General features: G+C 68.0%; 54 protein-coding genes (2 of these 54 only partly in view). 25 read left to right on the top strand and 29 right to left on the bottom strand.

Annotation, left to right across the window (positions count from 1 at the left end):
- The 10 genes from ccmA to KAJ83_RS13665 form a co-directional block, all read left to right on the top strand.
- Window positions 1–112: the final stretch of a heme ABC exporter ATP-binding protein CcmA gene (ccmA, locus tag KAJ83_RS13710; protein WP_425515476.1), read on the top strand. Its footprint begins 551 nt before the window's first position; only the last 112 of its 663 coding nucleotides appear in the window; its start codon lies off the left edge, out of view; it ends in the stop codon at window positions 110–112.
- A gap of 4 nt (window positions 113–116) precedes the next feature.
- Window positions 117–782 (top strand): heme exporter protein CcmB, encoded by a 666-nt coding sequence (gene ccmB / locus KAJ83_RS13705; RefSeq protein ID WP_210682647.1) that lies wholly within the window; start codon window positions 117–119, stop codon window positions 780–782.
- Window positions 783–967: 185 nt separating this feature from the next.
- On the top strand, window positions 968–1,735 hold the full coding sequence (locus KAJ83_RS13700; RefSeq protein WP_210682646.1) for a heme ABC transporter permease: 768 nt from the start codon (window positions 968–970) through the stop codon (window positions 1,733–1,735).
- Window positions 1,735–1,929, top strand: a complete 195-nt coding sequence (ccmD, locus tag KAJ83_RS13695) for a heme exporter protein CcmD (RefSeq protein WP_210682645.1) — start codon at window positions 1,735–1,737, stop codon at window positions 1,927–1,929. Before KAJ83_RS13700 ends, ccmD begins: the two co-directional genes overlap by 1 nt.
- Window positions 1,929–2,453: a cytochrome c maturation protein CcmE gene (ccmE, locus tag KAJ83_RS13690; protein ID WP_210682644.1), complete on the top strand. Its 525-nt coding sequence runs from the start codon at window positions 1,929–1,931 to the stop codon at window positions 2,451–2,453. The genes ccmD and ccmE overlap by 1 nt, the downstream gene beginning before the upstream one ends.
- 52 nt (window positions 2,454–2,505) lie before the next feature.
- The gene (locus KAJ83_RS13685; protein WP_210682643.1) at window positions 2,506–4,509 is read left to right on the top strand and encodes a heme lyase CcmF/NrfE family subunit; all 2,004 of its coding nucleotides are present in this window, start codon (window positions 2,506–2,508) and stop codon (window positions 4,507–4,509) included.
- Window positions 4,510–4,561: 52 nt separating this feature from the next.
- Window positions 4,562–5,107 carry a DsbE family thiol:disulfide interchange protein gene (locus tag KAJ83_RS13680; RefSeq protein WP_210682642.1) on the top strand — a complete coding sequence of 182 codons (546 nt, stop codon included), beginning with the start codon at window positions 4,562–4,564 and terminating at the stop codon, window positions 5,105–5,107.
- The gene (locus KAJ83_RS13675) at window positions 5,104–5,631 is read left to right on the top strand and encodes a cytochrome c-type biogenesis protein (protein WP_210682641.1); all 528 of its coding nucleotides are present in this window, start codon (window positions 5,104–5,106) and stop codon (window positions 5,629–5,631) included. The genes KAJ83_RS13680 and KAJ83_RS13675 overlap by 4 nt, the downstream gene beginning before the upstream one ends.
- The gene (gene ccmI / locus KAJ83_RS13670; RefSeq protein ID WP_210682640.1) at window positions 5,628–7,349 is read left to right on the top strand and encodes a c-type cytochrome biogenesis protein CcmI; all 1,722 of its coding nucleotides are present in this window, start codon (window positions 5,628–5,630) and stop codon (window positions 7,347–7,349) included. The genes KAJ83_RS13675 and ccmI overlap by 4 nt, the downstream gene beginning before the upstream one ends.
- Window positions 7,350–7,401: 52 nt before the next feature.
- Window positions 7,402–8,190 (top strand): protein phosphatase CheZ, encoded by a 789-nt coding sequence (locus tag KAJ83_RS13665; RefSeq protein ID WP_210682639.1) that lies wholly within the window; start codon window positions 7,402–7,404, stop codon window positions 8,188–8,190.
- Window positions 8,191–8,217: 27 nt separating this feature from the next.
- Here the strand turns inward: KAJ83_RS13665 and KAJ83_RS13660 are convergent, their stop codons facing one another.
- The 5 genes from KAJ83_RS13660 to dnaA form a co-directional block, all read right to left on the bottom strand.
- Entirely contained in the window at window positions 8,218–9,132 is a 915-nt protein-coding gene (locus KAJ83_RS13660; RefSeq protein ID WP_210682638.1) for a LysR substrate-binding domain-containing protein, read from the bottom strand.
- A gap of 418 nt (window positions 9,133–9,550) precedes the next feature.
- The gene (gyrB, locus tag KAJ83_RS13655) at window positions 9,551–12,091 is read right to left on the bottom strand and encodes a DNA topoisomerase (ATP-hydrolyzing) subunit B (protein WP_210682637.1); all 2,541 of its coding nucleotides are present in this window, start codon (window positions 12,089–12,091) and stop codon (window positions 9,551–9,553) included.
- A 52-nt stretch (window positions 12,092–12,143) separates the two neighbouring features.
- Window positions 12,144–13,394 carry a DNA replication/repair protein RecF gene (recF, locus tag KAJ83_RS13650; RefSeq protein WP_343222006.1) on the bottom strand — a complete coding sequence of 417 codons (1,251 nt, stop codon included), beginning with the start codon at window positions 13,392–13,394 and terminating at the stop codon, window positions 12,144–12,146.
- Window positions 13,395–13,401: 7 nt separating this feature from the next.
- Window positions 13,402–14,517 (bottom strand): DNA polymerase III subunit beta, encoded by a 1,116-nt coding sequence (gene dnaN / locus KAJ83_RS13645; RefSeq protein WP_210682636.1) that lies wholly within the window; start codon window positions 14,515–14,517, stop codon window positions 13,402–13,404.
- Window positions 14,518–14,882: 365 nt separating this feature from the next.
- Entirely contained in the window at window positions 14,883–16,445 is a 1,563-nt protein-coding gene (dnaA, locus tag KAJ83_RS13640; RefSeq protein WP_281413148.1) for a chromosomal replication initiator protein DnaA, read from the bottom strand.
- An 875-nt stretch (window positions 16,446–17,320) separates the two neighbouring features.
- Between dnaA and KAJ83_RS13635 the strand changes: the two genes are divergently transcribed.
- Complete coding sequence (locus KAJ83_RS13635; RefSeq protein ID WP_210682635.1) at window positions 17,321–17,947, top strand: TetR/AcrR family transcriptional regulator; 627 nt, start codon at window positions 17,321–17,323, stop codon at window positions 17,945–17,947.
- A 55-nt stretch (window positions 17,948–18,002) separates the two neighbouring features.
- Here the strand turns inward: KAJ83_RS13635 and rpsT are convergent, their stop codons facing one another.
- The 4 genes from rpsT to mutM form a co-directional block, all read right to left on the bottom strand.
- Window positions 18,003–18,266, bottom strand: a complete 264-nt coding sequence (gene rpsT / locus KAJ83_RS13630) for a 30S ribosomal protein S20 (RefSeq protein WP_210682634.1) — start codon at window positions 18,264–18,266, stop codon at window positions 18,003–18,005.
- A 181-nt stretch (window positions 18,267–18,447) separates the two neighbouring features.
- Window positions 18,448–19,224: an enoyl-CoA hydratase gene (locus KAJ83_RS13625; protein ID WP_210682633.1), complete on the bottom strand. Its 777-nt coding sequence runs from the start codon at window positions 19,222–19,224 to the stop codon at window positions 18,448–18,450.
- A 227-nt stretch (window positions 19,225–19,451) separates the two neighbouring features.
- Window positions 19,452–19,847, bottom strand: a complete 396-nt coding sequence (locus KAJ83_RS13620) for a hypothetical protein (RefSeq protein WP_210682632.1) — start codon at window positions 19,845–19,847, stop codon at window positions 19,452–19,454.
- Window positions 19,848–19,895: 48 nt separating this feature from the next.
- Window positions 19,896–20,768, bottom strand: a complete 873-nt coding sequence (gene mutM / locus KAJ83_RS13615) for a bifunctional DNA-formamidopyrimidine glycosylase/DNA-(apurinic or apyrimidinic site) lyase (protein WP_210682631.1) — start codon at window positions 20,766–20,768, stop codon at window positions 19,896–19,898.
- A gap of 81 nt (window positions 20,769–20,849) precedes the next feature.
- Between mutM and KAJ83_RS13610 the strand changes: the two genes are divergently transcribed.
- From KAJ83_RS13610 to KAJ83_RS13580, 7 genes are all read left to right on the top strand, one after another.
- Window positions 20,850–21,614: a class I SAM-dependent methyltransferase gene (locus KAJ83_RS13610; RefSeq protein WP_210682630.1), complete on the top strand. Its 765-nt coding sequence runs from the start codon at window positions 20,850–20,852 to the stop codon at window positions 21,612–21,614.
- Window positions 21,615–21,671: 57 nt separating this feature from the next.
- Entirely contained in the window at window positions 21,672–23,240 is a 1,569-nt protein-coding gene (ubiB, locus tag KAJ83_RS13605) for a 2-polyprenylphenol 6-hydroxylase (protein WP_246484562.1), read from the top strand.
- 211 nt (window positions 23,241–23,451) lie between these two features.
- The gene (coaBC, locus tag KAJ83_RS13600; RefSeq protein WP_210682629.1) at window positions 23,452–24,714 is read left to right on the top strand and encodes a bifunctional phosphopantothenoylcysteine decarboxylase/phosphopantothenate--cysteine ligase CoaBC; all 1,263 of its coding nucleotides are present in this window, start codon (window positions 23,452–23,454) and stop codon (window positions 24,712–24,714) included.
- Window positions 24,711–25,184: a dUTP diphosphatase gene (dut, locus tag KAJ83_RS13595; RefSeq protein WP_210682628.1), complete on the top strand. Its 474-nt coding sequence runs from the start codon at window positions 24,711–24,713 to the stop codon at window positions 25,182–25,184. Before coaBC ends, dut begins: the two co-directional genes overlap by 4 nt.
- 37 nt (window positions 25,185–25,221) lie before the next feature.
- Window positions 25,222–25,674, top strand: a complete 453-nt coding sequence (locus KAJ83_RS13590) for an RrF2 family transcriptional regulator (protein ID WP_210682627.1) — start codon at window positions 25,222–25,224, stop codon at window positions 25,672–25,674.
- A 149-nt stretch (window positions 25,675–25,823) separates the two neighbouring features.
- A complete protein-coding gene (argB, locus tag KAJ83_RS13585; protein WP_210682626.1) occupies window positions 25,824–26,732 on the top strand; it encodes an acetylglutamate kinase in 909 nt (302 codons plus the stop codon).
- A gap of 79 nt (window positions 26,733–26,811) precedes the next feature.
- Window positions 26,812–27,759 carry a DMT family transporter gene (locus tag KAJ83_RS13580; RefSeq protein WP_210682625.1) on the top strand — a complete coding sequence of 316 codons (948 nt, stop codon included), beginning with the start codon at window positions 26,812–26,814 and terminating at the stop codon, window positions 27,757–27,759.
- A gap of 6 nt (window positions 27,760–27,765) precedes the next feature.
- On the opposite strand, the gene rlmN is transcribed toward KAJ83_RS13580, so the two are convergent.
- Complete coding sequence (gene rlmN / locus KAJ83_RS13575) at window positions 27,766–28,914, bottom strand: dual-specificity RNA methyltransferase RlmN (RefSeq protein ID WP_246484608.1); 1,149 nt, start codon at window positions 28,912–28,914, stop codon at window positions 27,766–27,768.
- A 233-nt stretch (window positions 28,915–29,147) separates the two neighbouring features.
- Between rlmN and KAJ83_RS13570 the strand changes: the two genes are divergently transcribed.
- Complete coding sequence (locus KAJ83_RS13570) at window positions 29,148–29,354, top strand: hypothetical protein (protein WP_210682623.1); 207 nt, start codon at window positions 29,148–29,150, stop codon at window positions 29,352–29,354.
- A 27-nt stretch (window positions 29,355–29,381) separates the two neighbouring features.
- Here the strand turns inward: KAJ83_RS13570 and KAJ83_RS13565 are convergent, their stop codons facing one another.
- The 12 genes from KAJ83_RS13565 to KAJ83_RS19545 form a co-directional block, all read right to left on the bottom strand.
- Window positions 29,382–30,593 (bottom strand): GGDEF domain-containing protein, encoded by a 1,212-nt coding sequence (locus KAJ83_RS13565; protein WP_210682622.1) that lies wholly within the window; start codon window positions 30,591–30,593, stop codon window positions 29,382–29,384.
- 195 nt (window positions 30,594–30,788) lie between these two features.
- Window positions 30,789–31,982: a GGDEF domain-containing protein gene (locus KAJ83_RS13560; RefSeq protein ID WP_210682621.1), complete on the bottom strand. Its 1,194-nt coding sequence runs from the start codon at window positions 31,980–31,982 to the stop codon at window positions 30,789–30,791.
- A gap of 83 nt (window positions 31,983–32,065) precedes the next feature.
- Window positions 32,066–32,848, bottom strand: coding sequence for an ion transporter (locus KAJ83_RS13555; protein WP_210682620.1), 783 nt, complete (start codon window positions 32,846–32,848; stop codon window positions 32,066–32,068).
- A gap of 106 nt (window positions 32,849–32,954) precedes the next feature.
- The gene (locus KAJ83_RS13550) at window positions 32,955–34,085 is read right to left on the bottom strand and encodes a prephenate dehydratase (protein ID WP_210682619.1); all 1,131 of its coding nucleotides are present in this window, start codon (window positions 34,083–34,085) and stop codon (window positions 32,955–32,957) included.
- 59 nt (window positions 34,086–34,144) lie between these two features.
- Complete coding sequence (locus tag KAJ83_RS13545; RefSeq protein WP_210682618.1) at window positions 34,145–34,786, bottom strand: J domain-containing protein; 642 nt, start codon at window positions 34,784–34,786, stop codon at window positions 34,145–34,147.
- Between the two features lie 30 nt (window positions 34,787–34,816).
- On the bottom strand, window positions 34,817–37,237 hold the full coding sequence (pheT, locus tag KAJ83_RS13540; protein ID WP_210682617.1) for a phenylalanine--tRNA ligase subunit beta: 2,421 nt from the start codon (window positions 37,235–37,237) through the stop codon (window positions 34,817–34,819).
- On the bottom strand, window positions 37,237–38,319 hold the full coding sequence (pheS, locus tag KAJ83_RS13535) for a phenylalanine--tRNA ligase subunit alpha (protein WP_210682616.1): 1,083 nt from the start codon (window positions 38,317–38,319) through the stop codon (window positions 37,237–37,239). Before pheS ends, pheT begins: the two co-directional genes overlap by 1 nt.
- 235 nt (window positions 38,320–38,554) lie before the next feature.
- The gene (gene rplT / locus KAJ83_RS13530; RefSeq protein ID WP_210682615.1) at window positions 38,555–38,920 is read right to left on the bottom strand and encodes a 50S ribosomal protein L20; all 366 of its coding nucleotides are present in this window, start codon (window positions 38,918–38,920) and stop codon (window positions 38,555–38,557) included.
- Window positions 38,921–38,959: 39 nt separating this feature from the next.
- Window positions 38,960–39,157 (bottom strand): 50S ribosomal protein L35, encoded by a 198-nt coding sequence (gene rpmI / locus KAJ83_RS13525; protein WP_210682614.1) that lies wholly within the window; start codon window positions 39,155–39,157, stop codon window positions 38,960–38,962.
- Between the two features lie 205 nt (window positions 39,158–39,362).
- The gene (locus tag KAJ83_RS13520; protein WP_210682613.1) at window positions 39,363–40,025 is read right to left on the bottom strand and encodes a nitrile hydratase subunit alpha; all 663 of its coding nucleotides are present in this window, start codon (window positions 40,023–40,025) and stop codon (window positions 39,363–39,365) included.
- Window positions 40,022–40,321 (bottom strand): SH3-like domain-containing protein, encoded by a 300-nt coding sequence (locus KAJ83_RS19550; RefSeq protein WP_210682612.1) that lies wholly within the window; start codon window positions 40,319–40,321, stop codon window positions 40,022–40,024. Before KAJ83_RS19550 ends, KAJ83_RS13520 begins: the two co-directional genes overlap by 4 nt.
- Window positions 40,318–40,749, bottom strand: coding sequence for an SH3-like domain-containing protein (locus tag KAJ83_RS19545; protein ID WP_210682611.1), 432 nt, complete (start codon window positions 40,747–40,749; stop codon window positions 40,318–40,320). The genes KAJ83_RS19550 and KAJ83_RS19545 overlap by 4 nt, the downstream gene beginning before the upstream one ends.
- A 151-nt stretch (window positions 40,750–40,900) precedes the next feature.
- Between KAJ83_RS19545 and KAJ83_RS13505 the strand changes: the two genes are divergently transcribed.
- The 3 genes from KAJ83_RS13505 (at window position 40,901) to KAJ83_RS13495 (ending at window position 44,712) form a co-directional block, all read left to right on the top strand.
- Entirely contained in the window at window positions 40,901–42,169 is a 1,269-nt protein-coding gene (locus KAJ83_RS13505; protein WP_246484560.1) for an EAL domain-containing protein, read from the top strand.
- Window positions 42,170–42,204: 35 nt separating this feature from the next.
- The gene (gene cbiB / locus KAJ83_RS13500; RefSeq protein ID WP_343222005.1) at window positions 42,205–43,245 is read left to right on the top strand and encodes an adenosylcobinamide-phosphate synthase CbiB; all 1,041 of its coding nucleotides are present in this window, start codon (window positions 42,205–42,207) and stop codon (window positions 43,243–43,245) included.
- Between the two features lie 75 nt (window positions 43,246–43,320).
- Entirely contained in the window at window positions 43,321–44,712 is a 1,392-nt protein-coding gene (locus KAJ83_RS13495; RefSeq protein ID WP_210682610.1) for an MATE family efflux transporter, read from the top strand.
- Here KAJ83_RS13495 and KAJ83_RS13490 read toward each other — a convergent pair.
- On the bottom strand, window positions 44,699–46,222 hold the full coding sequence (locus tag KAJ83_RS13490; RefSeq protein WP_210682609.1) for a YifB family Mg chelatase-like AAA ATPase: 1,524 nt from the start codon (window positions 46,220–46,222) through the stop codon (window positions 44,699–44,701). The two genes, KAJ83_RS13495 and KAJ83_RS13490, sit on opposite strands and share 14 nt — an antisense overlap.
- 150 nt (window positions 46,223–46,372) lie before the next feature.
- Between KAJ83_RS13490 and KAJ83_RS13485 the strand changes: the two genes are divergently transcribed.
- The gene (locus KAJ83_RS13485) at window positions 46,373–47,470 is read left to right on the top strand and encodes a 3-hydroxyacyl-CoA dehydrogenase family protein (RefSeq protein ID WP_210682608.1); all 1,098 of its coding nucleotides are present in this window, start codon (window positions 46,373–46,375) and stop codon (window positions 47,468–47,470) included.
- A 39-nt stretch (window positions 47,471–47,509) separates the two neighbouring features.
- On the top strand, window positions 47,510–48,559 hold the full coding sequence (locus KAJ83_RS13480; RefSeq protein ID WP_210682607.1) for an NAD(P)/FAD-dependent oxidoreductase: 1,050 nt from the start codon (window positions 47,510–47,512) through the stop codon (window positions 48,557–48,559).
- 37 nt (window positions 48,560–48,596) lie between these two features.
- On the opposite strand, the gene yihA is transcribed toward KAJ83_RS13480, so the two are convergent.
- From yihA to rpmH, 4 genes are all read right to left on the bottom strand, one after another.
- Window positions 48,597–49,169, bottom strand: a complete 573-nt coding sequence (gene yihA, locus KAJ83_RS13475; RefSeq protein WP_246484606.1) for a ribosome biogenesis GTP-binding protein YihA/YsxC — start codon at window positions 49,167–49,169, stop codon at window positions 48,597–48,599.
- A 121-nt stretch (window positions 49,170–49,290) separates the two neighbouring features.
- Window positions 49,291–51,102 carry a membrane protein insertase YidC gene (gene yidC / locus KAJ83_RS13470; protein WP_210682606.1) on the bottom strand — a complete coding sequence of 604 codons (1,812 nt, stop codon included), beginning with the start codon at window positions 51,100–51,102 and terminating at the stop codon, window positions 49,291–49,293.
- Window positions 51,103–51,199: 97 nt separating this feature from the next.
- On the bottom strand, window positions 51,200–51,742 hold the full coding sequence (gene rnpA, locus KAJ83_RS13465) for a ribonuclease P protein component (RefSeq protein ID WP_210682605.1): 543 nt from the start codon (window positions 51,740–51,742) through the stop codon (window positions 51,200–51,202).
- A 50-nt stretch (window positions 51,743–51,792) separates the two neighbouring features.
- A complete protein-coding gene (gene rpmH, locus KAJ83_RS13460; RefSeq protein WP_210682604.1) occupies window positions 51,793–51,927 on the bottom strand; it encodes a 50S ribosomal protein L34 in 135 nt (44 codons plus the stop codon).
- A 394-nt stretch (window positions 51,928–52,321) separates the two neighbouring features.
- Here rpmH and KAJ83_RS13455 point away from each other — a divergent pair, with 394 nt between their 5' ends.
- Complete coding sequence (locus KAJ83_RS13455; RefSeq protein WP_210682603.1) at window positions 52,322–54,223, top strand: hypothetical protein; 1,902 nt, start codon at window positions 52,322–52,324, stop codon at window positions 54,221–54,223.
- Between the two features lies 1 nt (window position 54,224).
- Here KAJ83_RS13455 and KAJ83_RS13450 read toward each other — a convergent pair whose 3' ends face one another.
- A complete protein-coding gene (locus tag KAJ83_RS13450; protein WP_210682602.1) occupies window positions 54,225–54,980 on the bottom strand; it encodes a tetratricopeptide repeat protein in 756 nt (251 codons plus the stop codon).
- Window positions 54,981–55,106: 126 nt separating this feature from the next.
- Window positions 55,107–55,359: the 3' portion of a tellurite resistance TerB family protein gene (locus tag KAJ83_RS13445; RefSeq protein WP_210682601.1), read on the bottom strand. It continues 248 nt past the right edge of the window; the window shows 253 of its 501 coding nt (coding positions 249–501); the start codon falls outside the window, past its right edge; its stop codon occupies window positions 55,107–55,109.

The following is a 55,359-nucleotide window of genomic DNA, read 5'->3' as shown; positions in this document are numbered from 1 at the left end:
CGATCACCGCGCCGCCGGCGGCCTCGTCATCGCCTCCACCCACGGGGGGCTCGCCATTCCCGATGCCGTGGGCCTGGATATCGGACGGTTCCAGGCGGAAGAGGCGGCGTGAGCGCATGACCGCCTTCCTTGCCCTTCTCAAGCGCGATGTGCTGCTGGCGCTGCGGCAGAGCACGGATCTGGGCATGATCCTGGGCTTCTTCGTGATCGCGGCGGCGCTGTTTCCCTTCGGCGTCGGGCCGAATCCGGAGGTCCTGGCGCGCCTCGCCCCGGGGATCACGTGGGTTCTGGCCCTGTTGGCGGTGATGCTCTCCCTCGACCGGCTGTTCCAGGGCGATTACGAGGATGGAACGCTGGAACAACTCGCGCTTTCGCCGATGCCGCTGTCGATGCTGGTGCTGGCCAAGGCATTGGCCCATTGGCTGACGGCCTGCGTGCCGTTGATCGCGGTGGCGCCGCTGATCGCGCTGATGCTCAACCTGCCGGCGGCGGGCTATGGGGTGCTGATCGCGGGGCTCGCGCTCGGCACGCCGTCGCTCAGCCTGATCGGCGCGGTGGGCGCGGCCCTGGCGCTCGGCGCGCGCAAGGCGGGGTTGCTGGTGGCGGTGCTGGTGCTGCCGCTCTATATTCCGGTGCTGGTCTTCGGGGTGACGGCGGTGGACGCGCATCTGACGCAAATCGCGACCGGGCCGCATTTCCTCTATCTGGGGGCGATCCTGGCGGCCGCGATCCCGTTGGCGCCCTGGGCGGCGGCTGCGGCGATTCGGCACAGCGTCTCGTGACCGCGCGCCCCCTGGTATCCGGGCCCGGGAAAGGGTAGATCATCCCCGCCGAGGCGCGGCCGGCGGAACACCCCCTCCATGGAGTAACAGCCCATGGGACAAAAAGACCGTGGGGTGTAAAAGACCAGGCATCCCGCGTATCATGTCGCGCCGGGCACCACTGCAGGAAAACGGTTCGTCGGTTCATGCATCGTTTCGCCAATCCCGGTCGCTTCATGCGCGTCGCGCGGCGGGTCCGGCCCTGGACGCTGGGGGCCGCGCTTCTGCTGTTGCCGGTGGGGCTCTATCAGGCGTTGATCGCCTCGCCCCCCGACTATCAGCAGCACGATACCGTGCGTATCCTCTATATCCACGTCCCGGCGGCGATCCTGGCCCAGGGGGCCTATGTCCTGATGGCGCTGGGCAGCGCCGCCTTCCTGATCTGGAAGCATCCGCTGGGCGATCTCTCGGCCCGCGCGGTGGCGCCGATCGGGGCGGTCTTCTGCCTGATCTGTCTGGTAACCGGCGCGGTCTGGGGCAAGCCGACCTGGGGCACCTATTGGGTGTGGGACGCGCGGCTGACCTCGATGCTGATCCTGCTGTTCCTGTTCATCGGCTACATGGCGCTGGCCAATGCCTTCGACGATCCGGCGCGCGGCGACAAGCCGGCGGCGATCCTGGCGATCGTCGGGATCGTCAATATCCCGGTGATCAAGTTCTCGGTCTATTTCTTCAACACGCTGCACCAGCAATCGACGCTGTTCAGCGCGGGCGGACCCGCCATGCCGCCGGAAATGCTGACCCCCCTCGCCCTTCTGGGGGGGAGCTTCGCCGCCTTCTTCCTGTGGCTCTTCGCCGTGCGGCTGGCCGGGGAATTCGCGAAGGTGCGCCTGCGCGCGATCCGCGGCGGCCTTATCCGCCGGGAGCGCCCCGCCGAAAGCCGTCCTTCCGCCTCGGCCCGGGGGACGCGCTGATGGGGATCGGGGCGCTTTTCACCGCGGAATTCTGGGCCATGGGCGGGCACGGTTTCTTCGTCTGGTCGGCCTATGGCTTTTGTTTCGCGGTGCTGGCCGCCCTGGCGCTCGGCGCGTGGCGGATGACCGCCCGGGCGGAGCGGGAGCTCGCCGCCCTCGACCCCGAGCGCGCGGCCCGGCGGAGGAACGGCTGATGGCGGCATCCGGTGGTCGGGGCCTGTCGCCCGCGCGGCGGCGCAAGCGCACGCGGCTCTATCTCGTGCTCGGCGGGCTCGCCTTCCTGGCTTTGGCGGTGGGACTCGTGCTGGCGGGATTCCGCGACAATATCGTCTTCTTCTTCGGCCCCAGCGAGGTCGCCGCCGGCAAGGTCGATCCAGGCCGGACCTTCCGTCTCGGCGGGTTGGTGAAGGACGGCTCGCTCGCCCGGCCGGGCGGGACGGACGGCGCGGTGCTGTTCACCGTGACGGACAACGCCGCCGAGGTGCGGGTGCGTTTCGCCGGGCTTCTGCCCGACCTGTTCCGGGAGGGGCAGGGGATCGTCGCGCTCGGCGCGCTCGATGGCGAGGGGTTGTTCGTCGCGGACGAGGTGCTGGCCAAGCATGACGAGAATTACATGCCCGCCGAGGCGGTCGAGGCGATGAAACGTGCCGGGACCTGGCAGCACGGGGAAGGCGGCCCGGGGACGGCCGAACCCGGCTATGCGCCGGAGGGGCAGTGACCGGGCGCCATCCCGCCTGGACCGATCGACGAGAAGGAGCAGGCGCGCCGTCATGATCGCCGAACTGGGACATTTCGCCCTGGCGCTGGCCGCCGCCGTCGCGCTGGTCCAGGCCGTCGTGCCGATGCTGGGCGCGGCGCGCGGCGACGGGGCCATGATGGCGGCGGCCGCGCCGGCGGCGCTGGTGCAGTTCGGGGTGTTGGGCATCGCCTTCGCAGCCTTGATGCATGCCTATATCACTTCCGATTTCTCGGTCCTGAACGTGATCGAGAATTCGCACTCCCTGAAGCCGCTGCTCTACAAGGTCGCGGGCACCTGGGGGAACCATGAAGGCTCGCTGCTGCTCTGGGTCACGGTGCTGGCGCTTTTCGGCGCCCTGGTCGCGGTCTTCGGACGCAACCTGCCGCCGAGCCTCAAGGCGCGCACGCTCTCGGTTCAGGCGCTGATCACGCTCGGCTTCCTGGTCTTCATGCTGCTGACCTCGAACCCCTTCGCGCGGGTCTTCCCGCCGCCGATCGAGGGGACCGACCTCAATCCGCTGTTGCAGGACCCGGGCTTGGCCTTCCATCCGCCGATGCTCTATGTCGGCTATGTCGGGCTCTCCATCTCCTTCTCCTTCGCGGTGGCGGCCCTGATCGAGGGCAAGGTGGATGCCGCCTGGGCGCGGTGGGTGCGGCCCTGGACGCTGCTTGCCTGGACCTTCCTGACCGCCGGGATCGCGCTGGGAAGCTGGTGGGCCTATTACGAACTCGGCTGGGGCGGTTTCTGGTATTGGGACCCGGTCGAGAATGCCAGCTTCATGCCCTGGCTGGCCGCGACCGCGCTGCTGCACAGCGCCATCGTGGTGGAGAAGCGCGATACGCTGAAAAGCTGGACCATCCTGCTCGCCATCATCGCCTTCGGGTTGAGCCTGATCGGGACCTTCCTGGTCCGCTCCGGCGTGTTGACGAGCGTCCATGCCTTCGCCAGCGATCCGGACCGCGGCATTTTCATCCTGCTGCTGCTGGTGGTGGCGATCGGCGGGTCGCTCGGCCTCTATGCCTGGCGCGCGCCCGGCCTGCAGGGCGGTGGACTGTTCCGGCCGGTCAGTCGGGAAGGGGCGCTGGTGCTCAACAACCTGCTGCTCTCCGCGGCGGCGGCGACGGTCTTCGTCGGCACGCTCTATCCGTTGTTCCTGGAGGTTCTGACGGACGATAAGATTTCCGTCGGCCCGCCCTATTTCAACCTGACCTTCACGCCCATCATGGGGGTTCTGGTGATCGCGCTGGGCGTGGGGGCGATGTTGCCGTGGAAGCGTGGGGACCTCGGCGCGGTCACGCGGCGCCTGACGGTCGCGTGCGTGGTGACGGCGGTGCTGATGGGGCTGGCGGCCCTGCTCTATTGGCAGCGCTCGGCGCTCGCCGTGGCCGGGCTCGGCATGGCGGCGTGGCTCGCCGCCGCGACGCTGACGCAACTCTGGCAGCGGGTCCGCCCGACCGCGCGCATCGGTGTGGGCGAGGGGGTTCGGCGCATGGCCGGCCTGCCGCGCGCGGCCTGGGGCATGACGCTGGCCCATTTGGGGGTCGCGGTGATCGTGGCGGGGGCGACCGGTGCCTCGCTGCTGACGCAGGAGACGATCTCGTCCGGTGGGCCGGGCGACCGTTTCACCGTCGGCGATTATGCCTTCACGCTGGAAAGCGTGGACCGCGTCGCCGGCCCCAATTACGCCGCCGAGCGGGGCACCTTCCGCGTCACCGACGCCGAAACCGGGGACGAGATAGCGACGCTCCACGGCGAGCGGCGGCGCTATGTCGCCGGCGGTCAGGAAACGACGGAGGCCGGTATCCGCTCCGACCTGGGCGGCGATCTCTATGCCGTGCTGGGCCAGCCGACGGACGATGGCGGCTGGACCGTCCGGCTTTATCGCAAGCCGTTGGTCCCGTGGCTTTGGATCGGCTCCGGCCTGTTGGTGCTGGGCGGGTTGTTCTCGCTCAGCGACCGGCGCCTGCGCGTGGGCGCGCCGCGCCGTTCCGGCACGCGGGCCGGCGGCGTCGCCCGGACCCAACCGGCCGAATAGGCCATCGATCACGCGCCGCCGCGCGACCCGACGTGAAAGGTTCCAAGCCCCGATGATCCGCAGCCGCCTTATCTTCCTGATCCCGCTGGTGCTGTTCCTGGTGCTCGCCGGGTATTTCGCGGTCCAGCTCCTCTCCGGCGAGGACCCGCGCGCGGTGCCCTCGGCCCTGATCGACAAGCCTGCGCCGGATTTCGATCTGCCCGGCCTTTACGCGGGGGAGCCGGGCTTCGCCACCGCCGATCTGAAGCGGGGCGGGCCGGTGCTGGTCAACGTCTTCGCTTCCTGGTGCGTGCCCTGCCGGGCGGAGCATCCCTTGCTGATGCGCCTCGCGGAGGAGGAGGGGGCGACCATCTTCGGCCTCAATTACAAGGACAAGCGCGCCGACGCGAAAGGCTTCATCGAGGAACTCGGCAACCCCTATGCCCGTATCGGCTTCGACGGGGAGGGTCGGGTCGCGATCGATTGGGGCGTCTACGGCGTGCCGGAGACCTATGTGATCGATGGGTCGGGCCGTATCCGGTACAAGCGTGTCGGCCCGCTGCAACCCCGCCATCTGGAGGAGGATATCCTGCCCCTGCTGGAGGATTTGCGGTCATGATCCGCTCTCTTCTCCTCGCCCTGGCTGTTGTGGTCGCCGCGTTGCCCGCGCTGGCCGTGCAGCCGGACGAGATGCTGGACGACCCGGCGTTGGAGCGGCGCGCGCGCGAGATATCCCAGGATGTGCGCTGTCTCGTCTGTCAGAACCAGTCGATCGACGAGTCGAACGCCGATCTCGCCCGCGATCTGCGCGTTCTGGTGCGCGAGCGGGTGAAGCAGGGCGACACGAATCAGGAGGTGCGGGACTATCTCGTCGCGCGCTATGGCGATTATGTCCTGTTGAAGCCGCCTTTCGGCCTTTCGACGCTGCTGCTCTGGGCGTCGCCGGCGCTGTTGCTGCTGGTGGGCGCGCTGGCGGTTTTTCTGTGGTTCCGGGGACGGGGCCGCGCATCGGCCACCCAGGCCGGCGGCGCCGAGGCGGCCTTGAGCGCGGAGGAACGCCGGCGGCTGGACCGTCTGCTCGCCGGGGAGGATGGGCCGGAGGATGATGGGTCGGGCCGTGATCCGGGGGACCGCCGCGCATGATCTTCTGGGTGATTGCCGCCGGTCTGACCGCGATCGCGCTTCTGGCCATTCTGCGCCCGATCCTGAGCCGGGGGGCGTCGCGCGCCTTGGCTGCCGCGGATTACGATATCGAGGTCTATCGCAGCCAATTGGCCGAGGTGGAGCGCGACGCGGCGCGTGGCCAACTCCCGCCGGAGGAGGCGGAGGCCGCGCGCACCGAGATCGGCCGGCGCCTTCTGGACGCCGACCGCCGGCGCGAGGCCGCACGCACCGGCACCGCCCCCGGCGGGGACGAGAAAGGGGGCGGTCTGCCGCATCGTCTGGCCCCCTATACCGTCGCGGCGCTGCTGCCGGCGGCGGCCTTCGGTCTTTATTTGGAATTGGGCAATCCCGGTGCGCCCGACCGGCCGCTCGCCCTGCGGGGGGATGAGGTTCGCGCGGCCCAGGCCCAAGCTCAGGCGCGGGCCGGCGGCGACGGGGGCGGCGGCATGGAGGCGGAGGGCCAGTCCTTGGACCAGGCTGCGGCCGCGTTGCGCCAACGCCTGGATCGCGCGCCGGACGATATCGAGGGATGGCTGATGCTGGCGCGTACGGAAATGGCGCGCGGTTCCTATGACGCGGCGGTCGCGGCGTTCGAGCGCGTGCGGACCCTGTTGCCCGCGGACGCCCCGGGCGGCGCGCGCGGGGAAGCGGCGGGCGCGTTGGCGGAGGCCCTGACACTGGCGGCCGAAGGGGTGGTGACGCCGCGCGCGCGAACGCTTTTCGAACAGGCGATCGCGCGCGACCCCGATGACGTCCGTGCCGAATTCTATCTGGCGGAGGCCGATATGCAGGCCGGGCGGATCGAGGCGGCGATGGAACGATGGATCGCGCTGGCCGACGCGGCGCCGCCGGATGCGCCCTATCTTCCGGCGGTGATCGAACGCGCGCGGGGCGCCGCCGCGCAACTCGACCGCGATATCGCGGACCGCCTGCCGGACCCGGCGGCGCCTTCCGTCTCCGCCGGTATCGAGGATTCCGATGCGTTGGCCGCGCGGGTCGAGGCCGACCCGATGGATTTCGAGGCCTGGATCGGCCTGATCCGCGCGCGCGCCGAGGCGGGCAAGGACGCGGCCGCGCGCGCGGCGTTGGCCGAGGCGCGGGCGGTCTTCGCGCAAGCCCCCGTCCCGCGCCGCGCGCTCGACCGGCTGGCGGCGGATCTTGGCCTGGAGCCCGGCGCCGATGGCGATGCCGCGCCGCGCGGCCCCAGCCAATCAGACATTCAATCGGACATCGAGGCCGTCCAGGCGATGAGCCCGGAGGAACAGCGTGCGATGATCGCGGGCATGGTCGACGGCCTCGCCGCGCGGTTGGAGGACGATCCCGACGATCTTCAGGGATGGCGCATGCTGGGGCGCAGCTATCGCGTGCTGGGCCGGACGGAGGAGGCGTTGCGGGCGCTGGGGCGCGCGCAGGAACTGGCGCCGGAGGATATCGACCTGATGATCCTGCGCGCCCGACTGATGCGCGAACGGGCGGATGGCGCGCCGACGGCGGAGAGCCTTGCCCTCATGCGGCGGGTCAAGCAGGCCCGGCCCGACAGTGTCGAGGCCAATTGGTTCCTCGCCCTCGATGCCTTGGAGGCGGGCGACCGGCAGGCGGCGGAAGCCTATTTCGATACCGCCCTGGAGGCCCTGCCCGAAGGGTCGGAACGGCGCGCCATGCTCGCCCGTGATGTCGCGCGATTGTTAGGGGACTGATAACCTATTCTGCGATAGGCTCCGCGCGGCCAGCTGGTTTGGAGTAGAACCTATGAACTCGAGCGTGCGCGCGCGAAAGCCTTTCCGTATCGAACGTCAGGCGCTTTCCGGCAAGGAGGCGCGTCAAGGCACGCCCGTCCATGGGGGCGACCGGGCCATCCGACCCGACGGCGCCGGGGAGGCGGAGCGGCATGAAGCGGTGATGGCCGCGCTCGACGCGATGAACCAGAAGTTCGACCGCTTCGCGGCCGGCGGCCAGGAGGCTCCGGCCCGGTCGGGTGGTATCGATGCCGAGACCTATCGCGCGCAGATTCTGGAGGCGGAGACGCTGCGCCGGGAACTGCAAGGGCTTTCCGACGCGATCCAGCGCACGAAGGAGGAAATTCTCTCCCTGCGGCGCGCGCCGGCGGGCAAGGATAAGATCGCCTCCGCCGGGGATGCGCTGCGCGCCGTCGTCGCCGATACGGAGGCCGCGACCAACGGCATCATCGAGGCGGCCGAGGCGGTCGAGGAATTGGGCGAGCGCATCAACGCCCAGGTCAGCGACAGCAGCACCCGCGAGTTGACCGAGGCGCTGGGCGAGCAGGTCACCCAGATCTTCGAGCACTGTAACTTCCAGGACATTACCGGCCAGCGCATCACCCGGGTCGTCCAGACCATGGAATTCATCGACGAGCGCGTCGCGCGGATGATGGAGATCTGGGGTGGCGACGCGGCCTTCGACCCCTCGACCCTGCCGCCGGAGGAAGCCTCCGCCCCGGTCGGCGAGGTGCTGGACGGCCCCAGCGCCACCGCGGAGCAGAAGATCAGCCAGGACGATATCGACAAGCTGTTCGATTGAGGGCCCCGGCGGACGGCCGCCGCGCGACTATGTCGCCGGGCCGTCAGCGCCTTGCGTGAGCGTCGCGCGCAGCCATCGGACGAACCCGCGCGCCGGTGCCGCCAGGGCACGCGCGGCGGGCGTGACCAGCCAGTAGCCGCCGATCGTCACCCGCCTGTCCGATAGCGGGACGAGGCGCCCGCTCTCCAACGCCCGGACGGAGATGATGGGGTCGGCCAACACGATTCCGGCCTCCTGCTCCGCCGCCATCTCGGCATGGGCGGCGTCGTTCACCATCAGCCCACCGTCGGACGGGGGCGCGACCCCGGCCCGCGTCAACCAACGGCGCCAGGGATCGCGGCTGTCCTCATGAATCAGGGGAAGGCGCGCGATCACCGCCGGGTCGGGCGCCGAACCCAGCCGCGCCGCCAGGGCGGGGGCGGCCGCGGGGAACAGTTCGAGGGCGAACAGCCGCTCCTGCAGGCAACCCTCCGGCACCGGCGGGTTCGCCTCCACCCGATAGCGAATGGCGACATCGATCGGCCCCGCCGCCACATCGGCCAGATGGGTGGAACTGTCGATGGAAATTTCGGCCTCCCCCGCTTCCCGCCGGAAATCGGCAAGGCGCGGCAGCAGCCACAGCGTGGCGAAGGCCGGATCGACACTGAGCCGGAGCGAGCGCCGCTCCGGCCCGCGCCGCACCGCCTCCACCGCGTCGGCCATGGCCTCGAACGGCCCGGTCAGGGCCGCGCCCAATTGCTCCCCCGTCCAGGTCGGAACCGCGCGACCCGGGTCGCGCCGAAACAGCTCGACGCCGAGGACCTGCTCCAACTGACGGACATGACGGCTGACGGCGCCGTGGGTCACGCCCAACTCATCCGCCGCCGAACTGAACCCCCGCAGGCGCACGGCCGCCTCCAAGGCGCGCAGGGCCGGCAAGGAGGGGAGGGCGCGTCGGGTCATAACTGTGAGTATAACTCACGGAGTCAGCGATTTCTTATGATTTTTGATCGTAAAGAACGCGGCGCATAGTCCCGCCATCGATCACCTGACCCAATGGAGACCCGCCATGCGCCCCGACCTGCTGAACCTCCCCTGGTCACTCCTGTTCGAGGGTGTCTTCGCCCTCCTCGCCCCGCCACGCCGGGATGGCCCTCGCCCCGATGCACACCGCGACGCCGGTCAAGGCCCATGTCGCCGGCGGTCGCACGGTACGTCCGGCGGTTGGCGGAACATGGGCAAACGGCACGGGTCCTGATCGTCACCGGGACGGGGCATAGGGATGGGTACCCATGCCCTGCACGCCGATGAAAGTCAGGGTTCATGCGGTCTGCGCGTGCTCAACGGGTCGGGCGGTCGGTGGCCTTGGAATGTAGCCCCCTCACACGTCCAGGTTCGCGACCTTCAGGGCGTTTTCCTGGATGAACTCGCGGCGGGGTTCGACGACGTCGCCCATTAGGGTGGAGAAGACGGTTTCCGCGTCGTCGCCATGCGCGATCCTGACCTGCAGGAGGGAGCGGGCCTCCGGGTCCAGCGTGGTTTCCCAGAGCTGGTCCGGATTCATCTCGCCCAGCCCCTTGTAGCGCTGATGCGACAGGCCCTTGCGGCCGTTCGCCATGACGGCGGCGAGCAGGTCCGACGGGCCTGTAATGCGTTTCGTGCTGTCCTTCACCTGGAAGCTGCCGTTGCGCTGGCCGTAGGTTTCCTGCAACGCGCCCGCCATGGCGTCGAGGCGGCGCGCCTCGGCGGTGCGCAGCATCTCGCCGTCGATGCGCACGGCCTCCTTCACCCCGCGGTTGATGCGGGAGAAGAGGAAGCCCCCGTCGTCGCCGAGTTCCGCCTGCCAATCGCGCGCATGTTCCTCCGACAGGCGGTCGAGCACGCCGGCGATGAAGGTTCCGGCCTCCTGCGCCTTTTCGGGATCGCCGAAGACGTCGGCGCTGAGCACGCCGAAGATCGCCAGTTGCTCCACCACCATGCGGCTGCCGCAGCGCCGGGCCAGTGGGTCGATCAGATGGCTGGCCTTGCGCGCGCTTTCGACGAGCGCGGCCAGATCCTCGCCCGCGCGCTGGTTACCCTGGGCGTCGGTAAAGACCGCGTCCTTGATGCCCTCCCCGATCAGGAAGGCCTCCATGTCGCGCTCGTTCTTGATGTATTGCGGTTTCTTCTCCTGCCCGCGCCGGACCATGTAGAGCGGCGGCTGGGCGATATAGAGATAGCCGCGCTCCACCAATTCGCGCATCTGGCGATAGAAGAAGGTGAGAAGCAGCGTGCGGATGTGGCTGCCGTCCACGTCCGCGTCGGTCATGATGATGATCTTGTGATAGCGCGCCTTGTCGGGATTGAACTCCTCCGGTCCGATGCCGGTGCCGAGCGCGGTGATGATCGTCCCGATCTCGGCCGAGGAGAGCATCTTGTCGAAGCGCGCGCGCTCCACGTTCAGGATCTTGCCCTTGAGCGGCAGGATCGCCTGGAACTTCCGGTCGCGGCCCTGCTTGGCCGAGCCGCCGGCGCTGTCGCCCTCGACGATGAAGAGTTCGGCCTTGGAGGCATCGCGCTCCTGACAGTCGGCGAGCTTGCCGGGCAGCGAGGAGATATCCAGCACGCCCTTGCGCCGGGTCAGTTCGCGGGCCTTGCGCGCGGCCTCGCGGGCGGCGGCGGCCTCGACCACCTTCTGGACGACGCGGGTCGCCTCCTTCGGGTGTTCCTCGAACCACTCGGCCAGCTTCTCGTTGACGACCGCCTCGACCACGGGCCGGACCTCGGAGGAGACGAGCTTATCCTTGGTTTGGCTGGAGAATTTCGGGTCCGGCACCTTGACCGACAGGACGCAGGACAGCCCCTCGCGCGCGTCGTCGCCGCTGATCGAGACCTTCTCCTTCTTGGCCAGGCCCGTCGCATTGGCATAGGCGTTGATCTGGCGCGTCAGCGCGCCCCGGAACCCGGCCAGATGCGTGCCGCCGTCGCGCTGGGGGATGTTGTTGGTGAAGCACAGCATCGTCTCGTGATAGCTGTCGTTCCACTGCATCGCGCATTCGACGGTAACGCCGTCACGCTCGCCGGCGATCATCACCGGCTCCCCGATCAGCGAGCTTTTCGAGCGGTCGACCCAACTGACGAAGGCCTTGATGCCGCCTTCGTAATAGAGTTCGGTTTCCTTCGGCTCGGCGCTGCGGCGGTCGGCCAGGACGATGCGCACGCCCGAATTGAGGAAGGCGAGCTCGCGCAGCCGGTGTTCCAGCGTGCCATAGTCGAATTCGGTCATCGTGAAGGTCTGGTCGGAGGGCAGGAAGGTGATCTCCGTCCCCGTCTCCTCTCCGGCCTCGCCGACCGTCTCCAGATCGGCTTCCGCCTCGCCGTGAACGAAGCTCATCCGGTGCAGCTTGCCGCCGCGCCTGATGGTCAGCACCAGTTTGGAGGAGAGCGCGTTCACCACCGACACGCCGACGCCGTGCAACCCGCCGGAGACCTTGTAGGAATTCTGGTCGAACTTCCCGCCGGCATGAAGCTGGGTCATGATGACCTGCGCGGCGGAGACCCCTTCCTCCTGATGCATCTCTGTCGGGATGCCGCGGCCGTTGTCGGAGATGGTGACCGAGCCGTCGCCGTTCAGCGTGACCAGCACCCGGTCGCAATAGCCGGCCAATGCCTCGTCGATGGCGTTATCCACCACCTCATAGACCATGTGGTGCAGGCCGGTGCCGTCGTCGGTATCGCCGATATACATGCCCGGGCGTTTGCGCACGGCTTCGAGGCCTTTCAGGACCTTGATCGATTCCGCGCCATATTCGGCGGACTGCCCGGCCCGCGCCTTGGCCCGCGCGGCCGCGAATTCCGCGTCGAAATCGCCGCCCTCCTGGGTGGCGCCCTGCTGCGCCGCGTTCTCCTGGGAGGTGCCGTTCTGTTCGGTATCGTCGCTCATGATCGGCCGATCCGCCTTTCGATCCAGTCCTGATAATCCGTAGTCCGCCGCGCTATCGCGCGGCCGCGTCGGGGCGGATCGCCGCCGCCTCGACCCGGAAGAAATCCGCCCGGCCCTCCAGGCCCTCGAAGATCGCCCGGTCGGTGCCGGTAACCCAGGCCTGCAGCCCGAGATCGAGAAGCCGGCGGTACAGCGCGCCGCGCCGTTCCCCGTCGAGATGGGCCGCCACCTCGTCCAGCAGCAGGATCGGGCCGGTGCCCGTCTCCGCGCCGGAAAGGCGCGCATGCGCCAGCACGATGGCGATCAGCAGCGCCTTCTGCTCGCCGGTGGAACATTGATCCGCCGGCAGGCCCTTGGCCGCGTGGCGCACCATCAGATCGCTGCGGTGCGGGCCCACGCCGGCGCCGCCGGCCTCCGCGTCGCGCGGGCGGGCGGCGCGGAGCCGTTCCTGGAACCGCTCCTCCGCCGCCAGCGCGCTGCCGCCGTCCAGCCAGTCGTCCAGATCGCCGGCCAGCCCCACCCGCGCCGCGGGGAAGGGTCCCTCAGCCTGCCGGCAGGCGCGGTCCAGGCGGTCGGCCATGTCGCGCCGGGCGGCGGCGATGGCGACGCCGCGCTCCACCATCTGTACTTCCAGGGCATCCAGCCAGCGCGCATCGGCGCCGCCGGGTCCCCGCTCCTTCAACAGCCGCGCGCGTTGGCGCATGGCCTGCTCATAGGCGCCGACGCGACCCGCATGGGCCGGATCGAAACCCAGGATCAGCCGGTCCAGGAAGCGCCGCCGCGCCCCCCCGCCGTCAAGGAACAGCCGGTCCATCTGCGGTGTCAGCCAGACGACGGCGACATGCTCCGCCAGCGCCTGCTGGTTGCGGGCCGGGTGGCCGTCGACGCGGACCAGCCGGCGCTCCGCCTCCGGATCGCGGCCGGTGCCGATATCGACGGTGCCGGCCGGCCCCGCCACCCGCGCGGCGATGGCCCAGGGCTTGCGCGCGCCGTGTTCGCTCCCGCCGCCGTCCACATCCGAGGCCGTTCGCGTCTCCGCCGAGGCCGCGGGGCGGCGATCGGGTTCGGAGACCTGGACGCCCCGCAGGCCGCGCCCGGGCGCCAGCAGCGAGACGGCCTCCAGCAGGTTGGTCTTCCCCGCGCCGTTCGGACCGGTCAGGACGACCGGCCGGCCACTCGGCTCCAGCCCGGCGGCGGTGTAGTTGCGAAAATCCGTGAGGCGCAGGCGCGTGACCGCCGCCGGCACGATGGCCGCCCGGTGGCTTCCCACCCCGCCTTCCGAATTGTTCGCCAGCGCCGTCAAGGGCCGCCTATACCCGCATCGGCATGAGAACGTAGAGCGCGCCCGGGTCCTTCGGATCGCGCACGATGGTGGGCGAGGAGGAATCGGCCATCACGAATTCCGCCGTCTCGCCCTCGACCTGATTGGCGATGTCGAGGAGATAGCGCGCGTTGAAGCCGATCTCGATCGCTTCCTTGCCATAGTCGATGCCGACCTCCTCGACCGCCTGGCCGTTCTCCTGGCTGGAGGCGGAGAGCTCCATCTGGTCGCCCTCGATCTTCATCTTGACCGCGCGCATCTTCTCCGTCGCGATGGTCGAGACACGGTCGACCGCCTCGGCGAAATCGTCGCAATCGACGGTCATGATCTTGTCATTGCCGCTGGGGATCACGCGCTCGTAATCGGGGAAGGTGCCGTCGATCAGCTTGGAGGTCAGTACCGCGTCCCCGAAGGCGAAGCGGATCTTGGTTTCCGACAACGCGATGGCGATTCCGCCGTTGGTTTCCTCGATCAGCTTACGCAACTCGCCGACCGTCTTGCGGGGGACGATCACGCCCGGCATGCCGTTGGCGCCGTCGGGCAGTGGAATCTCCACCCGGGCCAGGCGATGTCCGTCGGTCGCGACCGCGCGCAGCACCGGATGGTCGCCGTCGGCCGCGTGGACATAGATGCCGTTCAGATAATAGCGAGTCTCCTCGGTCGAGATCGCGAATCGCGTGCGATCGACCAGCGCGCGCAGCGCGTCGGCATCCAGCTCGAACTCATGCGGCATGTCGCCCCCGGACATGACCGGGAAATCGTCCGTCGGCAGCGTCGAGAGCGTGAAGCGCGAGCGCCCGGACTTCAGCGTCAGCCGTTCGGAATCGCCCGCCGTCTCGATATCGACCTGGGCGCCGTCCGGCAGCTTGCGCACGATATCGTAGAGCGTATGGGCGGGCGCGGTGGTGGCGCCGGCCGTGGCGATGTCGGCCGCCACGCGCTCCACGATGGCGATATCCATGTCCGTCGCCGTGAGACCGAGCGCGCCATCCTTCGCCTCGATCAGCACGTTCGAGAGAATAGGGATCGTGTTCCGGCGTTCGACGACGCTTTGCACGTGGTTGAGGGCGCGGAGCAGCGCGGCGCGTTCGATGGTGAGCTTCATGGATCTGTCTTATCGTTTCCGTTCGACCACAGGCGGTCCGTTCAGCATGGCGCCCCGGCCCGGTTCCCGACCCCGCGCGGGTCGGTACTGCCGGTGGCGGCCGGGTCCGTCACGCGGCCCTCGCTCGGCGGAAACCGCCGGGCCGCGCGCCCGTTCAATCGTCGGAAACTGCCCGATTCACCGATCTTCGGAAAGCGGGAATCGCGTACCCCCCGGAACGGGGAGATTTTATAGCATGCCCCCCCGCGCGCCGCAGCCCTTTTTCGCATTCGCACGATCCGCGAACCGGATGTGTAACGCGCTGATTCCACGCGGCTTTGTCAAACGTCCTTCCAGCCGGGAGGAACCGGCCGAAGGGCCCGCGATCACGCCTCCAGCATGCGCTTCAGAAGCTCCACATCCTCGGCGAAGCCGGCGTCGGAGGCGCGCAGTTCCTCGATTTTCTTGACCGCATGCATGACGGTCGTGTGATCGCGCCCCCCGAACTTCCGGCCGATTTCCGGGAGCGATCGGGAGGTGAGCTGCTTGGCGAGATACATCGCCACCTGCCGGGGGCGGGCGATGGCGCGGCTGCGCCGGGCGGAATGCATCTCGGCCAGCTTGATGTTGTAATGCTCGGCGACCCGCTTCTGGATTTCCTCGATGGTGATCCGGCGGTCGTTGGCGCGCAGCAGGTCATGCAGCACGTCCTGCGCCGTTTCCAACGTGATCTGGCGGCCGATCAGATTGGCGTAGGCGACGAGGCGGTTCAGCGCCCCCTCCAATTCACGGACGTTGGAGGTGATCTTGTGCGCCAGGAACTCCAACACCTTCTGCGGGACGGCGATGCCCAACTGCTCGGCCTTCGATTGCAGGATGCCGAGGCGCAGTTCGTAGGTGGTCGAATGAATCTCCGCCACCAGGCCCCACCCAAGGCGGGATTTCATCCGATCCTCGATGCCGTCGAGTTCGGCCGGCGATTTGTCGGCCGAGATCACCACCTGGCGGTTTTGATCGACCAGGGTGTTGAAGGTGTGGAAGAACTCCTCCTGCGTGTTCTCCTTGCCGGCGATGAACTGCACGTCGTCGATCATCAGCACGTCGACGGAGCGGAATTGCTCCTTGAACGCCATCGTGTCGCGATAGCGCAGCGCGCGGATGAACTGATACATGAATTTCTCGGCGGAGAGATACAGCACGCGCTTCTGCGGCGAATGCAGGCGGATATGCTGGGCGATCGCATGCATCAGGTGCGTCTTGCCGAGTCCGACCCCGCCGAACAGGAACAGCGGGTTGAAGGGCACGCTGGCCGCTTCCGCCACGCGGCGCGCCGCGGCGAAGGCCAGCTCGTTCGGCTTGCCGACGATGAAGCTCTCGAAGGTGAACTGGCCGTTGAGCGGCGCGCAGAGATCGTTCTGCGGCGCGGTCTCGACGCGCGTGGCGCCGGCCGCGTGCCCGGCCTCCTCCTCGCCGTCAAGCGCCTCTAGGTCGCCGCCGGCGGCGGAATGGCGCGCGCCGCCCTGCGGCGCATGGTGGATGACGACCTCCCGGACGGTTCCATTCTCGCCCGACCACATGCGCATCAGGCGCTCGCCATATTGGGATTCGATCCAGTTGCGCATGAAGCGGTTCGGGGCGGTCAGGCGGACGGTGCCGCCCTCGATGCCGTCCAGGATCAGGGGCTTGAGCCAATTCTTGAAGGCGGTTTCCCCGAACTCCGAGCGCAGACGGGCGCGAATACGCGCCCATTGCGCGGATGCCCGACCGTCCGGCGTGCCCGCCGTCGCCCGTGTCCCGGTTCCCGCCCCCGGTGAACCGGAACGATCCGTCCCATTGCCCTCTAAACCGCTTGCCACGCTTTCCGTCCGCTTGATGAAATTCGCCCTGGTGAAGTCCGTCGTTCCGTCCACGGCATTCGCGCCGTGGTCAAGATGCTTCGCGCCTTTCAAGGACAAGTCCCCCAACAGCCCGAGCTGTCGCCTGTCGGCGCATCGTCCCTCCCCATCGATCCAACCGTCCGGCCGGGGTCCCAATGGACCCCCAACTCATCAAAACGCCCCGCCACTTCGCACCGTTCGGATTGTCCGGATCGACCCTCATTCGAACGACCCGACTTTCCCGGCCCGATCGAACCACGACGATCCTTGAATCCATGGCCGCACGCTCACCACAAACTCAAAAAAATCGGGTGCGAGGCCCGACCCGGGCCGCTCCCATTCATCCATTTCATCCATGCGCGTCGTCCATGCATGTCGAACATGCATGCCGGGCATGCCGAACACCCCGGCCTCTTGCAAGCAAGTCGTGACGTGACCGCGCATCGCCCGGAGTCTTCGCCGAACGCTCAAAAAGTCACGAGCCCGAGAAGCCCGGACAGGCTTTGCTCACAAGACACAGAAAGCCGAGGGAAAGAAAAAAGCAGGGTCTTTTCTTGCAACGAAACGCTTTTTTCTTGTGTGTTCCCGATGGCTTTTGCCCGAGCCGATGCCCCGGGCATTTTTTATTTGCCGTCGGTGTTCGTGACCAACCGCGACGCCAAGACTGTAACCAACCGCGACGAGTCGAATCAAGCGCGCAAACCAACCGCTCTGAAAATATTACGGTTGACATGTCGGGCCGCCGCGGAGTCCGCGGGCCGGTGCGTCCGGCGCGGCCATCCATGCGGGAAAGCCTGGGAAACCGGGCTTCTCGGATGATTTTATCTCGAATTCCGATTGCTTCGGCGAGCGGATTGACTCCGCTTTCTGAATCCCGCTTTCATTAGTCAACTGACTTAAAGATGATCTTCCTGGGGTTGTGATCCTTGAGTGATGCTTCGCGAGTTGTGAGCAAGAAAAAGTCCGACAGGTCGGATCGACTGACGCGGGCGGCGCAACGGTTGTTTCACCGTCGTGGAGTCCATGCGGTGAGTCTGCGCGACGTCGCCGCGGCCGCGCGGGTGCCTCCGGGGGGTGTCTTCTATCATTTCCCCAGCAAGGCGGCTCTCGTGCGGGCGGCCGCGGAAACCCGGCGGGCGGAGGTGGAAGCCCTGCTGACCCGTCTGGAGGAGCGGCTGGCCGATCCGGCCGAGCGCGTGGAAGCGTTGTGCGCAGCGCTTGGCGAGGGGGCGTCGGTCACCGCGCGGCATGGTTGCCCGATGCTTCGGATGGTGACGGAATTGGACGGGGCGCGGGGCGATGAAGCGGAAGCGCGTGCGGCGATGCGCGCGGCGCTGGCGGATATTCGGTGGTTCGTGGCGCGCGCCCTCCGCGCGGCTGGCCGTGCACCCCGGATCGCGGAGCGGGAGAGCGCACGCTTCCTCGCCCTGTGGCAGGGGGGCATCGCGCTGGCCCTTGCCGGCGGCGGCCGGGCGGTCCTGGAGGAGGAGTTGGCCCGTCTGCCGGGCCGGGTGCTCGGCGCACAGGGACCCCGGGCACGCAAAAACCGCCCGGAAGGGGCTCCGGGCGGCTGAACGCGCACGGCAGGAGCAGCCGGATCGAAGCCGGCCCGCCCCTCGCGATCCCGTCTTAGCCGAGCGCCTTGAGGCGCTTGTTGAGGCGGCTCAGCTTGCGCGCGGCCGTCTTCTTGTGCAGCACGCCCTTGGTCACGCCACGGTGCATCTCCGGCATGACGGAGGCGAAGGCCGTCTCGGCCGCCGTCTTGTCGCCCGTCTTCAGCGCGTCCTCGAACTTGCGCAGCGAGGTGCGGATGCGGTTACGCCGCGCCATGTTGCGCGCGCGGCGCTTGGCGGTCTGGCGGATGCGCTTCTCAGCCGACTTGTGGTTCGCCATGATCGTCGAAATCCATATTCTTGAGTGCTGACATGATCGACCGGCCGATCCCGACCGCGATCGGGCCCAGCCGGACCGGCCCCGAGGGAATGCGGCGCGCGGCGCGGCCGGCATGTGCCCCGAGGACGCGGGCTTATATCGGCGCGGGCGCGGGCCGTCAAGCCCACGCCCGGCGGTTTCCCTAGCGGTTCTTCCAATGCGGCGTGCGTTTCTCGCCGAAGGCCGCCATGCCTTCCTTCTGATCCTCGGTGGCGAAGGTGGCGTGGAACAGGCGGCGCTCGAACTTCACGCCCTCGGCCAATGTCGTTTCATAGGCCTTGTTGACCGCTTCCTTCGCCATGAAGACGGCGGGGCGGGACAGTTCGGCGATCTTGGTCGCGGTCTTGACCGCGTCCTCGACCAATTCGTCGGCGGGCACGATGCGGCTGACGAGGCCGGAACGCTCCGCCTCCTCGGCATTCATCAGCCGGCCGGTCAGGCACATTTCCATCGCCTTCGACTTGCCGACGAAGCGGGTCAGGCGCTGCGTGCCGCCGGAGCCCGGGATCGTGCCGATGGTGATTTCCGGCTGGCCGAACTTGGCGGTATCGGCGGCGATGATGAAATCGCACATCATCGCGACCTCGCAGCCGCCGCCGAGCGCGTAGCCCGACACCGCCGCGATGATCGGCTTGCGGCAGGTGGAGACGCGCTCCCACCCCTTGGTGATGAAGTCGTGCAGATAAACGTCCATGAAGGACTTCGACTGCATCTCCTTGATGTCGGCGCCGGCGGCGAAGGCCTTCTCCGAGCCGGTGATGACGACGGCGCCGATTTCCTCGTCCGCCTCGATCTCGTCCAGCGCGTGGCCGAGTTCCTCGATCAACTGGGCGCACAGCGCGTTCAGCGCCTTCGGCCGGTTGAGCGTGATCAGGCCGACCGGCCCGCGCTTCTCGCTCAGGATCATTTCATAAGACATGGTCGCTAACGGCTCCCCTGTGCTTCCCCGGGGGCTGCGTTCCGCAGCATCCCGCGATGGTGCATTACGGTCCTGTTTGTCCGATGCCCGCGTGTCCGCGCCTTTCGCCCGGAACGCGCGGTGTTTTCCTCCTGCCGGGCCGATCCGTCAATCCATGCGTCCCGATCGCGGCGGCCATGGCGGGGCGGTTCGTTGCGGTGTTGCCCGCCTTTCCCTTCGGTCGCTCCTCAGATCGGCGCCAATGTGAACCGGACGGTCAGGTCCCCGTCCGGCCCGAAGAAATCGAGGGAGAGCTGCTCCCCCTCGCGGGTGAAACGGTCCCGGCCCCGTGCCGTCCAGCCGAGCGCGGGCAGCGTCTCGCCATAGAAGGCCAGCACCGCCTCCCGGTTCGTCGGCCCGGCGGCGAAGGCCTCGACGATGCGGCCGGCGGGTGAATCGAAGACGATGCCGGCATCCGGCACGCCCGCCAGCGTCTCCATCAGCGGGATATCCTCCGATCCCTCGATGAAGGTCGGGGTCTCGCCCCCGGCCGAGGCGCTGCCCGGCAGGCCGATCAGCGCCGGCAGGAGCGCCAACGCGAAGGCCAGCACCGCCCACCCCGGAAGGGTCGATCCCGTCCGCATTCTTCCGCCCGATATGGAACCCGCCCGCATCATGGCTCCAAGCGTTACCTATCTTTGGTGCGCCGGACAATAGAAACTGGACCGGCCCGATTGCACGATCCGCCGGATCGTGCCCGTGCAGCCCGGCTGGCGGCAGGGGGTGTTCTCCCGGTCGTAGACGTCCCAGGCATGTTGGAAGTAGCCCAGCTCGCCGCTGGTCTGGCGATAGTCGCGCAGGCTCGATCCCCCGGCGGCGATCGCGGCCTGCAGCACCGCCTTGATCGCCGGGACGAGGCGCCGGGCGCGCGCGCCGGGTATGGTGTGGGCGCTTCGCTTGGGGCTGATCCCGGCGCGCCAGAGGGCCTCGCACACATAGATATTGCCGAGGCCCGCCACCACCTTCTGGTCCAGCAGCGCCGCCTTGATCGGCGTGCGCTTGCCCGCGAGCGCCACGGTCATATGGCCGGCGTTGAAGGCGTCCGACAGCGGTTCCGGCCCCAGATCCTTGAGGTAGCGGCTGGTCTCCGCCGTGCCCGGCGGCAGCAGGTCCATATAGCCGAAGCGCCGGGCGTCGTTGAAGGTGACGCGCTGGCCGGTCTCGGTCTCGATCACCAGATGGTCATGCGGCGCGACCAGCGCCCAGCCGCTATTGTGCCCGGCCTGACCGGCGCTGGCCCGGCCGTCCGGCGGGGCGTCGATGGTGAAGCGTCCGGTCATGCCCAGATGGGTGAGCCAGACCTCCCCGGAATCGAGCGTCGCCAGGATGTATTTCGCCCGCCGCCGCAGGTCGGTGACGGTGCGCCCCTCCAGCCGCTCCGCGAAGCGTTCCGGCAGGGGGAAGCGCAGATCCGGCCGGCGCAGATCGGCGCGCGCGATCCGCCGGTCCAGGAGGGCCGGCCGCAATCCGCGCACCACGGTCTCGACTTCGGGAAGTTCGGGCATGGGCTCGGCTATAGCAAAGACCGGGGGCGGGCGCTATGGTCCTGCGCAATCGCCCCGAACGAGATGAGAAGCGCGCGGCCGATGACCGACAAGACAGCCGATTTCGGATACCGCACCGTCGACGCGGCGGAGAAGGCGGGCCTCGTGCGCGGGGTCTTCACCTCCGTCGCCGCGCGATACGACCTGATGAACGATTTGATGTCGGGCGGCGTGCACCGGCTCTGGAAGGCGAGCCTGATCGACGAGTTGCGCCCGCGCGCGGGCCAGCATCTCCTCGACGTCGCGGGCGGGACCGGCGATATCGCCTTCCGCTTCCTCGATGCGCTGGGGGATGGCGAAAGGCGGGGTGAAAGCGGCCGCGTCACCGTCTGCGACCTGACGGAGGGCATGGTGGCCGTCGGGCGCGACCGGGCGATCGATCGCGGGTGCCTCGCCGGGATCGACTGGACGGTCGGGGACGCCCAGGCGCTGCCGGTGGCGGATGCCAGCGTCGATGCCTATACGATCGCCTTCGGCCTGCGCAACGTGACCGACATCGATGCCGCGCTGGCCGAGGCGCGCCGCGTGCTGAAGCCCGGCGGGCTGTTCCTGTGCCTGGAATTCAGCCGCGTCGTGCTGCCGTTGCTCGACCGGCTCTATGACCGCTACAGCTTCCAGGTGCTGCCGGCGCTCGGCCGGTGGGTCGCGAAGGACGAGGAAAGCTATGTCTATCTCGCCGAATCGATCCGGCGCTTCCCCGACCAGCGGACGCTGGAGGCGCGGATGAAGGCCGTGGGCTTCGGCCGCGTCGGCCACCGCAATCTGTCCGGCGGCATCGCCGCGATCCATCGCGGCCGGCGGATCTGACCCCGCCGCGCGCGTCCCTCGCCATCCCGCGCCCGGTCAATCGAAGGCAGGCCCTACTTGTTCACCGCCCTTTCCCATATCGCCCGCATGGTCGGCATCGTGCGCATCCTGGCACGGCACGACGCGCTCTGGCCCCTCGACCCGGTGGCGGAGCGGGCGCCGGCCATGCGCGCGGCGCGCGCGATCGTCCGCCGTCTCTGGGGTCGGCCGGGACGGCAAGGGCGGCCGGGGGAGCGGCTGGCCGACGCGCTGACCGCCCTCGGCCCGACCTATGTGAAGCTCGGCCAGGCGCTCAGCGTGCGCGCGGATCTCGTGGGGGAGGCGGTGGCCCAGGATCTATCGCGCCTGCAGGACCGGCTCGACCCCTTCCCCTTCGCGGAGGCCCGGCGCGCGATCGAGGCGGAGCTGGGCGGCCCGCTGGAGCGCTTCTACGACGATTTCGAGGCGGTGCCGGTCGCGGCGGCCTCCATCGCCCAGGTGCATTTCGCGCGCCTCAAGCCCGACCCGGACCGGGGCGAGAAAGAGGGGGCGGAGGTCGCGGTCAAGGTGCTGCGCCCGGATATCGAACGGCGCTTCGCCCGCGATATCGCGCTCTTCCATTGGCTCGCGACCCTGGTCGAGCGGATGGTGCCGAGCCTACGGCGCCTGAAGCCGGTGGCGGTGGTCGATACCTTCCGCCGCTGGATCGAGACGGAGATGGATCTGCGCCTGGAAGGGGCGGCGGCCTCCGAACTGCGCGAGAATTGCGAGGATGACGAGGGCTTCCACGTCGTCCGCGTCGATTGGGAGCGCACCGGCCAGCGGGTGCTGACGATCGAACGGCTGCATGGCTGCCGGATCGACGATCTGGCGGCCCTGAAGGCCGGCGGGCACGACGTGAAGGAAATCCTGCGGCGTTCCGCCACCGTCTTCTTCCTGCAGGTCTTCCGCGACGGCTTCTTCCATGCCGACATGCATCCGGGGAACATGTTCGTGGCGCCGGACGGCACGCTCTGCCCGGTGGATTTCGGCATCATGGGGCGGGTCGACCGGCGCACGCGCTTCTTCCTGGCCGATATCCTGGTTGGGTTCCTCAACCGGGACTATCGACGGGTGGCGGATACGCATTTCGAATTCGGCGTGGTACCGCCCAGCAAGTCGCGCGACGAATTCATGCAGGCGCTGCGCGCGATCGGGGAGCCGTTGCTGGACAAACCCCTGGCCGAGATATCGATCGCGCGGCTGCTGTCCCACCTGTTCCGCACGACGGAGCGGTTCGAGATGGAGACGCAGCCGGACCTCCTCCTCCTCCAGAAGACCATGCTGGTCGCGGAAGGGGTGGGGCGGAAGCTCGACCCCGAGGTCAATATGTGGTTGCTGGCCCGCCCGATGATCGAGGATTGGGTGATCGCCAATCGCGGGCCCGAGGCGCGCGTCATCGATGGCGTGCGCGAGACGGTCGGCGCGCTGGAGCGCCTGCCCGCCACGCTGCGCCGGGCGGAGGAGACGCTGGAGCGGCTGGCCCGCGACGGTGCCCGTACCCCCAGGGAATCCGGCGGTTCCGTGGGCCGCGCCGGCGGCGCCACGCTCTGGCTGCCGGCGATTTTCGCGGTTCTCGTGCTGTTGTTGCTGGTCGAGATGATGTGAGCGCGACCGGCTCTAAACTACATTTGAAGTAGAATCCGGCTTAATCTTCCGTTAACCATTTCGGCATCGGATTCAATCGACCGCCCGCTCGCCGCCTTCGGCCCGGATTCCATAAGGAGTCGCGCGGCTTGTCCCGCTTTGCGATTCTATTTACATAGGGGGACCGTGAATACACCGGGGCCACGCGGGTCCCGGCCCCAAGGGGTGCGAGATGAGCGATACCGCGAGCGAGCCGCGCCGCATCCTGCTGATCGTCTCGGGCGGGATCGCCGCCTATAAGGTTCTGGAGACGATTCGGCATCTGCGCCGCCGGGGCGTGGCCGTCCGGTGCGTGCTGACCGCCGGCGGGGCGCAATTCGTCACCCCCCTCTCCCTACACGCATTGAGCGAGGACAAGGTCTATCAGGATCTGTTCTCGCTGACCGATGAATCGGAGATGGGGCATATCGAACTGTCCCGTCAGGCCGACCTCGTCGTGGTCGCGCCGGCCAGCGCAGACATCCTGGCGAAGATGACGGCGGGGTTATGCGACGACCTCGCGACGACCCTCCTGCTGGCGACCGACAAGCCGGTGCTGGTGGCGCCCGCGATGAATGTCCGGATGTGGGAACATGCCGCCACGCAGGAGAATCTCGCCACCCTGATCCGGCGCGGCATCTCCGTCATCGGTCCGGAGGAAGGGCCGATGGCTTGCGGCGAATACGGCTATGGCCGGCTGGTCGAGCCGGACCGCCTCGCCGCCGCGATCCTGCGGCGTCTCGGTCACGACACGGACGGCACGGATACGAAACAATCCGTGCTGGCCGGGCGGTCCGCCTTGGTGACGAGCGGCCCGACGCATGAGCCGATCGATCCCGTGCGCTATATCGCGAACCGGTCCTCCGGCCGGCAGGGCCATGCCATCGCGGAGGCGCTGGCGGCCTTGGGCGCGCGGGTGACCCTGGTCTCGGGCCCGACGCGCCTGCCCGATCCGGCGGGCGTGACCACCGTCCATATCGAAAGCGCGGAGGAGATGTTGAGCGCCTGCCGTTCCGCCCTGCCGGTCGATGTGGCGGTCTGCGCGGCCGCCGTCGCGGACTGGAAGGTGGCGGCCCGGACCGGCGAGAAGATCAAGAAGGAGGAGGGCGCGGCACCCCCCACCCTGGCCCTGGCGGAGAACCCCGATATCCTGAAGACCCTGGGGCAACCCGGCCCGGGGCGGCCGCAACTGGTGGTTGGATTCGCGGCCGAAACGGGGGATGTGGTCGCGCGTGGAACCGCCAAGCGCGCGCGCAAGGGCTGCGACTGGATTCTGGGCAATGACGTGTCGGAGGGGACGGGCACCTTCGGCGGGGCGGAGAACAGCGTGCATTTCATCACCGAGGCGGGGGCCGAGGCCTGGCCCACCGGCAGCAAGCGCGCGGTCGCGGACGAACTGGCCCGGCGTATCGCCGCCCATCTGGGCGCGGCAGGGGAACGGGGGGCGGCGGAATGACCGAGGCGCGTGAAAGTCGAATCGCCCGCGTACCGGTTCGGGTGGAGCGGTTGGCGCACGGCCGCGATCTCGACCTGCCGGCCTATGGCAGCGTGGAGGCGGCGGGTTGCGATCTCCTCGCCGCTGTCGCGGCGCCGCTGACGATCGCCCCCGGCCGGCGCGCCATGGTGCCGACGGGGCTGCGTCTCGCCCTGCCGCCCGGCTACGAGGCGCAGGTGCGCCCGCGTTCCGGTCTCGCCGCGAAGCACGGGGTGACGGTCCTCAACACCCCCGGCACGGTGGACAGCGATTACCGCGGCGAGGTGAAGGTGATCCTGGTCAATCTGGGGCAGGAGGCGTTCGAGATCACGCGCGGCATGCGGATCGCCCAGATGGTGGTCGCGCCGGTGACGCAAATCGCCTGGGAGGAGACCGGCGATCTCGATGAGACGGCGCGCGGCGCGGGCGGCTTCGGCTCGACCGGACAATGAGTGAACGGCGCGGACACCCAGGGCGGGGGAACAGGCGATGCGGCTGACGAAGAAACTGATGTTCGCGATCGAGGCGGTGCTCGACATCGCCTATCACGCCTCCGACCAGCCGGTGCAGTCGAAGGAGATCGCCGAGCGTCAGGGCATTCCCCGCCGTTATCTGGAACAGGTGCTGCAGGGCCTCGTCCATGCGGGTATCCTGCGCGGCGTGCGGGGCCCGCGCGGCGGCTACCGCCTCGCGCGGGAGCGCCGTCGCATCACCATCGCCGATATCGCCCATGTCGTGGCCGAGATGGAGGGCGGGCGCGATCCGCTGACCGATCCGGCCGGCTCCGACCTCGGCCATGTGGTGCTGCGCCCGATCTGGCAGGAGATCGAGGATTACGCCATGGGCCGCCTGTCCGAGACGACGATCGAGCATCTGTGCGTCGCCGCCCAGAAGGCCGGGATCAAGAGCCAGTCGCAGACCCAGTTCGACTTCATGATCTGAGGCGCGCGAAGGCTCCGCGTCGTCCCACCCGGCTGGTGAGGGGGGGGCGGACGGGGCGGCTGGAAAAAGTTCCGCGTCTGGGCTAGACCATGTGCCGGTCGTGCGGAAGTCGCGCAGAACAAGAACTTTTCCGTGGGGAAACTCCGAACATGACAGTCGATAAGGCCAGGCGGCGGGTCGAATGGCTGGCGCAGGCGGGCATCCTGACCGAGGCCCTGCCCTTCATGCGCCGCTATACCGGCAAGACGCTGATCATCAAATATGGCGGGCACGCGATGGGCGATGCCGCGCTCGCCCAGCTCTTCGCGCGCGACGTGGTGCTGCTGAAGCAGGTCGGCGTCAATCCGATCGTCGTCCATGGCGGCGGTCCGCAGATCGGCGAGATGCTGACGCGCATGGCGAAGGAGAGCGAATTCATCGACGGGTTGCGCGTCACCGACGCGGAGACGGTCGATATCGTGGAGATGGTCCTCTCCGGCCGGATCAACAAGCAGATCGTCGCCTCGCTCCAGGAGGCGGGCGGCTACGGCATCGGGCTTTCCGGCAAGGACGGCGCGCTGATCCGCGCGCGCAAGCTGACGCGCACGATCAAGGACCCGGAATCCAATATCGAGAAGGTGCTGGATCTCGGCTTCGTCGGCGAGCCGGAGGAGATCGACCCCACCATCCTCGACACCATCAAGGACACCAACCTGATCCCGGTGATCGCGCCGATCGGCCTCGGCGCGGCGGGCGAGACCTATAACATCAACGCCGATACCGCCGCCGGCGCGATCGCGGGCGGAACGGGCGCGCGGCGCCTTCTGCTGCTGACCGACGTGCCGGGCGTGCTCGACAAGGACGGCGAGCTGATCCGGGAGATGACCGTCTCCGAGGCGGAGACGCTGCAGGCGCGCGGCATCATCTCCGGCGGCATGATCCCGAAGGTGCAGACCTGCGTCGACGCCGTGCGACAGGGCGCGGAGGCGGCCGTCATTCTCGACGGGCGGCTCGCTCATGTCATCCTGCTCGAACTCTTTACCGAGCACGGCTCCGGGACCATCATCCGGCCGGACTGACGGATTTTTCAACATCGCGGGCGCGCGGCTTCTATCCGCGCTGTTTCTTGTCCGCGATTTCCGGAACGAGGAGAAGGCGATGTCCGGCGCGTCCGGATTGAGCGCGGGCGGGGCCTGGAAGGCCTACGCCCTTCTGACCGCGACCACGATGTGCTGGGGCATGAACGCGGTGCTGGGTAAGCTCGCGGTCGGTCATGTCTCGCCGATGGTACTGGTCACCGCGCGCTGGGCCGGCGTGGTGATCCTGCTCGCGCTGTTCCTGTCCCGCGATCTGCGGCGCGACTGGCCGGTGCTGAAACGCCATCTGCCGTTCCTGGGCGCGATGGGGGCGATCGGCTTCACCTGCTTCAACACGCTTTTCTATATCGCCGCCCATTCAACCACCGCGATCAATATCGGCATCCTGCAGGGGTCGATTCCGATCTTCGTGCTGATGGGAGCCTATCTCGCCTATCGCGACCGGATCACGCCGTTGCAGCTTCTGGGGGTGCTGATCACCGCGCTGGGTGTCGTGACCGTCACGACGGGCGGCAGTTGGGAGCGGGTGCGGTCGCTCGCCGTCAATGACGGCGATTTCCTGATGCTGCTGGCCTGCGCGCTCTATGCCGCCTATGCGGTGGGGCTGCGCCGGCGGCCGAACGTGCCGCCGCTCAGCCTGTTCGCGGTAATGGCGGTGGCCGCCTTCCTGGCCTCGCTGCCCTTCCTGGCGACGGAGGCCTGGCTCGGCCGATCCCAATTACCCGATATTCAGGGCGGGATCGTGATCGTATTGGTGACGCTTTTCCCCAGCTTCCTAGCCCAGATCACCTTCATTCAGGGGGTCGATATCCTGGGGCCGGGGCGGGCGGGTGTCTTCGCCAATCTGGTGCCGATCTTCGCCTCGATCCTGGCGGTCTTCGTGCTGGACGAGGCCTTCGCGATCTTCCAGGCGGCGGCCCTGGTCTTGGTGTTGAGCGGCATCTGGATGTCGGAACGCTATAAGCGGCGCATCCCGCGCGTGGGCAGCGCGCCGCCTTCCTCGGGCTGAAGTCGCCTAAAGTCCTGCGGCGGCTTCCTTCTCCTGGCGCATGGCTTCCATGGCCAGACGCTCGCGCTTGCCGACGCGCTGGCTCTCGCTCTTGAGCTGCCCGCAGGCGGCGAGGATATCCTGCCCGCGCGGCGTGCGCACGGGGCTGGCATAGCCCGCATCCATGATGATCCGGGAGAAACGGCGGATGCGCTCGTCGCTGGAGCGTTCATAGGCCGAGCCCGGCCAGGGATTGAACGGGATCAGGTTGATCTTGGAGGGAATGCCCTCGATCAGCCGGACCAGCGCGCGGGCGTCGGCGTCGGAATCATTGACCCCGTCCAGCATGACATATTCCCAGGTGACGCGCTGGGCGTTCTTCAGGGTCGGATAATCGCGCACCGCCCGCATCAGCTCCGCGATCGGATATTTGCGGTTGATCGGCACCAGCTCGTTCCGCAATTCGTCCGTGACGGCATGCAGCGAGATCGCGAGCTGCGGGGCCAGCGCCTCGCCGATCCGGCGCAATTCCGGCACCACGCCGGAGGTGGAAAGCGTGATGCGCCGCCGCCCCATGCCCAGGCCATTGCCGTCGCCCAGCAGGCGCAGCGCCGCGATGACGTTGTCGGTGTTATAGAGTGGCTCCCCCATGCCCATGAAGACGATGTTGGTCAGCCGGCGCCCCGCGTCCGAGCGTTCCCAATCGCCCAGATCGTCGCGTGCCTTCATGAACTGGCCGACGATGTCGCCGGGCGTCAGGTTGCGCACCAGGCGCTGCGTGCCGGTATGGCAGAAGCTGCAGGTCAGCGAGCAGCCCACCTGACTGGAGACGCAGAGCGTCCCGCGTTCGTCGTCCGGGATGAAGACGGTCTCCGCCTCATTCCCGTCGGCATAGCGGAACAGCCATTTCTCCGTTCCGTCGGTGGAGCGCTGATGGGCGCTCACCCCCGGCCGTCCGACACGGAAACCGTCCTCCAGCTTCGCCCGCAGGGTCTTGGAGAGGTCCGTCATCTCGGCGAAGTCGCGCGCGCCGCGCACATAGATCCATTTATAGAGCTGCTTGGCGCGGAAGGCAGGCTCGCCCATCGCGGCGAAAAGATCGCTCAGCGCCGCGATCGACAGGCCGGTCACGTCGACGCGTTCGTCCGGCGCCGGCGCCATCGCGCCGCCCGGCATGAAATCGCCCAGCTCTGCCGCGCCATATGCGGGTCGCGGGTCGGTCATCCTGTCGGTCCTCCCGGACTCGGGCCCTATCGGTTCGGGGTGGTCCCGTTTCGGGCGCGCGCCCGTCTCTTGTGCCTGTCGTCGCGCCCCTCATATTGTAAGGGAGGGGAGGAAGTAAACGCCCAAAGGGCGCGCGGGCCAAGGTTCCGGGCGTGCGGAGGGCACGGATCGGGAGCGCCGGGGCCATGTCCTTCGATGAATACAAAGCCGAAATCTCGTTGCTGATGAACGAGATGGAGGGCGAGCAAGGCGACCTGCACGAGGTCATGATGCGCCTGAAGACCATCCTCGACACCATGCGGGCGGAGGGGCTTCCCATCCCGGACGATTTGAAACGGTTCGAGCAGGATCTGGATGCCCGCTTCAGCGTCCCGGGCGGATCGGGCGACTAACGCCTGTTCCGTCAGGTTCCCCGAAAGTTAAGCGGCTTCCGCGCGGCGTACCCGATCGCGGCCACCTGACTTGGCGGCATAGAGGGCCTCGTCCGCGCGCTCGATCAGGGCGTGAAGGGTGTGTTCGCGCGCCGTGCGCGAGGCGACGCCCAGGCTGGCCGTGATCGATAGCGTGACGGTTCGCGCGCCGTCCGCGACCTCCGCCGGAGCGGCGGAGAGCGACGCGCGCAGGCGCTCCGCCACCGCGGCCGCCTCGTCGATCGCCGTATCCGGCAGAAGGATCACGAATTCCTCCCCGCCGTAGCGGCCGAGCACGTCATGATCCCGGATCGCGGCAAGGCAGGTTTCCGCGAAGAACCGGATGACCGCGTCGCCGGTGGCGTGGCCGTGCGTATCGTTGACCCGCTTGAAATGGTCGATATCGGCGATCACCACGCTGAAGGGGCGGTCCTTGCGCAGGCCGAGCGCCCAGAGCGTCTCGCCCCCCTGCATCAGCGCCCGCCGGTTCCAGGACCCGGTTAGCGGATCGGTCTGGGCAAGGTTCGCCAGATCCGACTGCGCCCGGTCGAGGCGCTTGGCCAGCGGCCGGAACACCACGAGTAGCTCGACCAGCAACACCATCAGCGCGACGATGTAGAGCGCGATATTCACGAGCCGGAGTTGGTTCAGCAGCGCCTCCGCATCCGCCTGATAGCGGTTCACCACCCCATCAAGGGCATGGAGCAGCCGGCCCCGCGCCGAACCGACGAAGCCGGCCAGCCGGTCCCGGTCGACCGGTGCGCCCGACCCGATCATCGCGATGAGATCGCGTGCCTCCGCCAGGAAACCGGTCACGCGGTCGTCTACGCTGGGCTCGGCGGTGAAATAGAGGCGGCGCACCTGGTCGCTCAAGGTCGGGTCGACCGTGTCGGCCGTTTGCCCGGTCAAGCGGAGGTGGCTGTCCTCCATCTTATTGATGTCGGATAGAATATCGCCGATGACGGCAAGGCGCGGCGTGTGCGCGCGCGCCGCGACCTCGATATGTCCGGCGATCCGTTGGGAGAGCATCCGCTGCTTCCCGGCGAGATTGATGATGCGCGCATGCTGTTCCTGCTTCATCGCCGCGACCTCGGCCAATAGGTGCGAGCCGGTGATCACGGCGAAGAGAATTAAGAACGCGACGAGATAGACACGCCAGAGCGCCCGGCGCGAGATTCGGTCGATCGATAAGAAGGTATCGATATTCTGCATCGGCTTCATGCGCGGCGTTCAAATCAAGGGCGGGGTGGATTATTTCAAATGTCTCCCCCTTACTATAAATATCTTGGAAAAGAATCGCATTAAGTTTCGGATTGGTGAGCACATTTGAAAAATGTATTTATAATTTAAAAAATATACTATTAGTTGATTGTCCCGTTGCCGTGAACCGTTCGGGGTCGATAGCCTTTCCGGATGTCAATTGCTGGGCGGGGTCTCGGGTGACGTCTGCGCGCGCTGGACGCGGTTCCGTCCAGTCTCCTTCGCGACATAGAGCGCGCCATCCGCGCGTTCGATCAGGCTATGAAGCGACTCGTCGCCCGCCATGCGCTGCGCGACCCCGAAACTGACGGTGGATTCGATCGTCGCCGTTCCCTCCCCCGTCGGGATCGTGAGCGGCGTGCTCGCGAATGTTTCCCGGACTCGTTCCGCGATCCGGGCCGCCGCCTCGATCGTGGTGTTCGGCAGCAGGATCACGAATTCCTCGCCCCCATAGCGGCCGAGAATATCATGACCACGGATCGATCCGAGGCAGGATTCCGCGAAATGACGGATCACTTGATCGCCGATGGCATGACCATGGGTGTCGTTGACCCGCTTGAAATGGTCGATATCGCCGATCACCGCGCAGAAGGGTTGGCCCTGACGCTCGGTCAACGCCCAGAGCATGTCTCCGCCGCGCATCAGGGCGCGCCGGTTCCAGGACCCGGTGAGCGGGTCGGTCTGAGCCAGGTTGGCGAGGTCGGTCTGCGCCTTGTCGAGGCGCCGGGTCAACGGCCGGAAGATCAGCAGGACCTCGCCCAGCAGGACGAGGAGCGCCACGCCGAGAAGCCCCAGATCCAGATAGCGGAGCATGATCAGAAGATTGTCCGCGTCGTCCCTGTAGGCCTGGGCGACATGATCGAGGGCCCCCAGCAGGTCGGTTTGGGTGGCGGTCACGTAATCGGCCAGACGCGCCGGACCGATGGGCTCGCCCGCTTCGATTCCGGCGATGAGCGCCCGTGATTCGGCGATGAAGGCCCGTGCGCAGATCCTGGCATTCGATTCCGTGTCCTCGGAAAGGACGAGCCGGTCCGGCCCCGCCGTCACCTCGAGATGCAATGCTTCAAGACGGTCGATGTCCCTGCGAACGACGTTCAGGCTTCCCGTATCGGCCTGTCGGCGCAACGCCGCCACCTCCACCCGGCCGGAGACGCGCTCGATCAGCGTACGCTGCGTCTCCACCTGGTGCAGAACACGGGCGTCCCGATCCATTTTCGCCACGATGGTCTCGGTCAGGAAGTGCGAGGCCACTATGGTCATGAAAAGAATGGAAAGAGCGGATAGATAGATTTTCCACAGGGCCGTGCGAGAAACACGCTCGATCGACAGCAACCGATCCATGTCGTACATGCGTCGCAAATCCCCCCTTTACTTGCATGCCGGAACTAAAGAACTAACTATTTAGCGCAGTACTATCCAGAAGCGATTTTCTATCAGCCTTTTCCTTTCAATTCTCTTAATTCGTCGCGGATTTCCTTCAACTCGCGCATGATCTGGTCGTGCTCGCTGCCCAGCGCGCCGCGCGTCGCCGCCTCCTCGGCCGCGTGCTCCTGGCTCATGGAATCGACGATGATCGCGATGAACAGGTTCAGCACGGCGAAGGTGGTCAGCAGGATGAAGATGACGAAGAACAGCCACGCCAGCGGAAAGACCTCCATCACCGGCCGGACGATACCCATCGACCAGCTTTCCAGCGTCATGATCTGGAACAGCGAATAGAGCGAGGCGCCGATCGTGCCGAACCATTCCGGAAAGGCCGCGCCGAACAGCTTCGTCGCCATGACGCCCGCGACATAGAAGACGAGCGCCAGCAAGGTAACGACCGAGCCCATGCCCGGAATCGCGCGCAGCAGCGCATGCACCACCCGGCGCATCGAGGGCACGACGGAAATCAGCCGCAGCGCGCGGAGGATGCGCAGCGCGCGCAGCACGGTCACCCCCTCGCCCGCGGGGATGAAGGTTATGGCGACGATGACGAAATCGAAGACATTCCAGGCGGACTTGAAGAAGCGCCAGCGATAGACCGCGAATTTCAGCAGGATCTCGACCACGAAGACCGCCACCGCGATCCGGTCGAGCAGTTTCAGGAGCCAACCGGCCGCGTTCATCACGGTCTCGGAGGTCTCCAGGCCGAGGACGACGGCGTTCAGCACGATCACCGCGATGATCGCGTTCTGGAACCGCTCCGATTCGACAAGGGCGCGCAGGCGCTGCATCGGGCTATCCCCTCTCCCCGTTCATGTCCGGCGTTAAGAAGGGGAAGGGGTGGCGCGAGGTCAAGGGGCGGCGGTCACGGACCATCCCGGACCGTACCGCTCCGTCTCAGGATTCGCCGCGATAATCGGCCTGCGGATAGGTGCCCAGCAGCTTCACGCGGGTGGTGTAGAAATCCAGCTCCTCCAGCGCGCGGTCGACATTCTTGTCGCCGGGGTGCCCCTCGATCTCGGCATAGAAGCGCGCGGTCGAATAATCGGCGACGGAGATGTAGCTCTCCAGCCGGATCATGTTGACGCCGTTGGTGGCGAAACCGCCGAGCGATTTATAGAGCGCCGCCGGCACGCTGCGCACGGTGAAGACGAAGCTGGTGACGCATTTCATGCCGCCGGGCGGGGGTTCGATCCGCTGCTTCGCCATCAGGACGAAGCGGGTGACATTGCCGATCTTGTCCTCGATGCGCGGGCGCAGGATCTCCAGCCCGTAAATCTCGGCGGCGAGTTCGGAGGCCACCGCCCCGGCGGTAATGTCGCCCTCTTCCGCGATTGCCTGGGCGGCGCCGGCGGTATCGGCCATCTTCACCGGTTGGATACGCAGCTCCCGCAGGGTCTTGCGGCACTGCGCCAGGGCTTGCGGATGGCTGGCCGCCGTCTTCAGCCCGTCCAGTGTCGCGCCCTTCGGCGCCAGCAGGCAGTGATGCACCGGCTGGAAATGCTCCCCCACGATATAGAGGTTGTTCTCCGGCAGCAGATGGTGGACATCGGCCACGCGCCCGCCCAGCGAATTCTCGATCGGGATCATGGCGAGGCCCGCCTCCCCCGTCTCCACGGCGGCGAAGGCGTCCTCGAAACTGGTGCAGGGGACGGCCTGCATGGCCGGGAAGGCCTGGGTGCAGGCCAGGTGCGAATAGGCCCCCGGCACCCCCTGGAAGGCGATCACCGGATGGTCGATCACGCGCTCGATCATGCGTTTATGGTCGTCCGGGCCGTTCATCGCGCCGTGTCCTTCCCTCGTTCTCGTGATACCGGCCCGCGCCGGTCCCGTATCGCCGGTTTCCAGCCAGTCCGGCGCCAGTTTCAGCGCCAGGGCCAGCCGGCGTACCTGGGCGCGCGACGGCTCCCGCCGGCCGGATTCCCAGCGCGCCAGCGTCGATTGCGCGACGTCCAGGCGCGCGGCCAGATCGGCCTGGGTCAGGCCCCGGGCGCGGCGGCTGTCGGCGATGCGGCGGGCCAGGCTCATGATGGTGTTCTAGCGCGCCGACATGCTGGTAACAACATAAATATGCCAATATGGAATTTTTATGCTTTCTTGCGAAGAAGGCCCCAAGCCTCGTTCAACTGCGCCATGCGGGCATTGTCGCCGATGCCGCTGTCCGGGTGCAGGATGGCGGCCAGCATGCGGTAGCGCGCCTTGATCAAGTCCGCGTCCGGCCGGGCACCGGGGGGGAAGCCGAGGACGAAGAGCGCCTCGTCCCGTGTCCGTACCCCGCCCGGCAGCGCGTCGAAGGCGAGCGTGCGGACCATGGCGCGCAGCCGGTCGGCCTCGTCGCGGGACCGGGCCTCGACCTCGGCGCGCGCGGGCTTGCGCGCATCCTCGACCGCGAGGCGCAGCGTCCCGGCCTCCAGCGCCAGCGCCATGGCCAGCGCCTTGCGCAGGCGCGTGACATTCTGGCCCGCCGGCAGGCGCACCTGCAGCCGGGGCTTGCGCCGCCAGGGCTTACCCGCCTGGGCGCCGGATTTCAGGACAACGGTTTCCCGGTCGTCGCGCGCGGGCTCCCCCGGGTCGGGATAGGCGTCGATCATATCGCCCGGAACCGTCAACATGACGGAGCGCGCGATATCCCCGACATTGACCCCGCGCCGGTCGGCCAGCGCCTGCACCCGGTCGCGGAAGGCGGTGGCGCAGGGAATGGCGTAGGAATGCTTGCGCTCCGTCGCCATGCCCCGGCTGCCCCCGTTCCCTAGCCGCCCCTAGGCGCGCAGACTCGCGCCGGTCTGTTTCCCGACATTGGCGACGATCCGGGCCGCGACGGCCTCGATCTCCTTGTCGGTCAATGTCTTCTCGACCGGTTGCAGGGTAACGGAGATGGCGACGGATTTCCGCCCCTCAAGCTCCGCGCCCTGATAGATGTCGAAGACCCCGGCGGCGGCGACCAGTTGCTTGTCGGCGCCCAGGGCCGCGCGCAGGATCTTGTCCGCGGGCACGTCCGCATCCACCAGGAAGGCGAAATCGCGGGTCACCGGCTGCAGGGTCGATGCCTTCAGCAGTGGGCGCGTCTTCGCCCCGGCCTTGTCCGTGCTCTTCTTGGCCTTGGGCTCCGGGATCGCCTCCAGGAAGATTTCGAAGGCCGCGACGCGCCCGCGAATCTCGTAATCGCGCAGGATGCCGGGATGCACCTCCCCGAAGCGCGCCAACACCTTGGGGCCGAGACGCAGGCACCCCGACCGCCCCGGATGGTACCAATCCGGCGCGTCGGTGGAGACCTGAAGCTTATCGACCGGCGCGCCGCAGGCCGCCAGCACCGCCTCCACATCCGCCTTGGCGTCGAAGGCATCGACATCGCGCGGGGCCTCCGCCCAATGGCGCGGCCCGGTCTTGCCCGCGCGCAGGCCCGCGACGACGAGGTCCTGGCCGTCCTCGCCGCGCGCGCGGAAGGCGGGACCGGCCTCGAACAGCGCGGGATCGGCATGGCCGCGGTCGATATTGCGCCGCGCCGCCGACAGCAGGTTCGGCAGGATCGACGGCCGCATGGCGTCGAGATCGGCGCTGATCGGATTGGCCAATTGCATGGCCGCGTCGCCGCCGCCGAAGCGTTCGGCCGCCGCGCGCGGCATGAAGGACCAGGTCACGGCCTCCAGCATGCCGCGCGTCGCCAGCGTGCGCTTGGCGAAGCCGGTGCGCCGCTGCAGCAGCGTCAGGATCGGCTGCGGCAGGGTGCCGTCCGCGCGCACCAGGCTGACCGCCGGCACGGCGTCGAAGCCGTGGACGCGCAGCACCTCCTCGATCAGGCAATGCTCATGCTCGATATCGGGGCGCCATGTCGGGGGCACGGCCGTGATCGACGCATCCGCGATGCGGGTCTTGAAGCCCAGCCGCTCCAGGATGCCGGCGGCCTCCTCGCCCGGCACGTCGGCGCCGCCGAAGCTCTTCAGCTTGGCCGGGTTCAGCGTGATCTCGCGGGTCACGTCCGGCTGCGCGCCGTCGCGCGTGATCTCCGACGCCTCGCCGCCGCAGAGTTCCAGGATCAGGCGCGCGGCCACCTCCACCGCCCAATCGACGGAGGCCGGATCGACCCCCCGCTCGAAGCGATAGCGCGCGTCCGAATCGATGCCCAGCTTCCGCCCCGTCTCCGCGACCCGCGTCGGATCGAACAGCGCGGCTTCCAGGAAGACCTTCGTCGTCTCCTCCGTGCAGCCGGACAACTCCCCGCCCATGATACCGCCGATGCCTTGCGGCCCGTTGCCGTCGACGATGACGGTCATGCCGGCCTCAAGCCGGTAGGTCCGCCCGTCCAGGGCCAGGATTTCCTCGCCCCCTTCGGCCTTGGCCATGGTCAGGGTCTCGCCCTTCACCTTGGCGGCGTCGAAGACGTGCAGCGGCCGGCCCAGATCGTGCGTCACCAGATTGGTGATATCGACCAGCGCCGAGATCGGCCGCAGCCCGATAGCCTTCAACCGCTTCTGCAGCCAGTCCGGGGACGGGCCGTTCCGCACCCCCCGGAAATGCCGTCCGGCGACATAGGGGCAGTCGTCCCCGATATCCGCCGCCCGCGCCCAGGCGATGGGCGCGGGATAGGTGCCCGGAACCGGCGTCGCGTCGAAGGGCTTCAACCGCCCCAGGCCGCGCGCGGCCAGATCGCGGGCGATGCCGTGGACGCCCAGGCAATCGCCGCGGTTGGGCGTGATCGCGATCTCGATCACCGGGTCGTCCAGGCCCTTCCAGGCCGCGAATCCGGCGCCGACCGGCGCATCCGCCGGCAGGTCGATGATGCCGTCGTGATCCTCGGACAGCCCCATCTCCCGTTCGGAGCAGAGCATCCCGTTCGATTCCTCGCCCCGGATCTTGCCCGCCTTCAACAGCAGGTCCGTGCCGGGGACATAGGCCCCCGCCGGCGCAAAGACGCCCTTCATGCCCGCGCGCGCATTCGGCGCGCCGCAAATCACCTGCACCGGCTTGCCGTCGCCCGCGTCGACCATGCAGATCTGCAGCCGGTCGGCGTTCGGGTGCGGCTTCGCCTCCGTCACATGGGCGATGAGGAAGGGGGCCAATTGCTCCGCCGGGTTCTCCACCCCCTCGACCTCAAGGCCGAGATCGGTGAGCGCGGTGGTGATCTCATCCAGCGACGCCTCGGTCTCCAGATGCTCCTTCAGCCAGGAAAGCGTGAATTTCATCAGCTGAGCCCCCGGATCAGCGTGGGAACTTCCATCGGCGCGAAGCCGTAATGGTCGAGCCAGCGTAGGTCGGCGTCGAAGAAGGTGCGCAGGTCCGGGATACCGTATTTCAGCATCGCGATCCGCTCGATCCCCATCCCGAAGGCGAAGCCCTGATATTCGTCGGGGTCGATGCCGCTCATCGCCAGCACCTTGGGATGGACCATGCCGCAGCCCAGGATCTCCAGCCAGTCGTCGCCGGCGCCGATCCGAAGCTCCCCATCCTTGCGCGAGCAGCCGATATCCACCTCCGCCGAGGGTTCGGTGAAGGGGAAATAGCTCGGCCGGAAGCGCAGCGGCACGTCCTCCACCTCGAAATAGGCGCTGCAGAAATCCTGCAGGCAGCCCTTCAGATGGCCGAAATGGGTCACCTTGTCGATGACCAGCGCCTCCACCTGATGGAACATCGGGGTGTGCGTCATGTCGCTGTCGGAGCGATAGGTGCGCCCCGGCGCGATCACGCGGATCGGCGGCTCGCGGCTTTCCATCGTGCGCACCTGCACCGGGCTCGTATGCGTGCGCAGGACGGTGGTCATGTCGACCCCGCCCGCCTCGTCGGCCAGATAGAAGGTGTCGTGCATCTGGCGCGCCGGATGCTCCGGCGGGATGTTGAGGGCGGTGAAGTTCTTGTAGTCGTCCTCGATATCCGGACCTTCCGCCACCTCGAAGCCCATCTGGCCCAGGATGGCGACGATCTCGTCGATGGTCTGGCTGATCGGGTGCAGCTTGCCCGCGCGTTCGGGCCGGGAGGGCAGGGAGACATCGACCGCCTCGGCGGCGAGCTGCGCGTCGAGCGCGGCGGTCTCCAGGTCGCGCTTGCGCCGCTCGATCGCGCCGGCGACCTGCTCCTTCACCTGGTTCAACGCCTGGCCGGCGGCCTTGCGCGCCTCGGCGTCGAGTTGGCCGAGTTGCTTCATCTCGGCGGTGATGCGGCCCTTCTTGCCCAGCGCCTCGACGCGGATGTCGTCGAGGCTCCGCAGATCCTCGGCCCCCTCGACGCGCCGGATCAGATCCTCGGCCAGTTGGCTCGTATCGATGCTCATGATGTCGCTTCCCGAACGGTTGTCGGCGGCGGTTTCCGGTCCCGGCTGTCGTTTACCCGGTGAATCCCGGCTTGGAAAGGGGTGGGGCGGAAACGAGAAGGACCGGCAACGACCCGTCCCATCCCTCCGTATCGGAAGGGCGGGGCGGACCGGCCGGTCCTCGATTCCCGGGGAAAGTCGCCGATCCCCCCTTTCTCAAGCGTGAGGGAGGGGGGCGGCGGCCTTGCCGACTGACTTACGCCTGCGCGGCTTGCGCCTGCTTCACCAGGGCCTTGAAGGCCTCCGGCTCACGCACCGCGATGTCGGCCAGCACTTTCCGGTCGAGTTCGATCCCGGCCTTGCGCATGCCGTCCATAAATCGGGCGTAGGTCATCTGGTTCTCGCTCGCCTCGCGCACGGCGGCGTTGATGCGCTGAATCCAAAGGGCGCGGAACTCGCGCTTCTTGGTGCGTCGGTCGCGATAGGCGTACTGGCCGGCCTTCTCGACCGCCTGATTCGCGACGCGGAAGGTATTCTTCCGGCGCCCGCGATAGCCCTTCGCGTTCTTGATGACTTTCTTATGACGGGCGTGGGTCGTCACGCCCCGCTTCACACGTGCCATTGTCGGATGCTCCTGTGCTTTCGAAGAGGTTCGTTACGATCACGCGCGCAGGAAATTGCGCTTCACCAGCCGCGCATCGCCGGCGGCCATGATCTGGCCTCCCCGGTTCTGACGCTTCATCTGCTTCGGCCGGGTCGAGGTGTTGTGGCGCAGATAGGCGCTGTAGAACCTGACCTTGCCCTTGCCGGTGATCTTGAACCGCTTCTTGGCGGAGCTCTTGTTCTTCAACTTGGGCATTTCGCGACACTCCATTGAACTGGTCGGTTGGGGGAGGGGCCGGTTCGACCGTCTCCCGCGTCCTCTGGCGGCCGGGCATACCCAAGGGCCCGGGCGCGCCGCTTCACGCCCGCGGACGGCAAGCCGTCGCGCGAACCGCGGGCTTATACTAGCGGGGAAGGGCCCATGCAAGGCCGGATAAGCAGGGGGCTGGCGGCCCGCCGCCTCAGCGCGTCACCTCGCACACGCCGACCAGCGCGTCGCGGGTGATCAGCGCGGCCAGCGCCTCCTCCGACCAGCCGTCCGTCCCCCCGGGGCGCATCGGCAGCACCATGTAGCGCATGTCGGCGGTCGAATCATGTACGCGTACTTCGCGCTCGGGCGCGATATGCGTCCCGAACTCGGCCAGCACCGCGCGCGGCTCGCGCACGACGCGGCTGCGGTAGTTGCGGCTCTTGTACCAGTCCGGCGACTTGCCCAGCAGGAAAACCGGGTAGCAGGAGCACAGCGTGCAGACGATCACGTTGTGAACATGCGCCGTGTTCTCCATCACCAGCAACGGCGTCGGCCCGGTGTCGATATCCAGCGTCTCGGCCGCCGCGCGCGAATCCGCGACCAGCGCGCGCTTGAAATCCGGGTCGCGCCAGGCCCGCGCCACCAGCCGCGCGCCCAGCGCGGGCGTGCGGCTGGCCATGTAGTCGATCGTCGCGCGCAGGTCGTCCGCGCCGAAAACTCCCTTTTCAATCAATAGCTCAGCTACCGCATCCGCCATCGCGGGATAATAGCCGAGCGGCCCGTCCTCCAGATCGGGTTGATTGGGGTGTCGGTGGCCGTGTTCATGGCCGGAACCGGGGAGGTTTTCTGACGTCGCGCCGTTATCGCCGGTCATCGCGCGGGCTCCAGCCAATGTTCGTAGAGTTCGATCTCGACGCTGTCGTCCACCGCGCCGGCGTAGTCCGGCCAGAGGTCGCGTTGGCGGAAGCGCACGCGGTAGAGCGCCAGCGGCGCATGATCCGCGCGGCCATAGGCCAGTTCCTCCGGATTGCGGAAATGGCCGCACAGCCGCTCGACCTCGCCGATATGGCCGCGGCAGTAATGCGGCGTGCGGACATGGCCCGGCGGATGGGCCCGGCGTACGCGTACGCGCGCGCCGGGCGGGAAGGCGCCGTCGCTCGAGTCCGTCATTGCGTGCCCTCCTCCGGCCCGTCGGCCGGGGAGGATGCGTGCCGGGCGCGAACGGCCTCGATCCGCCGGCCGAGTTCGTCGACGGTGAGCACGCCCTTCTCGACCAGGATATTGGTGATCGAGCCGATCCAGCGTTCGTAATAGGTCAGCGTGTCGTAGACACCGGGTCCCATTTCCTCGATCCCCCGGCGCAATTCGTCGACGCGGACCAGGGGGCCGCGCTCCTTGGCGGCGAGCAGGCGCAGGATGGCGTCCGTCTTGTGCTCCCACGCCTCGTGGCCGTGCTGGTCGCGGTCGATCGGGCCGGCATTCAATCCCCCCATGTCGTGATGGCGCCGTCCGGCCTCGATGGCGCCGCGGATATCGGATGGATCGTGGGGGGCCGCGTTCGGCGCGCCGCTTGGGTGTTCGTTGTCGCTTTCCGTCATGCGATTCATGCTATCAAGGGATTATCGCGCTGGCCATATCGCTTTTCCGGCAGGGGATTAGCCGGTAGGCTCGACGGGCGGGAGGCACCCGGCGCGGGACCGCTTGTGTGCAGACAATGGGGGCGTCCGGCGGGGCGCGGAAGCGAACGACATGGCGCGTGAAGGCAATCGGCCCAGTCAGGAATATCTGCTGCTGGACTATGTTCAGCGGCTGGACCGTCACCGGGACGGGCGTCGCGGCGTTCACGTTCATCTATCCCGCTTGAAGCCGCAGAACCGGCGCGAGCACCATATCCGCATCGCGATCAACACGATCGAGGAGTTCGTCTCCGCCTATGAAGGGCAGATCTTCCTGCTCGGCAACAACGACATCATTTTCGTGACCAAGGGCGCGACGTTGCCGCAGTTGGACGAGGCGGTGATGCGCCTCAAATATCTGTTCAGCGAGGACCCGCTGACCATGACCGACCCGGACGGGGAGGACGGGCACGGCCGCTTCGCGACACTCTATAATATCGAGGGGCAGTATCATCGCTTCCAGGAGCTGTGCGAGCGCGTCTTCGAGGAGGAGCGCCAGCGTCAGAAGCGCCTTCAGAAGATGGCGGAGCAGACCGGCGACATGGTCGAGGATGCCCGCAAGCCGTTGAGCCCGCAGCAACTCGCCAAGCTGGAGGAGTTCCTGGAGCGCTCCGACCTCTCCTCCGTCTTCCGCCGTCAGGCGGTCTGCGCCGTGGCGCAGAAGAGCCCGCCCAAGCCGATTTTCAACGAGCTTTTCATTTCGATCATCGATCTCGCCCGCACCGTGCTGCCGGAGGTCAATCTGGCGGCCAATCGATGGCTGTTCCAGCATCTGACCCAGACATTGGATCGGCGGGTGCTGAAGATGCTGGCCCGGGCGGACGACAGCTCGCTGCATTCCTCCTTCTCGATCAACGTCAATGTCGGCACGCTGCTGGCGCCGGAATTCCTGGATTTCGACAACAGCCTGCGCATGGGCGGGCGCGGCACGCTGGTGGTCGAATTGCAGTTGATCGACATTCTCTCCGACTATCAGGCCTATGTCTTCGCGCGCGATTTCGTGCGCGAGAAGGGCTATCGCGTCTGCTTGGACGGGGTGTCGGCCGATCTCATCCCCTTCGTCGACCGCCAGCGCCTCGGCGTCGATCTTATCAAGCTGAATGCCAGCCCGGTGTTCGATGCCGGCGGCGACCAGGAGCGACGCGAGGATATCGCCGCCCAGGTGGAACGTTGCGGCAGGGGCCGGGTCATCCTGGCGCGCTGCGATAACGAGGCGATGGTCCGCACCGGCCAGCAGATGGGTATTTCCATGTTCCAGGGGCGCTATCTCGACGGCGTGCTCCAGCAACTGTCCCGCACGCGTAATCCGCCGCCGCCCAAGAGGGCGCGCGGCGGACGCTGAACGCCGGACTGGCCCGGAATCGGACGCGGCACCCCGTGTTTTCCTCCCTGCTCCAGAACGCACCTTCGAGCGATCCGGTCGCGATCCTGAATGGCGCGCCGGGCGTGCTCGACCCCGCCCTGGTGTTGCTGGGCGCGATGGCGCTGGACGCGGCGATCGGCGACCCGCGCTGGCTCTGGCGCCTTCTGCCGCATCCGGTGGTCTGGGCGGGGGCCCTGATCGGCTGGTTCGACCGCAAGCTGAATCGCGAGGACCGGAGCGCCGTCAACCGCACGGTGCGCGGCGCCGTCGCGGTGGCGATCACGGTGGGGCTGGCGGCCGGGCTCGGCTGGGCGGCGCATTATCTGCTGGCGCGCCTACCCTTCGGCATGGGGTGGGAGGCGCTGATCGTCGCGGTGCTGCTGGCGGGGCGCGGTCTCTTCGATCATGTCGGCCGGGTCGCCAAGGGGTTGAAGGCGGACGGGCTGGAGGGCGGGCGCGAGGCATTGCGCCATATCGTCGGTCGCGACGTCAAAAGCCTCGACAGCCACGGTGTCGCCCGGTCCGCCATCGAATCGCTGGCGGAGAATTTCGCCGACGGGCTGGTCGCTCCGGCTTTCTGGTACGTGCTGCTGGGGCTGCCGGGGCTGCTGGCCTATAAGGCGATCAACACCTGCGATTCCATGATCGGCTACCGGACGAAGCGGCATAAGGCCTTCGGGCTGGTCGCGGCCCGGCTGGACGACGCGGCGAATTTCCTGCCGGCGCGGTTGGCCGGCATCCTGGTCTGCCTCGCCGCGCTCTTCGCGCCGAGGGGCGATCCGGCCCGCGCGGTTCGGACGATGCGCGCGGACGCGGGCAAGCATGCCTCCCCCAATGCCGGCTGGCCGGAGGCGGCGATGGCCGGCGCCCTCGACCTCGCCCTGGGCGGGCCGCGCCGCTATCCGGGCGGTGTGACGGAGGGGGCCTGGATCGGCACCGGCCGCGCGCGGCTGGGCCCCCGCGATATCGCCGCCGCGCGCCGGCTCTATCTCATCGCCTGCGCGATCGGCTGGGCGCTGGCGGCCGGTGTCGCGCTCGCCGGGTGGGTGGGGTAACGATCGCGATAGCGCGCGCGGGGCGATTACGCGCCCCGCTTGCCACCCGGCGCGCCCGGGCCTATTGAGGCGGACATGTCCCGCTGGCTCCTCGACCGCTTCACCCGCCATTCCAGCGAGCTTGTCCGGCTCGCCGCGCCCGTCATCGTAAGCCGCGCCGGCGCGCTGATGCTGACGACGGTGGATATCGCGATGCTGGGCCGGGTGTCGGCGGAGGCGGTGGGCCATTACACGCTCGGCACATCGCCCTTCATCATCCTCATGGTGATCGGTATCGGCCTGCAACAGGGCGTGCTGGTCGCGACCAGCCAGCATCGCGGGCGCGAGCGTTGGGGCGAGACCGGGCAGGTCTGGCGGCGCGGCCTGCCCTATGCCGTGCTGTGCGGGCTGGTCGGTTTCGCCCTGACGACGCAAGGGGACCATTATTTCGCCCTGACCGGCCAGGACCTCGACCTGATCGGGCCGAGCGCCAGCGTCACCTTCTGGCAGGGCCTCGGCCTGGTGCCGATGATGCTCTATATCGCGACCGCCTTCTTCCTGGAGGGGCTGGGCCGGCCGGTGCCGGTGCTGGTCGCGATCTGGGGCGCGAATCTGCTGAATTTGGTTCTCAATCTTTGGCTGATCGAGGGCGGGCTCGGCCTGCCGGCCCTGGGCGCGGACGGCGCGGCGATCGCCACGACCGTGGCGCGCGCGGCGATGGCCGGGGCCTTGATCCTCTATGTCTGGCGGCTTTCGGATCATGGGGCGCTCGGCGTGCGGTTGCGGCCGAATCCGGGGTGGTTCAGCGGCGGGCGCCGGGACCGGCGCTATGGCTATGCGGCGGGCCTCTCGCTCGGCTTCGAGACCGGGGCCTTCGGGGTGCTGGCGCTTTTCGCCGGATGGCTGGGGCCGCAGGCGCTGGCGGTCTACGGCATCGCCAATGCGCTGCTGGCGATGCTGTTCATGGCGGCGCTCGGTATCGCCACCGCGACGGGCGTGCGCGTCGGCGTCGCCCACGGCCGGGGGGACGGGCCGGACCGCGCATTGGCCGGATGGGTCGGTTTCGCCTGGACCATGCTGGCGATGGGTCTCTTCGCGGTGATCCTTCACGTTCTGCCGGGGGAGGTCGCGGCGATCTATACCAACGACCCCTTCCTGGCGGTTGCCTCGGTACCGGCGATCCTGCTGGTCGGCTGGCTGGTCTGCGCCGATGGCGGGCAGGTGCTGGTCGCCAATGCGTTGCGCGCGGCGGACGACCCGTGGGTTCCCAGCATCATGGCCTTCTTCAGCTATTTCGTGGTGATGATTCCGCTCGGCTGGTATCTGGGCATCCGCCTGGAGCGCGGGGTGGAAGGGCTGTATGAGGGCATCCTGATCGCCAGCGTGATCAATGCCGCGATCCTGACCCTGCGCTGGGGCTGGATCAGCCTGCGCGGCGTGCGCGCCGCGCCGCCGCCGCTAACCGGCGGCCCCCCTACCCGGCATTGAGCGCCAGGCGGCGATAGCTCAACGCCTCCGCGATATGCGGGCGGCGGACATCGGCGGCGCCTTCCATGTCGGCCAGCGTGCGCGCGACCCGCAACACCCGGTGATAGCCCCGCGCGGAAAGGCGAAGACGCTCCGCCGCCTCCGACAACAGACGCCGTCCGGCCTCGTCCGGGGCGGCGATCTCCTCCAGCAGGCGCCCGTCGGCCTGGGCGTTGGTGGCGACGCGTTTCTCTTCCGGCAGGGCGGCGAAGCGGGCATCCTGGATGGCGCGTGCCTCGGCGACGCGGGCGGCCACCTGCCGCGATCCCTCCGCCGGCGGGGGCAGCGCCAGATCGGCGGCCGAGACCGCCGGTACATCCACATGCAGATCGATGCGGTCGAACAGCGGACCGGAGATCTTCGATTGGTAATCCATCGCGCAGCGCGGCGCGCGGGTGCAGGCCCGCTCCGGATCGTCCAGATAGCCGCAGCGGCAGGGGTTCATCGCCGCGATCAACTGTACCCGCGCCGGATAGGTGACATGGGCGTTGACGCGGGCCACCACGGCGCGGCCCGTCTCCAGCGGTTGACGCAGGCTTTCCAGCGCCTGCCGCTGGAACTCCGGCAGTTCGTCGAGGAACAGCACGCCGTTATGCGCAAGGCTGATTTCCCCCGGCCGGGCCCGACCGCCGCCGCCGACCAAGGCCGGGGTGGAGGCGGAATGATGCGGGTCGCGGAAGGGGCGCGCGCGGCTCAACCGCCCATCCTCCAGAAGCCCCGCGACCGACTGGATCATGGAGACTTCCAGCGCCTCCCGCGCGCCCATTTCCGGCAAAATGCCGGGCAGGCGTGCGGCCAGCATGGATTTCCCCGCCCCGGGCGGCCCGACCATCAGCAGATTATGTCCCCCGCTGGCCGCGACCTCCAGCGCGCGCTTCGCGCTTTCCTGACCCTTGATGTCGGAGAGGTCGGGCGGCTCCGCCCCCGGCGGGGCCAGCTTCGCCTCCGGCGCCGGCAGGACGGAGCTTCCCTTGAAATGATTGACCAGCGCGATCAGCGACGGCGCGGCCAGGATCTCCAGATCGCCCGCCCAGGCGGCCTCCCCGCCCTGCGCGGCCGGGCAGATCAACCCCCGGTCCGTACCATTCGCCGCCATCGCCGCCGGCAGGACGCCCGCGACCCCCGTCACCGTCCCGTCGAGCGCCAGTTCCCCCAGCACCACATAGTCGGCCAGCCGCTCCGCCGGCAGGATTTCCATCGCCGCCAGCAGGCCCAGCGCGATGGGCAGGTCGAAATGGCTGCCTTCCTTCGGCACGTCGGCGGGGGAGAGGTTGATGGTGATCCGCTTCGGCGGGAAGGCGAGGCCGATGGCGGTAAGCGCGCCGCGCACCCGCTCCTTCGACTCGGCCACCGCCTTGTCCGGCAGGCCGACGATGGCGAAGGCCGGCATGCCGGACGACATCTGGACCTGCACGTCGATCGGCAGGGTGTCGATACCGAGGAAGGAAACGGTGGAAACGCGTGCAACCATGAGGGTCTTTATGGCCCAGCCGCGCGCTGGTGTCAGGCGGAAAATGCACGTGAGGGCGGGCGTCCCGCGCCGTCTCGACAAGGGGCGCCGCCCCGCCTATGGTCGCGCCGGTTTTCCGGCATTTTCCTATAGTCAGCGAGGAGCAGCGGCATGACGTTCAAGACGGTCGGAATCATCGGCGCGGGCACCATGGGATCGGGCATCGCGACGAGCCTCGCGGGGCAGGACGTGGCGGTGAAGCTGGTCGATACCACCGAGGCGGCGCTGGAGCGCGGGCTGGGCGCGGTGCGGAAGTTCTATGACCGCGCGGCCGAGAAGGGCAAGATCGGCGCCGACGCGGCGCAGGCCGCGATCGCCCGGGTCGAGGGCGGGACCGACCTGTCCCACATCGCCGGCTGCGATCTGGTGATCGAGGCGGTGTTCGAGGAATTCTCCGTCAAGGAGACCCTCTACAAGAAGCTGAACGACGTGCTGCCCGATACGGCGGTGCTGGCGACCAACACCTCCGCCCTGAAGGTCTCCGAACTGGCGGAGGCCTATAAGGACCCGTCGCGGTTCCTCGGCCTGCATTACTTCAACCCGGCCGCGATCAACCCGATCGTCGAGGTCGTGCGCGGCGAGAAGACGGACCCCGCGCTGTTCGATGCGGCGCTCGCCTTCTGCGAGGCGACGGCGAAGAAGCCGATCGCCTGCAAGGATCATTACGGCTTCGCCATCAACCGCTTCTTCGTGCCCTACGGCAACGAGGCGGTGCGCCTGATGGACGAGGGGGTCGGCACCCCGGCACAGATCGACCGCGTCGCCAAGGATTGCCTGGGCGTCGCCGCCGGCCCGTTCCAGGTGATGAACCTGGTGAAGCCGAAGATCATGTATCATGCCCAGAACAATCTGAAGCCGCACGGCGCCTTCTATGCCATCGCCGACAGCCTGGCCGCGAAGGGCGACAGCGATTACGAGTTCGAGATCGACGAGGCTGCCGCCGGCGACGGTGCCAATGACGAGCCGATCGCCGACTGGTTGCGCGCCGCCGCCTTCTTCCCGATCCTGCAGGAGCTGGACGAGGACGTGGCCTCCGCCGCCGATATCGACATGGGCGCGGCGCTGGCGCTGCGTTTCGGTAAGGAGCCCTGCCGCCTGATGGACGAGCTTGGCCGGGACGAGGTGGCGCGCATCGTCGGCCTCGTCACCGACAAGTACGGCCACGCCATGCCGAGGAGCCTGGAGCGCGTCGGCGGTCTGCGCGCGTAAATGCGGGGGCGCGGTCCATGACCGGGCGGGAATTGGGCGATGGCTGAACCGCGCGACGGCCCTTCCGTCCTGATCGTCGGCGCGGGGCTGGCGGGGGTTGCCTGCGGCCTCGCGCTCGACGCGGCCGGTTTCCGAGTGCGGCTGGTCGATAAGGGGCGGGCTCCCGGCGGCCGTCTCGCCACCAGCGCGACCGGCGGCAGCCCGTCCGGCATGGGGCAGGACGCGCCCTGGCGCTTCGATCACGGCGCGCAATATGTCACCGCCCGCGACGATGATTTCCGGCAGGCGCTCGACCGGCTGGTCGCGGGCGGCTCGGCCGCGCGGTGGGACGGGCGGTTCCTGACCCTGCGTCCCGACGGGACGGCGCCGGAGGCGGACCCGCCGCCGCGCTATGTCGGCGTGCCGGGGATGACGCAGATTCCGGGGCAACTGGCCTTCGACCTCGACCTCGCGCTGGAGGCGGAGATGCCGCCGCCGGACCGGATGGCGGACGGTGGCTGGGATCTGGGCGCCTATGGCGCGGCCGACCTTTTCCTCGTCACCGCGCCGGCGGCCCAGGCACGCGACCTGCTGGCCGCCGCCCCGGACCTCGCCGCGCGGACGGACGCGGCCCGTTTCGCGCCCTGCATCGCCGCGATGGTCGGCTTCCAGGGGGGGATCGACCTGCCCGCCGCCGGGTTCTTCGTGGAGGACCCGGACGGGGTGCTCGCCTGGGTCGGGGTGAATGGCGGCAAGCCGGGACGGCCGTCGGGGACGACCTGCCTCACCCTGCACGGCACGGCGGAATGGAGCGCCGCGCACCTCGACACCGACAAGGATGTCGCCAAGCATGCGCTGCTGCGCCGGTTCCGCGCGCTGGCCGGCGATGCGCTCGGTCTCGACCTGCCGGGGACGCCCGCCTATTTCGCGGCGCATCGGTGGCGCCATGCCCGGGCCGTCTCCTTCGCCGCCGCCTGTTTCGACGAGGGGGCCGACGCCGGTTTCGCGGGCGATTGGGCGCCGCCGGACGGGCGGGGCGCGGGCAGGGCGGAGGATGCGTGGCGCGGCGGCCGGGCGCTGGCCCGGGCGGTGATCGCCGCGCGCGGGTGACAGGCGCCCCGACCCCTGAAAAGGAAGAAGCGGCTGGCTATCCCGGCAGGGCGATATCCGCCAGCCGGGCGCGCAGGATGTCGAGGCCCTGGCCCTTCACCGCGCTGGTGCGGATGGCGCGCGGGGCGGCGGCGGCGCGCTTGGCGACCGCCTGGGCCAGCATCGCGTCGATGCGGTCCAGCTCCCTCGCCTTCGGCTTGTCCGACTTGGTCAGGACGGTTTGATAGGCCACGCCCGCCTGATCCATCAATTCCATCAGCGCGCGGTCGGATTCCTTCGGCCCGTGGCGGGCGTCGATCAACAGGCAGACCAGGCGCAGCATGGCGCGGCCGCGGATATAGTCGCGGATCAGCTCGGTCCAGCCCTCGACCGCCGTCCTGGGCGCCTTGGCGAAGCCGTAGCCCGGCATGTCGACGAGGCGCAGCCGCTCGTCCAACTCGAAGAAATTGATCTCCTGGGTCCGCCCCGGCGTGTTGGAGGTGCGGGCCAGCGTCTTGCGTCCGGTCAGCGCGTTGACGAGGCTCGACTTCCCGACATTGGAACGGCCGGCGAAGGCGATCTCCGGCACGTCGGGCGGCGGCAACTGGGCGATCGAGACGCAGCCCAGCATGAACCGCGCCTCATGCGCGAACAGTCGACGGCCCGCCTCGATCGCGTCCGCCTCCGGGGCGTAGGCTGGGGGAAGGGCGTCGGCCACCGTCGCAATCCGTTCGTTCGTTCGTCCGCCCGCGTCAGCTGGACTTCGACTTGCCGCCGCCGACGGCGACGCCCATGCGGCGCATGATGACGTACTGCTGGGCGATGGACAGCGTGTTGTTCCAGGCCCAGTAGATCACCAGCCCGGCCGGGAAATGCGCCAGCAGGAAGGTGAAGATCAGCGGCATGAAGGTGAAGACCTTCTGCTGGATCGGGTCGGAGGGGGTCGGGTTCAGCTTCTGCTGCAGGAACATCGACAGGCCCATGATGACCGGCCAGACGCCGATATTCACGACCTGCAGGAACTCCGGCACCGCATAGTCGAACAGCCCGAACGCCGTCAGCAGGCCGAGCGGGTCGGGCGCCGACAGATCCTCGATCCAACCGAAGAAGGGCGCGTGGCGCATCTCGATGGTGACGTAGAGCACCTTGTAGAGCGAGAAGAAGACCGGAATCTGCACCAGGATGGGCAGGCACCCGGACATCGGGTTCACCTGTTCCTTCTTATAGAGCCCCATCAGCTCCTGGTTCATCTTCTGCCGGTCGTCGCCGTACTTCTCCTTGAGCTCCTGCATCTTCGGCTGGAGGAGCTTCATCTTGCTCATCGAGCGATAGGATTTGTTGGCGAGCGGGAAGAAGGCGAGCTTGATCACCAGCGTCAGCGCCAGGATCGCCAGCCCGAAATTGCCCAGGATGCCGTTCAACCAGTGGATGGCGAAGAAGATCGGCTTGGTCAGGAAATAGAACCAGCCGAAATCGACCGCGAGGTCGAAATTGGGAATACCGAGCTCGGCCTCGTACTCGTCGAGTAGCAGCGTGCGCTTCGCCCCGGCGAAAAGGCGGCTCGTCCGCTCCACGCTCTCGCCCGGCTGGATCGCCTGGGTCGGGCTCAGGAAATCGACCTGATAGCGGTCCTGCACGCCCGCCTTGGTGGCGGTATAGCGCGCGTCGACCGGCTGGCCCTGATCCGGGATCAGGCTGACCAGCCAGTATTTGTCGGTGATGCCCATCCAGCCGCCGGTGGTCTTGAAGCTCCGGCGCGCGCCCTCGGCGTCGCGGAGATCGTCATAGTCGATCTCCTCCAACCCGCCGTCGAGAACGCCGATCAGCCCCTCATGCAGGATATAGAGCTGGCTGACCGCCGGCGTGCCCGTGCGCGAGACGAGGCCGTAGGGCGCGGCGCTGACCGCCGCGTCGGACTCGTTCACGACGCGCTGCGTGACCGTGATCATGTAATTCGCGTCGATCGCGATTTCCTGCTCGAAGGTCTGGCCCTGGCCGTTCGACCAACTCAGCGTCACCGGCTCGCCGACCGAGAGATGGTCCGAGGAGGCCTGCCAGCGCGTCTGCCGGTCCGGCGTGGCCACGTCGCCGATTTGGGCCCAGCCGAACTGGGCGTAATAGGGGGCCGCGCCCGCCGCCGGCTGCAACAGGTCGATCAGCGGCGACTCCTCCTCCACCGTGACGTGATAGTCCTTGAGGGTCAGGTCGTCGAACCGCGCGCCCTCAAGATTGATGCTGCCGGAGAGGCTGGGCGTCTCGATGGTGACGCGCGGCGCCTGGGCCAGCGCTTCCGCCCGGGTCAGGCCCGCATCGCCCTGCGCCGCCGTGGGGGCGGAGCCCGGCGCGCTCGGCGCGCTGCCGGCCGTCGGCACGTCGGATTGTCCGGAGGCGCCGCCGCCCCCTTGCGCGCCCTGCTGGGAGACCTGCTGTTCCGTCTGCGCCTGCTGGGCCGCCTCGTCGGGCGGCGAGAACAGGGCCTGGTCGGGGAAGACGACCTGCCAGCCGATCAGAATCGCGACCGAGAGGACGATCGCTAGCCAGAGATTGCGGTTGTCCGGATTCATGCGCGGGCTCTTTCCTGCCTTGCCGTGACCTGCCTTGCCGTGATCCGCCCCGCATGGGCCGCGCGATCCGAATATGGCGCGCGGCTCTTGCCGGCGGTCAGTCTCCCTCGGCCCGTCCCTCGGACGGGCCGCGTTCCTTTTTCGGCGCCCGCTTCTCCGGCGCTCCCATCGTCGGCGCCGCTACCCTAGGCGCGGCGCGCAGACAGCGCAGCCGCTTGAGCGCGGACAAAAGGTCGCGCCGCAGGGCGCCATAGGCGCGGTCCGCCGTCGATCCGCGCGCGATCAGCACGTAATCGACCCCCGGACATGCCTGCGCGCGCAGAACCTCCTCGGCCAGCGCGCGCAGTCTGCGTTTCGCCCGGTTCCGGGTGACCGCCTTGCCGACCTTGCGGCTGGCGGTGAACCCGACCCGGATAATCTCCGGCGCGCCGTGTTCGGGCGTCCCATCTCCCGGCACCGTATCCCTCGCGGCCGCCCGGCCCGTCTCCCGGGCGATGCGCTCGGCCTCGCTTCGGTCCAGCGCGCGCGCCTGAAGCACCAGGCCCGGCGTCGCGGCGCTGTTCCGCGCCCGGGTCGCGCGCAGGAAGTCGCGGCGACGCTTCAGGCGGAGCATGACGGGATCGGGAACGGGATCGGCCATCGAACGGTCTCGATCCGGCCGACGCGCGCGTCCGTGCCGATCGGAACCGATCAGGCGGACAGGCGCTTGCGGCCCTTGGCGCGGCGGCGATTGATGACCTGGCGGCCGGCCTTGGTGGCCATGCGCGCGCGGAACCCGTGGCGGCGCTTGCGCACCAGACGGCTCGGCTGGAAAGTACGTTTCATCGTCCCGGTCTCCTAGACAAAGCGAACGGGGCCACGACGCGCGACGCATGATGGCACCCGCGCGGCCCCGGAAAATTGCCGGCGCTGTATAGGGGTTGGCGCGGGGTTAGTCAACGTGGCCTCCCGCGGGCGGATTATCATCCAGAGAAGCTTTTAATCGGGAAAATGAAAAATTCATTTTGTTCTTTATAAAAGGATCAAAATCCCGTTGGATAAATTATCCATGCACCCCTCTTGTGTCCGGCATAGGCACCGACCAATGCACGCTATCTGAGGGCGAAGGCATGTAGCCCAACAGGGCGGCCCGGCGGTCTATGTCGGAGCCGCCCTTTTTATTGCTTTATTGCGCGGCTTACCGAATCCGCCGCCGAGAAAATCGAGAGAGGAGAGTTCCATGGCGGGAAGCGAAGAAACACATGCCGAGACCACTAAGACCCATCAAGGGATGGAGACGGAGTTGGCTCATCGTGAGGGTAACGTGAAACCGGGTCGATCCGAGAAGGAAGCAGCACATGAGTCCCGGCGTTCCGAGAACATGTTTCTGGAGGAGGATTGGACCCGGACCCGGCGCGATCGACCCACCCAGCCCCATGTTCTTCCCCACCGAGATCCAGAGACGATCAAGCCTGAGCCACGTTCCCAGGTCACCGATATCTCTCGTTCTCGTTCCGGGCGGGATCCCTGGCGGCATTCGGTCCAACGAAATAAAGCGTCGATGCACCAATCCGAGGGTTCTAACATCCGTTTCTCGTCAGGAGACCGTGCCTCATTGGAACGCACGGCGAGGGCGCTTGATACTACGACCGATATCTCGGGGTTCGAACCCATCCTGAAGGGGGCGGTCGATCGAGATCCATCCGCCACCCTTTCAGAGGTCGATTTCCTGCGCACCGCGATGACGGATGAAAGCAATCGCGCGCATCTTGATCACATGCTGGACCGGATAATGCGGCACACGACTCCCACAGCCACGCCGCGAAGGGCGGGTCGGGCCCGTGCGCATGTCGCATCAACTTCGACCGAGGGGGAGGACCACTCATCGCGCACGCTTGCGCCGGGCGATCCCGTCGAGGCGGTTCGTCGCGGATGGGCCCGGAAGGCAGTGCCCAACAATTGGGTCGCGCGTAACAAGAAAACCGACGATCTCCACCCCCTCGATCCCGAAACAGGCAAGGTGATCGTAGGATTGGATGATATGCCGCTCCGGTTGCGGGCGGATGGTTTGGAGCCGACCACCGCTACCGAAGACGCTTTTCGTGCTCTTAAGGAAGGACAGGATTTGGTGCGTGCCATGGCGCGAGGGGTGGATGGCGAAGGAGCGATCGGCATTCGTGATCGTGAGGCACTCCGGGAGCAAGTAGCGAACCGCTATGCTCGGCTACCGGCGGTTCGAGGCACGCTGGAAGAAGCACTCCGCTTTCTCGATGACGATCGGCCTGAAAGCCGAGCTTACGCCAAGCAGGTGCTCGAACGGGCCTCGCAAATGATCGCCGACCCCGCCCTTCTGGGGCGGGATATCGCCAATAGACGTTTCGCCGAACACCTTGGCACGAAGGAAATGCGCGATGCGGGTGAACGTCGCCTCGCCTTGACGGAACGAAAACGGGCTCGCCAATCGTCGATCGTCGGGACACTTGTGCGCTTCGATAACATAATACGAGACATTCCTTCCGACGCACCGAGCCGTGATGCGCGGGTCGAGGCCGCGCGCGAGGAACTCTGGGCCCGGATTGCCCCGGCGATCGACGATTATGCCTTAGTGAATTCCGCGCTTCTCGAAGTGCCCCGCCCCCCTTACCCGGAGCAAGACGAGGCGGCGGCTTTCGCCACCGGTCTGCATGCGGAGGAACATTTGGCGATGCGTCGTACCCTTGCCGATCTAGGTGTTGGTGCGATTACGGGTGCCGGGGTGGCCGGAGCCGCCTGGAAACTAGGCCGTGGCGCGGCGGGTTTGCTCGGCCTGGGCGCCACCGCCGTCGATATCGCGCGATCGTCCGCCGAACGGCAATCGGCGTTGTCGAATGAGCTCTTCGAGCGGGCGTCACGCGAAGGCGTCGATATCGCCGATCCTGATGCCGTCACGGCTTATATCAAGGACCGCCCGGAGCTCGGCCGCGCCCTGAGCCGAAAGCTCCTGACCGGTCTCGCCACCGATGTCGTGTCGGGCGAACTCGGCGGATGGCTCGGCAGGAGGCTTTCCGAGAGGTTGGGCGGCGGTCGTGTAAGTGACCACATATATTCTCAAGCGGCGGAGAAGGTGCTCAAGAACGCGGTGTTCGAGGATGAACCGGAATAGTTCATCGCGCACATCCGTCGACCTCTTTCGGAGTTAGACGTTTCGCGAGGCTTTCGGCGGTTCGCTCGATCTCATCCCAAACGCCGCCATCGCGAAGATCCTTCTCCGCGCGCTCGAGGTTGATCCGTGCCGCCTTGCTTCCGCTGTTCCGCGCGAGGAGAAGCCAAGCGAATCCCATTCGATAGGATTCGCCGCGCAACAATGCGATTCCGAGCCGATTCTGGGCGGCCGTGTCGTTGAGGAAGGCGGCTTCCCGCAACAGCGTGACCCCCTGTTCCCTTTCCGTGGGAGCCCGGCCAAGTTGCCATTTCCCCAAGGTCGTCATGGCCGCTGGCATGCCGCATTCGACGAGGGCCTGGAGGATGGTTTCGGCGCGGTCGGCGGCGGGTCCCCGGATATCTTCCCGGATGACGGTCGCGGCATGGTCGAGCCCGGCGCGGTTGTGGCCTTGTCGATAGGCGCGGTCGAGCCAGTCGAGGCCCCGCCCGATGGCGAGGGTGCCGCCGCGCCCGGTCGTCAGCAGGAGGCCGAGGCGGTATTCCGCCTCCGCCTGCCCGGCCGCCGCCAGCGGTTCGAGAAGCGCGGCGGCATCATCATGGGCACCCGCCTCATAGGCCGCGATGGCTTCGGCGAGCGCCGATGGCGGGCCGGGTGGCGAGCCCGATAGCGAGTTCGGGGGCGGTGCCTCCGCCGCGCCCGCCAAGGGGGGCTGGAGAAGGGCCGCGATCAGCAGGGCGAGGAGCGGAAGGGCGCGCATGGCGCGAATCCTATCCGCCGGACACGTGCCCGCGCAAGCCGCCGGGCGCGGGCCCATGGCCTTGACCGCCGCCGTGGCCGGGGGGCGCCACCGTGGCGGGAAGGGGGGCGCCGCCGGGGCCGGGGGTCAGCCGTGGGGATGCAGCGCGTCGCCATTGCCCCCGCCCTCGGCGAGGCGGGTCAGCACGCGCTTGCGCGCCGCGCCGGAATCCCGGTCCTCGACGCCCAGCATGCCGGCCACCCGGCGGACGAGGTTGGCCTCGTGATCATGCAGGTCGCCGTCGGCATAGGCGACGTCCCATAGCATCTCGATCAACTGCACCCGTTCCTCATAGTCGAAATGGGCGTTCACCACCCGCAGGAAGGAATAGATATCGACC

It is taken from the genome of Marivibrio halodurans (assembly GCF_017963645.1).
Classification (GTDB): Bacteria; Pseudomonadota; Alphaproteobacteria; order UBA8366; family Aestuariispiraceae; genus Marivibrio; species Marivibrio halodurans.
This window is presented reverse-complemented; position numbering and strand designations above follow the sequence as displayed.

Excerpts from the sequence above, each read along its gene's own strand:
- KAJ83_RS13625 (WP_210682633.1), bottom strand. The coding sequence starts at position 19,224 with ATGTCTTATGAAATGATCCTGAGCGAGAAGCGCGGGCCGGTCGGCCTG.
- KAJ83_RS13665 (WP_210682639.1), top strand. The coding sequence starts at position 7,402 with ATGAACTCGAGCGTGCGCGCGCGAAAGCCTTTCCGTATCGAACGTCAG.
- KAJ83_RS13495 (WP_210682610.1), top strand. The coding sequence starts at position 43,321 with ATGTCCCGCTGGCTCCTCGACCGCTTCACCCGCCATTCCAGCGAGCTT.
- KAJ83_RS13565 (WP_210682622.1), bottom strand. The coding sequence starts at position 30,593 with ATGAAGCCGATGCAGAATATCGATACCTTCTTATCGATCGACCGAATC.
- KAJ83_RS13700 (WP_210682646.1), top strand. The coding sequence starts at position 968 with ATGCATCGTTTCGCCAATCCCGGTCGCTTCATGCGCGTCGCGCGGCGG.
- KAJ83_RS13570 (WP_210682623.1), top strand. The coding sequence starts at position 29,148 with ATGTCCTTCGATGAATACAAAGCCGAAATCTCGTTGCTGATGAACGAG.
- KAJ83_RS19550 (WP_210682612.1), bottom strand. The coding sequence starts at position 40,321 with ATGACGGACTCGAGCGACGGCGCCTTCCCGCCCGGCGCGCGCGTACGC.
- rlmN (WP_246484608.1), bottom strand. The coding sequence starts at position 28,914 with ATGCCGGGCGGCGCGATGGCGCCGGCGCCGGACGAACGCGTCGACGTG.
- rpmH (WP_210682604.1), bottom strand. The coding sequence starts at position 51,927 with ATGAAACGTACTTTCCAGCCGAGCCGTCTGGTGCGCAAGCGCCGCCAC.
- KAJ83_RS13550 (WP_210682619.1), bottom strand. The coding sequence starts at position 34,085 with ATGAGCCTGGCCCGCCGCATCGCCGACAGCCGCCGCGCCCGGGGCCTG.
- gyrB (WP_210682637.1), bottom strand. The coding sequence starts at position 12,091 with ATGAGCGACGATACCGAACAGAACGGCACCTCCCAGGAGAACGCGGCG.
- mutM (WP_210682631.1), bottom strand. The coding sequence starts at position 20,768 with ATGCCCGAACTTCCCGAAGTCGAGACCGTGGTGCGCGGATTGCGGCCG.
- KAJ83_RS13685 (WP_210682643.1), top strand. The coding sequence starts at position 2,506 with ATGATCGCCGAACTGGGACATTTCGCCCTGGCGCTGGCCGCCGCCGTC.
- KAJ83_RS19545 (WP_210682611.1), bottom strand. The coding sequence starts at position 40,749 with ATGACGGAAAGCGACAACGAACACCCAAGCGGCGCGCCGAACGCGGCC.
- KAJ83_RS13660 (WP_210682638.1), bottom strand. The coding sequence starts at position 9,132 with ATGACCCGACGCGCCCTCCCCTCCTTGCCGGCCCTGCGCGCCTTGGAG.
- argB (WP_210682626.1), top strand. The coding sequence starts at position 25,824 with ATGACAGTCGATAAGGCCAGGCGGCGGGTCGAATGGCTGGCGCAGGCG.
- yidC (WP_210682606.1), bottom strand. The coding sequence starts at position 51,102 with ATGAATCCGGACAACCGCAATCTCTGGCTAGCGATCGTCCTCTCGGTC.
- KAJ83_RS13505 (WP_246484560.1), top strand. The coding sequence starts at position 40,901 with ATGGCGCGTGAAGGCAATCGGCCCAGTCAGGAATATCTGCTGCTGGAC.
- ccmI (WP_210682640.1), top strand. The coding sequence starts at position 5,628 with ATGATCTTCTGGGTGATTGCCGCCGGTCTGACCGCGATCGCGCTTCTG.
- ccmB (WP_210682647.1), top strand. The coding sequence starts at position 117 with ATGACCGCCTTCCTTGCCCTTCTCAAGCGCGATGTGCTGCTGGCGCTG.
- KAJ83_RS13555 (WP_210682620.1), bottom strand. The coding sequence starts at position 32,848 with ATGCAGCGCCTGCGCGCCCTTGTCGAATCGGAGCGGTTCCAGAACGCG.
- rpmI (WP_210682614.1), bottom strand. The coding sequence starts at position 39,157 with ATGCCCAAGTTGAAGAACAAGAGCTCCGCCAAGAAGCGGTTCAAGATC.
- KAJ83_RS13560 (WP_210682621.1), bottom strand. The coding sequence starts at position 31,982 with ATGTACGACATGGATCGGTTGCTGTCGATCGAGCGTGTTTCTCGCACG.
- KAJ83_RS13580 (WP_210682625.1), top strand. The coding sequence starts at position 26,812 with ATGTCCGGCGCGTCCGGATTGAGCGCGGGCGGGGCCTGGAAGGCCTAC.
- KAJ83_RS13610 (WP_210682630.1), top strand. The coding sequence starts at position 20,850 with ATGACCGACAAGACAGCCGATTTCGGATACCGCACCGTCGACGCGGCG.
- KAJ83_RS13520 (WP_210682613.1), bottom strand. The coding sequence starts at position 40,025 with ATGACCGGCGATAACGGCGCGACGTCAGAAAACCTCCCCGGTTCCGGC.
- ccmD (WP_210682645.1), top strand. The coding sequence starts at position 1,735 with ATGGGGATCGGGGCGCTTTTCACCGCGGAATTCTGGGCCATGGGCGGG.
- KAJ83_RS13485 (WP_210682608.1), top strand. The coding sequence starts at position 46,373 with ATGACGTTCAAGACGGTCGGAATCATCGGCGCGGGCACCATGGGATCG.
- KAJ83_RS13590 (WP_210682627.1), top strand. The coding sequence starts at position 25,222 with ATGCGGCTGACGAAGAAACTGATGTTCGCGATCGAGGCGGTGCTCGAC.
- KAJ83_RS13480 (WP_210682607.1), top strand. The coding sequence starts at position 47,510 with ATGGCTGAACCGCGCGACGGCCCTTCCGTCCTGATCGTCGGCGCGGGG.
- KAJ83_RS13620 (WP_210682632.1), bottom strand. The coding sequence starts at position 19,847 with ATGCGGACGGGATCGACCCTTCCGGGGTGGGCGGTGCTGGCCTTCGCG.
- rnpA (WP_210682605.1), bottom strand. The coding sequence starts at position 51,742 with ATGGCCGATCCCGTTCCCGATCCCGTCATGCTCCGCCTGAAGCGTCGC.
- dnaN (WP_210682636.1), bottom strand. The coding sequence starts at position 14,517 with ATGAAGCTCACCATCGAACGCGCCGCGCTGCTCCGCGCCCTCAACCAC.
- dut (WP_210682628.1), top strand. The coding sequence starts at position 24,711 with ATGACCGAGGCGCGTGAAAGTCGAATCGCCCGCGTACCGGTTCGGGTG.
- KAJ83_RS13675 (WP_210682641.1), top strand. The coding sequence starts at position 5,104 with ATGATCCGCTCTCTTCTCCTCGCCCTGGCTGTTGTGGTCGCCGCGTTG.
- KAJ83_RS13455 (WP_210682603.1), top strand. The coding sequence starts at position 52,322 with ATGGCGGGAAGCGAAGAAACACATGCCGAGACCACTAAGACCCATCAA.
- pheS (WP_210682616.1), bottom strand. The coding sequence starts at position 38,319 with ATGAGCATCGATACGAGCCAACTGGCCGAGGATCTGATCCGGCGCGTC.
- KAJ83_RS13545 (WP_210682618.1), bottom strand. The coding sequence starts at position 34,786 with ATGGCGACGGAGCGCAAGCATTCCTACGCCATTCCCTGCGCCACCGCC.
- rplT (WP_210682615.1), bottom strand. The coding sequence starts at position 38,920 with ATGGCACGTGTGAAGCGGGGCGTGACGACCCACGCCCGTCATAAGAAA.
- rpsT (WP_210682634.1), bottom strand. The coding sequence starts at position 18,266 with ATGGCGAACCACAAGTCGGCTGAGAAGCGCATCCGCCAGACCGCCAAG.
- KAJ83_RS13680 (WP_210682642.1), top strand. The coding sequence starts at position 4,562 with ATGATCCGCAGCCGCCTTATCTTCCTGATCCCGCTGGTGCTGTTCCTG.
- ccmE (WP_210682644.1), top strand. The coding sequence starts at position 1,929 with ATGGCGGCATCCGGTGGTCGGGGCCTGTCGCCCGCGCGGCGGCGCAAG.
- KAJ83_RS13450 (WP_210682602.1), bottom strand. The coding sequence starts at position 54,980 with ATGCGCGCCCTTCCGCTCCTCGCCCTGCTGATCGCGGCCCTTCTCCAG.
- KAJ83_RS13490 (WP_210682609.1), bottom strand. The coding sequence starts at position 46,222 with ATGGTTGCACGCGTTTCCACCGTTTCCTTCCTCGGTATCGACACCCTG.
- pheT (WP_210682617.1), bottom strand. The coding sequence starts at position 37,237 with ATGAAATTCACGCTTTCCTGGCTGAAGGAGCATCTGGAGACCGAGGCG.
- coaBC (WP_210682629.1), top strand. The coding sequence starts at position 23,452 with ATGAGCGATACCGCGAGCGAGCCGCGCCGCATCCTGCTGATCGTCTCG.
- yihA (WP_246484606.1), bottom strand. The coding sequence starts at position 49,169 with ATGCTGGGCTGCGTCTCGATCGCCCAGTTGCCGCCGCCCGACGTGCCG.